The 57,671-nt window shown below is 36.3% G+C and carries 40 protein-coding genes, 1 tRNA gene and 1 pseudogene (1 of these 42 running past the window's edge); 26 read left to right on the top strand and 16 right to left on the bottom strand.

The genetic code is table 11. From position 1 onward, the window contains the following. Both CG11_RS12770 and CG11_RS12765 read right to left on the bottom strand, forming a co-directional pair. Window positions 1-4,221, bottom strand: the 5' portion of a protein-coding gene (locus CG11_RS12770) for a C25 family cysteine peptidase (RefSeq protein WP_231512792.1). It extends 837 nt beyond the left edge of the window; the window shows 4,221 of its 5,058 coding nt (coding positions 1-4,221); it begins with the start codon at window positions 4,219-4,221; its stop codon lies off the left edge, out of view. Between the two features lie 427 nt (window positions 4,222-4,648). Then, the gene (locus tag CG11_RS12765) at window positions 4,649-5,794 is read right to left on the bottom strand and encodes a PorV/PorQ family protein (RefSeq protein ID WP_052596766.1); all 1,146 of its coding nucleotides are present in this window, start codon (window positions 5,792-5,794) and stop codon (window positions 4,649-4,651) included. Between the two features lie 570 nt (window positions 5,795-6,364). Between CG11_RS12765 and dnaG the strand changes: the two genes are divergently transcribed. Both dnaG and CG11_RS12755 read left to right on the top strand, forming a co-directional pair. After that, complete coding sequence (gene dnaG / locus CG11_RS12760) at window positions 6,365-8,395, top strand: DNA primase (RefSeq protein WP_052596764.1); 2,031 nt, start codon at window positions 6,365-6,367, stop codon at window positions 8,393-8,395. A 39-nt stretch (window positions 8,396-8,434) separates the two neighbouring features. Beyond that, window positions 8,435-9,754, top strand: a complete 1,320-nt coding sequence (locus tag CG11_RS12755) for a WG repeat-containing protein (protein WP_052596761.1) — start codon at window positions 8,435-8,437, stop codon at window positions 9,752-9,754. Between the two features lie 93 nt (window positions 9,755-9,847). Here CG11_RS12755 and CG11_RS12750 read toward each other — a convergent pair whose 3' ends face one another. The 7 genes from CG11_RS12750 to CG11_RS12720 form a co-directional block, all read right to left on the bottom strand. Next, window positions 9,848-10,438 carry a hypothetical protein gene (locus CG11_RS12750; protein WP_052596759.1) on the bottom strand — a complete coding sequence of 197 codons (591 nt, stop codon included), beginning with the start codon at window positions 10,436-10,438 and terminating at the stop codon, window positions 9,848-9,850. Between the two features lie 20 nt (window positions 10,439-10,458). Continuing rightward, entirely contained in the window at window positions 10,459-11,049 is a 591-nt protein-coding gene (locus tag CG11_RS12745) for a hypothetical protein (RefSeq protein WP_052596757.1), read from the bottom strand. A gap of 138 nt (window positions 11,050-11,187) precedes the next feature. Further along, the gene (locus tag CG11_RS12740) at window positions 11,188-11,556 is read right to left on the bottom strand and encodes a DUF3127 domain-containing protein (RefSeq protein ID WP_063833095.1); all 369 of its coding nucleotides are present in this window, start codon (window positions 11,554-11,556) and stop codon (window positions 11,188-11,190) included. Between the two features lie 187 nt (window positions 11,557-11,743). After that, window positions 11,744-12,277: a ferritin gene (locus CG11_RS12735; protein WP_052596755.1), complete on the bottom strand. Its 534-nt coding sequence runs from the start codon at window positions 12,275-12,277 to the stop codon at window positions 11,744-11,746. Between the two features lie 172 nt (window positions 12,278-12,449). Beyond that, window positions 12,450-15,482 (bottom strand): hypothetical protein, encoded by a 3,033-nt coding sequence (locus tag CG11_RS12730; protein WP_052596752.1) that lies wholly within the window; start codon window positions 15,480-15,482, stop codon window positions 12,450-12,452. Window positions 15,483-15,969: 487 nt separating this feature from the next. Further along, window positions 15,970-16,800, bottom strand: coding sequence for an ion transporter (locus tag CG11_RS12725; protein ID WP_156039758.1), 831 nt, complete (start codon window positions 16,798-16,800; stop codon window positions 15,970-15,972). A gap of 112 nt (window positions 16,801-16,912) precedes the next feature. After that, window positions 16,913-17,785: a YicC/YloC family endoribonuclease gene (locus tag CG11_RS12720; RefSeq protein ID WP_231512791.1), complete on the bottom strand. Its 873-nt coding sequence runs from the start codon at window positions 17,783-17,785 to the stop codon at window positions 16,913-16,915. Window positions 17,786-18,311: 526 nt separating this feature from the next. Here CG11_RS12720 and CG11_RS12715 point away from each other — a divergent pair. Together CG11_RS12715 and CG11_RS12710 are read left to right on the top strand one after the other, a co-directional pair. Next, window positions 18,312-18,920: a C40 family peptidase gene (locus tag CG11_RS12715; protein ID WP_052596746.1), complete on the top strand. Its 609-nt coding sequence runs from the start codon at window positions 18,312-18,314 to the stop codon at window positions 18,918-18,920. Window positions 18,921-19,033: 113 nt separating this feature from the next. After that, a complete protein-coding gene (locus tag CG11_RS12710; RefSeq protein WP_052596743.1) occupies window positions 19,034-19,468 on the top strand; it encodes a DUF4878 domain-containing protein in 435 nt (144 codons plus the stop codon). A gap of 157 nt (window positions 19,469-19,625) precedes the next feature. On the opposite strand, the gene rpmH is transcribed toward CG11_RS12710, so the two are convergent. From rpmH to CG11_RS12695, 3 genes are all read right to left on the bottom strand, one after another. Then, entirely contained in the window at window positions 19,626-19,784 is a 159-nt protein-coding gene (rpmH, locus tag CG11_RS12705) for a 50S ribosomal protein L34 (protein WP_052596739.1), read from the bottom strand. Between the two features lie 84 nt (window positions 19,785-19,868). Next, the gene (locus CG11_RS12700) at window positions 19,869-20,294 is read right to left on the bottom strand and encodes a phosphoheptose isomerase (RefSeq protein ID WP_052596737.1); all 426 of its coding nucleotides are present in this window, start codon (window positions 20,292-20,294) and stop codon (window positions 19,869-19,871) included. 199 nt (window positions 20,295-20,493) lie between these two features. Next, complete coding sequence (locus CG11_RS12695; RefSeq protein WP_052596735.1) at window positions 20,494-21,174, bottom strand: DUF4230 domain-containing protein; 681 nt, start codon at window positions 21,172-21,174, stop codon at window positions 20,494-20,496. Between the two features lie 511 nt (window positions 21,175-21,685). Between CG11_RS12695 and CG11_RS12690 the strand changes: the two genes are divergently transcribed. The 8 genes from CG11_RS12690 to CG11_RS12655 all read left to right on the top strand — a co-directional run bounded on the left by CG11_RS12690 (window position 21,686) and on the right by CG11_RS12655 (window position 27,821). After that, window positions 21,686-22,507, top strand: coding sequence for an NAD(P)-dependent oxidoreductase (locus tag CG11_RS12690; protein WP_052596733.1), 822 nt, complete (start codon window positions 21,686-21,688; stop codon window positions 22,505-22,507). Between the two features lie 621 nt (window positions 22,508-23,128). Further along, window positions 23,129-23,218: transfer RNA gene (locus CG11_RS12685), tRNA-Ser, on the top strand. Between the two features lie 169 nt (window positions 23,219-23,387). Then, a complete protein-coding gene (locus tag CG11_RS12680) occupies window positions 23,388-24,230 on the top strand; it encodes a MotA/TolQ/ExbB proton channel family protein (protein ID WP_052596730.1) in 843 nt (280 codons plus the stop codon). 35 nt (window positions 24,231-24,265) lie between these two features. After that, the gene (locus CG11_RS12675; protein WP_052596728.1) at window positions 24,266-24,814 is read left to right on the top strand and encodes a hypothetical protein; all 549 of its coding nucleotides are present in this window, start codon (window positions 24,266-24,268) and stop codon (window positions 24,812-24,814) included. A 3-nt stretch (window positions 24,815-24,817) separates the two neighbouring features. Beyond that, entirely contained in the window at window positions 24,818-25,360 is a 543-nt protein-coding gene (locus tag CG11_RS12670; RefSeq protein ID WP_052596726.1) for a biopolymer transporter ExbD, read from the top strand. A 133-nt stretch (window positions 25,361-25,493) separates the two neighbouring features. Then, window positions 25,494-26,021, top strand: a complete 528-nt coding sequence (locus CG11_RS12665) for a biopolymer transporter ExbD (RefSeq protein WP_052596721.1) — start codon at window positions 25,494-25,496, stop codon at window positions 26,019-26,021. Window positions 26,022-26,069: 48 nt separating this feature from the next. Continuing rightward, complete coding sequence (locus CG11_RS12660; RefSeq protein ID WP_052596719.1) at window positions 26,070-26,543, top strand: biopolymer transporter ExbD; 474 nt, start codon at window positions 26,070-26,072, stop codon at window positions 26,541-26,543. 459 nt (window positions 26,544-27,002) lie between these two features. Next, entirely contained in the window at window positions 27,003-27,821 is an 819-nt protein-coding gene (locus CG11_RS12655) for a toxin-antitoxin system YwqK family antitoxin (RefSeq protein ID WP_052596717.1), read from the top strand. 148 nt (window positions 27,822-27,969) lie between these two features. Here the strand turns inward: CG11_RS12655 and CG11_RS12650 are convergent, their stop codons facing one another. After that, the gene (locus CG11_RS12650; protein ID WP_052596715.1) at window positions 27,970-28,929 is read right to left on the bottom strand and encodes an alpha/beta hydrolase; all 960 of its coding nucleotides are present in this window, start codon (window positions 28,927-28,929) and stop codon (window positions 27,970-27,972) included. 694 nt (window positions 28,930-29,623) lie between these two features. On the opposite strand from CG11_RS12650, the gene murA reads away from it, so the two are divergent. The 6 genes from murA (at window position 29,624) to CG11_RS12620 (ending at window position 39,619) form a co-directional block, all read left to right on the top strand. Continuing rightward, window positions 29,624-30,946, top strand: a complete 1,323-nt coding sequence (murA, locus tag CG11_RS12645; RefSeq protein ID WP_052596713.1) for a UDP-N-acetylglucosamine 1-carboxyvinyltransferase — start codon at window positions 29,624-29,626, stop codon at window positions 30,944-30,946. A 468-nt stretch (window positions 30,947-31,414) separates the two neighbouring features. Further along, window positions 31,415-34,819 carry a hypothetical protein gene (locus tag CG11_RS12640; RefSeq protein WP_052596711.1) on the top strand — a complete coding sequence of 1,135 codons (3,405 nt, stop codon included), beginning with the start codon at window positions 31,415-31,417 and terminating at the stop codon, window positions 34,817-34,819. 457 nt (window positions 34,820-35,276) lie between these two features. After that, window positions 35,277-36,743, top strand: a complete 1,467-nt coding sequence (locus tag CG11_RS12635) for an outer membrane beta-barrel protein (protein ID WP_052596708.1) — start codon at window positions 35,277-35,279, stop codon at window positions 36,741-36,743. A 3-nt stretch (window positions 36,744-36,746) separates the two neighbouring features. After that, window positions 36,747-38,255, top strand: coding sequence for a hypothetical protein (locus tag CG11_RS12630; protein ID WP_156039757.1), 1,509 nt, complete (start codon window positions 36,747-36,749; stop codon window positions 38,253-38,255). Between the two features lie 153 nt (window positions 38,256-38,408). Further along, a complete protein-coding gene (locus tag CG11_RS12625) occupies window positions 38,409-39,314 on the top strand; it encodes a TerB family tellurite resistance protein (protein ID WP_052596706.1) in 906 nt (301 codons plus the stop codon). Between the two features lie 125 nt (window positions 39,315-39,439). Beyond that, window positions 39,440-39,619, top strand: a complete 180-nt coding sequence (locus tag CG11_RS12620; protein WP_052596704.1) for a hypothetical protein — start codon at window positions 39,440-39,442, stop codon at window positions 39,617-39,619. Between the two features lie 155 nt (window positions 39,620-39,774). On the opposite strand, the gene CG11_RS12615 is transcribed toward CG11_RS12620, so the two are convergent. Next, window positions 39,775-41,106, bottom strand: coding sequence for a dicarboxylate/amino acid:cation symporter (locus tag CG11_RS12615; protein ID WP_052596702.1), 1,332 nt, complete (start codon window positions 41,104-41,106; stop codon window positions 39,775-39,777). 337 nt (window positions 41,107-41,443) lie between these two features. Between CG11_RS12615 and CG11_RS12610 the strand changes: the two genes are divergently transcribed. From CG11_RS12610 to CG11_RS12595, 4 genes are all read left to right on the top strand, one after another. Further along, a complete protein-coding gene (locus CG11_RS12610; RefSeq protein WP_052596699.1) occupies window positions 41,444-42,007 on the top strand; it encodes an energy transducer TonB in 564 nt (187 codons plus the stop codon). After that, window positions 41,979-43,076 carry a hypothetical protein gene (locus tag CG11_RS12605; protein WP_052596698.1) on the top strand — a complete coding sequence of 366 codons (1,098 nt, stop codon included), beginning with the start codon at window positions 41,979-41,981 and terminating at the stop codon, window positions 43,074-43,076. The genes CG11_RS12610 and CG11_RS12605 overlap by 29 nt, the downstream gene beginning before the upstream one ends. A 344-nt stretch (window positions 43,077-43,420) precedes the next feature. Then, entirely contained in the window at window positions 43,421-44,002 is a 582-nt protein-coding gene (locus CG11_RS12600; protein ID WP_052596697.1) for an RNA polymerase sigma factor, read from the top strand. Window positions 44,003-44,058: 56 nt separating this feature from the next. Beyond that, window positions 44,059-45,693, top strand: coding sequence for a hypothetical protein (locus tag CG11_RS12595; RefSeq protein WP_052596696.1), 1,635 nt, complete (start codon window positions 44,059-44,061; stop codon window positions 45,691-45,693). A 146-nt stretch (window positions 45,694-45,839) separates the two neighbouring features. On the opposite strand, the gene pdxA is transcribed toward CG11_RS12595, so the two are convergent. Both pdxA and CG11_RS12585 read right to left on the bottom strand, forming a co-directional pair. Further along, the gene (gene pdxA / locus CG11_RS12590; RefSeq protein ID WP_063833094.1) at window positions 45,840-47,426 is read right to left on the bottom strand and encodes a 4-hydroxythreonine-4-phosphate dehydrogenase PdxA; all 1,587 of its coding nucleotides are present in this window, start codon (window positions 47,424-47,426) and stop codon (window positions 45,840-45,842) included. 252 nt (window positions 47,427-47,678) lie between these two features. Beyond that, window positions 47,679-49,121: a M17 family metallopeptidase gene (locus tag CG11_RS12585; RefSeq protein WP_052596695.1), complete on the bottom strand. Its 1,443-nt coding sequence runs from the start codon at window positions 49,119-49,121 to the stop codon at window positions 47,679-47,681. A 237-nt stretch (window positions 49,122-49,358) separates the two neighbouring features. Here CG11_RS12585 and rsmA point away from each other — a divergent pair, with 237 nt between their 5' ends. From rsmA to CG11_RS12565, 4 genes and pseudogenes are all read left to right on the top strand, one after another. Next, a complete protein-coding gene (rsmA, locus tag CG11_RS12580) occupies window positions 49,359-50,135 on the top strand; it encodes a 16S rRNA (adenine(1518)-N(6)/adenine(1519)-N(6))-dimethyltransferase RsmA (protein ID WP_052596694.1) in 777 nt (258 codons plus the stop codon). Window positions 50,136-50,418: 283 nt separating this feature from the next. Continuing rightward, window positions 50,419-51,375 (top strand): NAD(P)-dependent oxidoreductase, encoded by a 957-nt coding sequence (locus tag CG11_RS12575; protein ID WP_052596693.1) that lies wholly within the window; start codon window positions 50,419-50,421, stop codon window positions 51,373-51,375. Window positions 51,376-51,918: 543 nt separating this feature from the next. Then, window positions 51,919-55,767 (top strand): TonB-dependent receptor, encoded by a 3,849-nt coding sequence (locus CG11_RS12570; RefSeq protein ID WP_052596814.1) that lies wholly within the window; start codon window positions 51,919-51,921, stop codon window positions 55,765-55,767. A 78-nt stretch (window positions 55,768-55,845) separates the two neighbouring features. After that, a pseudogene (locus CG11_RS12565) lies at window positions 55,846-57,671 on the top strand (hypothetical protein); the annotation flags it as partial.

Here is a 57,671-nt window from a genome sequence, read left to right as displayed (position 1 = left end):
TTGTAAATTTACGGTAGGAAATTCAACACTAGCATGAAGAGTATCTGCTGTTCTCAAAGAATCCAAACGAGCATATTGAACCAAACCACTACCTAATATTTCAAACTTGACAAGCATGCTATCCATATCTAAGGGGCTAATATTTTCCATGGCAATATCCAACTTTATAGCTTGACCTTGTTGTATGCAACTATCATCCAAGGAAACAAAAAGTTCTGGTCTTAACGCTGCTTCTGGAACCATATCAGCAATAACCCGCCAATATTTTAATTGTGGAGGTGTTCGATCAACAGAATCTAGCGTGTTCCAAACCAATTCCAGATAAGGGTATTGAGCTGGATTAATAGAGGTTAATGACTCGTTGAGATTTGTCGTTGGACCGACCAGTAATGTTCGAACATTCTGATTGGCATCTAAACCATAAATCTCTACGTTAACTTGGTCGTTGGGCAAATTATCATGATCCCAATACATAGCCCCCCAATAGTTGGCTGGACCAATGATGGTGGAGGTCTGAAAGCCTTGGAACCAGTTTTCTTGTAAAGGACCTGAAATGGTTAAAATGTCACTAGGGCTAGTTGCTAAAACAGAGTTTTTATGTACATAAGTACTATCTCCTTTCTTGAAAAAAGTTCCCCATGGCAAAGGACTAGAGGGACTAGAATTATTAATCCAATCATCAATATACCAAACTCCTTCGTCTTTAAATGTATTAATCAATGAATTGGACCACGCAAATGGCTGGGCATTATTGAGAGTATATGCCAGTACATAATGTCCATTTGGAACAACATTCGCAATGAAATTTTCTAAAGAATCACGCCCCGCAGCAGTATTGGTTTCAAACAAAAAGTTGGGAGAAATTCGCCCAGCAGCATCACAGTTAATAGCTCCATATAGTGTACTAAATCCTGGTATTCGCCAAAAGTCTAGGGTTCCTGGTTCAATAACCGCAACATACAAACCATTCCTATTCGGACAGCGGCATTTATCAAGTTTGCTACCATTAAAATAAATAGCAACGTTTTCAGGATGCAAGACATTGGGCGTACGTGCTGTTGTTGCCGAAACTTCTTGAATTGAGTTGATGTATTTGAACTCTCGGTTGGGTTCTTCGATATAGATATTGGTATGGTTGTCTTTTAAATACTGAAAGAAATGAGATTGATTCCAACCTGGGTAACTACCATTAATATAAATAAAAGAACTCCCTGCCCAAGAATAACCAACCGTTGGGTTGGTTGAATCAACACTAACTCGCCAATAGTAAACGGTACTATCTAAGTAGGACATACTTGGTGTCCATTGAACCAAGCCACCTACTTGCGTAATGGTCGTTTGTTGCAAAAGTGGACTATTAAAGTATTCTGTTGTATCTATTTGAAAAGCGTATGTCTGAGAAGTTGCAAAGGCGTTGCCAGTAGAAGCTTTGAGGGTAATTGGGGTCGTAGGGACAATAGCAAATTCATAAGGAGAAACGGGAACAATGGCATCGGATAAAATAGCAACCGCATATTGAATGACATCGTTGTTATTTTCTGCGGATGGATTGGGGCGTTCATCAACATCGTTGTCTGCATCGACATAGATGTTGAACTTATTGATTCCTAGTGCATTGGTTCCTATCGGGACAGGAATGGTAAATTTGGTATTGTAATAGGGTGCTGTGACTTGTTGCGAAGTAACAAAAGCACTTGTCCCATCGGGGAAAATACGTTCTACTTTAATGTTAAAAACAGTATCAATAGCACGCCCAATATTGTATACATCTACTTCCAAATTAAAGGTGTTCATTTGTACTGTAACAACATCAGGAGAGTGACTAACCAAGCTTCGATCAATGTAATAGTCAGGGTAAGTAGCGGTTGAAACCTGATAAGCAGGATCACCATGATAAGTCATATAATGACAAGCCATTTGATTGGTGGTCGAGTAATTTCCTGTACTTTCTAGGCTACCTATGGCTCTTTTTACAGATTTAGAAGCCCCTTCGTTGTAATGAGTAATACTAACGCCTTGATAAAATTGTTGTGCAAATTGGTTTAAGGCTTCTAATGCTGCGGCACTTGAAGAAGCTAAGAATACGCCAGCTCCTGCTTGTGGCTCAAAAATAAACTCTTCGCTGATCAAAGGATTTTGTTCGAACATGGTACCACCATAACAACCCAATGCCATAATCAGTGGATATTTTTTATAATTAGAATAGTTTTGAGGATGATCTAAATTAAAGTCAAAGCTATTGGCAGAAGAATGCCCAAAGAAGGTGAGCATCGATATTCCTGAGTTGATGAGAGAGTCCAAATAGGCGGATTGCGCAGCTTGAATTGGATTGGTCGATGTTTTGAAGAAAGACTGTACCGTCCCCCCATACGATGGATTTTCAATAATGGTTTTCATGCCGTTTAGGCGGCTTCTAATAATGTTCTGTTCATTACTATTCTTACCACCTCCTAGATGTAATATATTCTTAGTCCAGCCTCTTGCTGCCAATGTTTGTGGAGCAGCACGTTCTGCTTCTACATCAATTATTTTTTGGAGATAGGTGCTTACTTGGTCGCCTGTGGTAGCAGAGAGTCGCCCTACAGCAATAGCAGGCTCGTCACTGTTAATAGAAGCCATTAAAATATGATCGGAAGGGGGATAGCCAAAGGTAGGAATAAGTGCATTGAGTCTATTGGCTCTAATGTCTTTATAAACTCGACCTTTTCCAATTAAATAGACATATTCTGGATTGATCCAGTTTTGTTTGATAAAATGCGCAAAATGACGAACGGCTAAAGGATGTAACGTAATGCCATAAGCAAATTGGTCGTAAAGCTCTTGAATTGTAATTTCTGTTGTGACATAACCTCCTCCTACTGTTGATTGGCGGTAGGCTTGGTAATCAAATATAGGATTGCTGCCCGAAGAATTACGGCGTAAGCTAGGATGGGTAATGATAACATAATTGGTTGGTGTAAAAATAGGAGAGGCAAAGTTTCTAAATGTAATTGGTGTGACAGCCAATACGTCGGTATAACTATTGGTGTTGCCTTCGTTAACCAAGACCAATTCTCGTGCTTGAGCAGATGGTGTTAAGTCTGTTAGTAAACGCCCATTGGCGGCATCATAAAAGCATTGTATGCGGAGATTGTTGGTTAAGTCGTATAGGTAGAACTTATTTTGATTGGCATTGGTAGCATCTATATTATTCATCTCAATGTATTTCCTTGTGCTATGCGCAGGCATTGTAAATGGAAAAATATAGTTGCCATCAAAATTAAACTCTCTAGCATAAGTAATTTCAGCATAAGCTACATAATAACGATCGGAAGCATTCGCTGTACCTTCTAAGGCTAAATTAGTACCTCCTGCTTGTATAATTGAACTAGGAAGAGACGCCGAATACTTACCTGTTTTCCATGCATTAAAATTATAGCTTGCATAGGTGCTACTTCCTGATTTGATTTCCAATGTATGGGCATAATCTCCTGGAGTAAATATTTTAAAAGCACCAGTTGCAGTAGGTCCACTCGAAAAAGGATGGTTGGTGGGTATGGTTAAGCTAAATGATTTTTGTAGTGGAGATCCAAAACCTTCTCCTTCTTCAAACGTAGATTTGCTCAATCGTTCTGTTGAAATTTGCCAAGTCAATCCTTCGTTCCACGTACTTGTATAAACTACCTTACTTGTATACATAAAATAAGGCTCCTTGGCTGGAATATTGGATAAATTAGCTCCAAGCGTTGTATAGTGCTTGGTAGAAGGTGTGTTTCCCCATGTTAAAAAATAGGCTGCGGTATCAGAATAAAGGCTATATTCTTCATTAAAATGATGCCCTATTTCATTGTAACAATTGACATCAAATTCACCTCTATTCTTTTTACCATAAAACTGGATATAGTTCAATGTCCCACCAGAGGTTTCTACTTGAATAGGAACTTCTTTTCCTCGATTAAAAACCTGAATACCATTTGTATTGATGCTGCTAATATTTACACCAGCTTGTTGAAGGGTAGCCGCACTAATACGGTACATGCCATCTCTGGCAACTTTTATTTTATAATATTCTTTACCATTGCTATAGTCGATCCATTCATTGCCAAAAAGACCGTCGTGTCCTTGCGCTGTTGCATCGGAGACATAGCCCATTAATACTAAAACTAAGGCAATAGGAAACATTTTTTTGAAATGTTGTGTATTGGTTGGAGAGGTTGCTACTTTGTAAAAAGAAGATTTCATAATAATAACTATTTGACATAGAATAGAAGCCAAAGCTATCTACTGCTATTAAAAATTTAATACCTCATGATTTTTTTAGTTAAAAAAAACTAAAAAACATCTTTACATTAGTATGATTACCAGTTCTTTGGATAATAAAGTGGTAGAATTGTACCTTGTTGGCAATCAGATTAATATAACTTTTCAAGAAGTAATGAAAAATTAGAACTAGGGGAATATATAGTTTTTATAGAACCGTATGAAGCCTTGTGTATAGTACCCATTTTTTAGTAATCAGAATAGTCTGAATGATACAAAGTCTAACACAAGACAAAATTAAGTATTCATAGAAATCGTAGGGTCAAAAACAAAGTTCTCAAGGCATTACTGGGTTTTGAGTAATAATACCTTGAGAACTGTTACGATTTAAACGATATGGATATAAGGTTTATTCTTCATCTTTTAACGCATTTTTGATATACTTAAAGCTAATGTCAATCTTGATGGACACAATATGAGAAAGAATAGCTCCTTGAGTATTATCCAAAATAGCACCACCAGCATTTAAGCCCAAAGCATAATCAACATAAAATTTATAAATTCTAAATCCAACCCCAAAGTTGGGTTGTACAGCCCATTTTTGGTTGTCAGAAATATCTTTAAACTGTTGTATATTATTGATACCACCACGCAAGAAAACCAAGTTGTTGTAATGCAACTCCAAACCCAGCGCAGGATCAAAACTAATGGGATCCGCACTAATTAACACATTGCGACGTCCATCGGTTGTCATATTAAAATCTAATTCTGTCGTTAATCCAATGTATTTTTGTTTTTTTCCTTCTTTGGGAGTACCAATTTTAAAATCTTTGTGATACGCTACTCCCAAGCCAACTGTTGGGCGAGTGATTTCCATAGACTTGACAGGAATATCATTTCCTGTAATATCAAGTACTTGCTTTTCTTCTTCTGTAAAGTTGAATGACCAAGCATTAAAAGTAGTTGAAATATCTTTTAACATCAAACCAAATTGCCAATCTCCACGGCGATATTGAGCACCAATATCAATTCCAAATCCCCAAGAGGTAGCAAAAGGACCAATTTTTCGATGGACTACTTTAGGAGTAACTCCGACTGACAGACCCAAGGATTCAAAACGCTTGGCATAATGCAACATGAACGCATAATCAGCTGCATTAAAAGTAGTTACATTATTATAGTTAATAGTACCATCTTTTTCATAAAGTGTCAAGGTATTGGGAATATTATCTACACCAAAACGGATGAAGGTAAATCCCAAATAGTGTGCTTTGTTCATAATAGGAGCAGCTAGCCCTACATAATCGTATCGACCAATACTAGCAAACCATTCGTTGTGCATGGCGGCTAATTGTAAGTCGGTATCAACTCCTGTTAAGCCTGCGGGGTTCCAAAAACCAGCAGTAGCATCATTGACCTGAGCAATTTGAGCACCTGCCATAGCTTGTGCCCGAGCACCAACACCTATTGATAAAAATTCATTACTATACTTTTGGGCATTCACAGAAGACACGAGCGCAAAAATGGCACTGGCTATAAAGAGTAATCGTAGCATTAATTAGCTGTTTTGTTTTTTAGTATAATTGTTCCACATTTGTGTTTATTATCCTTTTGGGAATCTATTCTAATAAGACACTATTTTATTGGTAGAATATAGATGACAGAATCAAGACAAAACTACAAAGTTTTGTTTGATTCACCTACTGTAATAAATTATAAAAAGATAATAATCATGTAAAATTACACCATAAACTAATAATTGCTTGTTGTGTTAATTGTGAAGTTGTTTAAGATAAAGGAAGTTGACTTTTGTCTATCTCTTATATCGTTATAGACAAGCAAGATGCTGCTTTGGTTGGAAAGTTTCAAGACTTTAATGACGGTAGAAATGGAATTATGAGAATTAGATGACAAAAAAAAGTCCCGCCCCTTAAAAAAGGAGCGAGACCCACACTATAAGAACACCCAATTAAAACCTTTATATTTTTGTATTTATAAATTTCCAATTTTTATGCCAAACTAAGCTTTTCTCAACTTTAAAAACCCAATTTGAGCAAAAAATAAAGCTTTGCTCTATTCTAAGCGATTTTTTGTATCTTTGAATAAGAATTGCAAATGCTATTATATGATAACACAAAAAACAATCCAAACTATATTTGAGACGGTAAAAGTTGAAGATGTAGTGGGCGATTTTGTTAAATTAACACGCCGAGGAGTCAATTATATTGGACTTTGCCCTTTTCATAATGAGAAGACACCCTCGTTTACGGTTTCGCCAGCAAAGAATATTTACAAATGTTTTGGTTGTGGAGAAGGAGGGAATGCTGTTAATTTTATAATGGATTTAGAGCAATTGTCTTATCCTGAGGCGTTAAAAAGCCTTGCTAAAAAGTACAACATTCCTATAGAAGAAGATGAATTGACAGAGGAACAGGCGGCACAATTGCAGTTGTCGGATAGTTTGTATGTTGTCAATCAGTTTGCCAAAGAACACTTTCAGCAGCAACTATTTGAAACAGACTATGGGAAAAGTGTAGGGTTGAGCTACTTTAAGCAGAGAGGTTTTAGAGAAGAGATTATCAAAAAATTTGGACTTGGTTTTGCCAATGGAGGCGCCAACGATTTGATGCAAAAAGGACTCAGCAAAGGCTACGAAGAGGAGGTTTTGGAGAAGGCGGGCTTGATTAAAAATAAACGGGATTTCTTTAAAAATAGAGTACAATTTCCCATTCATAATGTATCTGGAAAAGTAATTGGCTTTGGGGGAAGAATTTTGACTGCTAATAAAAAAGCTCCCAAATATCTCAATACCCCTGAAACAGATATTTATAACAAACGAAAAACACTTTACGGAATTTACTTTGCTCGTAAAGCGATTGTTAAGATGAATGAGTGTTATATGGTGGAGGGGTATACCGATGTTATTTCTCTACACCAAGCGGGTATTGAAAATATTGTCGCTTCTTCAGGAACTTCCCTCACCGCAGATCAAGTGCGCTTGGTCAAACGTTATGCTCCTAATATGACGATTTTGTACGATGGAGACAAAGCGGGAATCAAAGCTGCTTTGAGGGGCTTGGATATTGTAATTGAACAAGATATGAATGTGAAGGTAGTCTTGCTTCCAGAAGGAGAGGACCCCGATTCGTATCTCAAAAAAGTTGGGGCGACTGCCTTTAAAGAGTTTATAGATCGAGAAGCGAATGACTTTATTCTTTTTAAGAGTAATTTATTGCTCAAAGATGCCGAACATGATCCTATTAAGAAATCAGAAGTCATCAAAGATATTGTTGGTTCTATTGCCAAAATTCCAGATGCTTTGAAACGGTCGGTTTATGTCAAAGAGTGCGCTCAATTAATGGAAATGAGTGAACAATTGTTACATACTGAGATTAATAAACGCATTCAAGCCAATGCCAAAAAACAATACCAGCAAGAACAACGTCAAAAATCACGGGAAACTAAATCGACCAAACCTTCTTCAGAACCTGATTATTATGATCCTTATGAAGGAATGCCCTCTGAGGAAGAAATGTTGTATGCTGGCGGGGAGTTTCCTATGGAAACAGGGGGACAACCTCAAAAACGGAATACCAATGTTAAAAAGAAAACGGCAGAAGAATATCAAGAAATGGATATTGCCCGTATTTTAATCAACTTTGGTGACCGACAACTGGATAAAGAAACGACCGTGGCGGAGTTTATTTTGTTGGATATGTTGGATATGATTGAAGAATTTGATCATCCAATTTGTAGTAAAATTGTACAAGAGTATTTGACTAAGTTGCAAGCCAACGAAAAAATAACAACCAACTATTTTACTTATCATAGTGATCCTGCTGTTGCTAAGTTGGCCGTCGATTTGGTCGCAAGAATGGAGGAACATGATTTTTCGGAAGGATGGGAACGTTTAAATGTATTTTTGAACACACAAGAATTACCTGAGATTAATCATGTTGCCGATGCCAAAAGTAGTATTTTAAGATTCAAACTAAAAAAAATAGAGCGTCTAATTCGCAAAAATCAATTGCTGTTGAAAGCATCTCAAGAGGCTAAAAATGATACGGACGTATTGATTTATATGAAAGTTAGTTTAAAATTAATGGAAATAAAAAAGGACTTGGCAACACAAATGAATACTGTTGTATTGCGTTGATTGTTATACTAAATTAAGTTCTTGTCAAATCAAAAAATCATGCATTATTATAATTTCTTGTTGGTTCTTATTTGGGGGCTTCTTCCTGCATTTTTAATAGCACAGCACAATAATTCTTTCCAAAAAGTTTATCAAGATAATTGTTTGGTTGGTTTGGTTGATGCTAATTCAAAAGAAATTTTACCTACTCAATTTGATGCTGTAGGAACTCAACCAATTGGTGATGGCTGGCTGGTAACGGCTAAAGATCGGAGACAAGTCCATTATTATTGGTATCAAAATGAACAGGTTACAGCGTTGCCTTATGCTCAAGTAGAACGTTTGAATGATCGCTTGTTTAAGGTAAGCAAAGATGGTGTATATGGTGCTGTAAACACGGATGGTAATGGCGTTTTATTAATTGCTTATCAAGAATTAGCTGCCGCAGGTACAGAGGCTGTCATAACAGTATATGAAGATGCTTATGGGGCAGTAGATGTAGATGGTCAAACTATATTGCCCAATAAATACGACGCATTAAAGTATTGGTCTATGGGCGGTTTTTGGGGGCTAAAAGATGGGGATTATCAATTGTATGATCGCAAAGGTCAAAAAAAAGGAACAACTGTTTGTGATATTGTTCGAGTACCTACGGCTGATTTGCCTGTTTGTGGTGTCCGAAAGAATAAGCAGTGGGGCGTTGTTAATTCAAAAAATGAGTTGATACTGGATTTTGAGTATAAAAATCTGTTGTTACTAGAGGTAGGAATGATTGCTGTATTACAGAAAGACAAAAAGTGGGCGTTGTTGGATTTAGAAGGTCAGCAAGTAGTTGAAAAGACGTATGATTTGGTTTTACCTTCTGTACATGCTCAATATATCAAAGTTGTAGAGGAGAGCCAATTAGGGTTAATGAATGCAGCAGGAAAATTGGTTTTGCCTATTGAGTACCAAAAAATCGATTATATCGGACACAATTGGTTTGCAGTAGAAAAGAAGAGTGGCGAAATCCAGTTATTTAACCTCAAAACTCAAGCGTTTTATAAAAATTCTTTTCAAAAATTCTTAAATGCAGTAGACAACAATAGTTGGAAAGGTTGTTTGGTTCAAGAACAAGATGTGTGGAAATGGTTTGATTTTGAAAGAGGCTTGCAATCTACATTTGCTTTTCAAAATGTTAGCCGAACATCTTCGGGAGTAGTCTTAGTAGAAAATGAAAAACACCAATTGGGCGTTTTTAGCGGAGAAGGAATGCTGCTTTTGCCCATGGAATACCAAGCGATTACTCCTCAGGATGATTTTTTTAAAGTCAAGAAAATTGGTCTAGATTGGTTTTTTGTGAATCGCAATAACAAACGTGTCAATTGCATTCAAGAATAAATTTTAAAGAGCTGTCAATTGGTTATACTAATGTATAAGCAGCAATAAACTAATATAACCAATTGACAAACTAATGTAGAAACCCTTGTCAACTTATCGTTTGATGACAATCTCTATGATCTTAGCCTCTTTGGATACGGCATTAATATCTAAATCATAAGTAGCATGTGGTTCATCAATTCTAAAGGCTAAGTTTCCATAATTGGCAAAGGTTTGCGATTCGATTTCTGATCCGTGTACTTCTAGGTTAGGATATTTATCGAGCAATTCACCAAAAGTATGTCCTAGACCTATGCCATCTTCTGTTTGTGCGAGGGGAGAGGTAATGTAGATCTCTCCAACCAACTCTTGGTCTATAGGATCGGCTAAGAAATAAGCAACAACGCCATTTTCATTATGCTTGATGTTATAGATTTCAAAATCTCCCTCTCCCGTTTGGAGTAAATCCTCTTCTATAATTGCCTTATGTTCTTCAATTGGGCTTCCTGGAAAAACTTGAAGAAAAGCGTTTTCATAAATGATTAAAGGCTGTTCTTTTTTGGGAACCTCTGTTGAAGTAGAAGTTGTGTAAGGAGCTGTTTGTTCTTCTATTGTTTCTAAACTGGTAGTTTTTGTCGTATTATCACAACCAATTAATAAAGCACAAAAGCCGCTAAGAAGTAGAAAAAGTCTTGTTTTATTCATGATTATGATTGTTTTATGGACTAGTTAAGTTCAGGATTAATGTCAGGTATTTTTCCATCATAGGGAATGCGGATGTCTTCGGTAGAGCCATCTTCTTTGGTGCCAACAAAAAGCAATTCTGTATCACCAACTTTCATTTCCTGTAAATTAATATTGATAAAAGGATTGGTACTAATAGGTTGTTCTTTTAGAATCATAGAACCATTTTTATGAATAGAAAAAGACCATTTATTGACGATATGTCCATTGCCATGATCTAGAACAACGTTGTGTAAATAAAGCTCTTGATCTTTGAAGGGAAGATGTTTAACAGCATAGAGTGTGTCCCTACGAATAATATTTCCCTTTTCTTTCATTTTGAGCCGTTTTTGTTCTACACTAACCATACTAAGAAAGTTTTTTTGGTACTGTTCGCCAACTTTAGCAGCGTAAGTGGATGAATTAAGCATTGTATACTTAGCATCAGAAGCTTCCGAATCGTTTGGCTGAGCAGGGTCTGGAATTGCTGTCGATGGAATTGTCGGAGCAGGAGGTGTCGTTTGTGTATTATCGTTAGTACAAGAACAAATAAAAAAAACTCCAAAAGCAATAACGTAAAATAAGTATTTCATAGTCGTATAGGTGTTGTTGATTATTCTTACAATCCTCTTGCAACAATAACCTTGTGCTTGGCGGTTAAGATTAGAAACTGAATTTTGATTATGGGTAGCATAAAAAAAGCCCCGAAGGGCTTCTCTATAAAATGTTGTCTAAAATGGTAAATCATCAGCAAAAGAATCTGCTGGAGGTTCTGCATCTGCAGAAGGAAATGGTACATCAGTAGCAGCAGGAGCCTCTGCACTTTTTTCCAAACGCCAAGCGTTCAAAGAAACAAAATAAACATCTTCTCCTTGCTTATTGGTCCATTTGCGACCACGAACATTGAAATGAACAGAAATTTCTTCGCCAATTTTGTGACTTTCAATATCATCACATTTAGCTTGAGTTAGTTCAAATTTTACCATTTGTGGGTATTGTTCATCTGTTTCAATTACAAATTCACGTTTAGCAAAAGTATCTGTTACTTGTTGCTTGTCCATTATGGCAATGATTTTACCAGTTAGTTTTAATTCTGACATGATTAATATAGGTTATTAAATTATTGAGTATTTTATTTCTAGTAATTTGTTGGCTACAGTACTCTAAATGTTCGTATAGAGTCATTTATACGTAGAAAGACACAAAATGTGTCAAAAAAGCTCACAAAAATACAAAAAAAATAAAATTTTCTGTGTTTTTTGCATTTAAAATACAAAACAATTTGTTTTAGGCAATAACATCTTCTCCACTACTCTCTTCCTGTCCACGCTGCGAATTGATTTTTTCTACTTCTTGATCAATAAAGTATAAACTTTGACCACCCGTTCCAATCAATTTAATTTTGTCAAGGATAGTACGGATTTGGGCTTCTTCCTCTCTTTGTTCAGCAACATACCACTGCAAAAATAAAGTAGTAGAGTGATCGTTTTCTTCGTCAGAGATAGACAAAAGCTCATAAATAGCACTTGTAACCGATTTTTCTTGTTGGTAGACCGCTTGAAAAAGTTCTTGCACAGACTCGTATTCGCCTCTAGGTTTTTCTTGAGCAGAAATAACAGCATGACCATCCATTTCATTAACATAATGAATAATCTTCATCATGTGCATTCTTTCTTCGGCTGATTGGTCATAAAAAAAAGTAGCACAACCATTCAAGCCTTGTCTTTCACACCAAGAAGCCATGGCGAGATAAGATGCAGAAGCATTTCCTTCTAATGCAATTTGTTTATTTAAAGCTTGCAATGTTTTTTCACTAAGCATAGTTGTTTGAATTTTTTGTCTTTAGTTGGCTATCAAATATCCTGATAACAAACCAATAATGTAAAGTAATGCTAATCTCCAAAAGGATTAGTTTACTATTGTAACAGCTAGATTAAATTATTTGTTGCAATAAATCATTTGAATTATAGAGACACAAAAGTACAATAATAATTTAATGATTATGCGTTAATAGGTTCATAATTCGTTGCGCCTTATTATCCAATTCAGGCTGACGAGGTGTAGGCGATATACGTTCTTCTAACCAATCAAAATAAACCGATTCAAATTCTGCCATTTCTTCTGTATTCATCCATTTGAAATCAATGTGAATGTAAACAGGAGCATTCAAAACAATAATATTTCGCAATAGATCACGGAAATCTGAATTTTGGAATCTACTAGGCCAAGTAGGCAATACAATACTAACGGTTAAGGAATAAAAATCACTTTCAGAATGTTGATTTTTGCCTTCTTGTTGTTTGGTTGTAAATTTGATTTTATCATAGATAGGAACATCACTTTTCTTAAAGCTTCGGATGTAATCAATGATATCAAGGAGTTTGTCTTGTGCTTCTAACTCTGTTTTTAGTGCCACGGGGTATTTGGCAATAAAGACGTCATAATTATCCGCCAAAATAATAACATAGTTGTTGTCATCATCTTGTCGAATGGTATAGTTCTCTCGGTAAGTACCAACATTAATAAGTTCATCGCTATAGGCGCGTTGTTGGTCAATTTCACCAAACTCATAACTTTCTAAGATGATACCATCTTGATCATCTGTTAATACAAAACCGTGCTGATCTTGTGCTTGTGGACGAAGCAGGATATGTTCGACAATATGCATTCCCTCAGAGTAGTGATTGAGTTTGTGCAGGTACTTGATTAACTTTTCAATTTCTGTACGAGCTGCCAAGCGAGTAGAGACTTCTCGAATTTTAAAGACACCAAGTTTGCGTTTTCCCTTGTAGTAGATGCTAAAAGACTGCTTTCCTTTGGTTGGTAGCACAATATAATTATGACTTAAAATACCTTGTGCCATCAAATTCTTGATCAGTTCGTTTCTAGAATTGGCACGGAAGACAAAACGTCTACTATAATCAATGGTATCTTCTTCAGATTTATCTTTTGGTGCGTCACTATCCTTTTCTTCCTTGTCAGAATTAGGTATGTCATCATCTTCTTCGTCTTCACCTAGCCCATCTTCCAAAGAATTTCGCAAGCGATCTAGTTCGTCTTTTAGGTCGTCATCCAACTCTTCCTCATCAATTCCAAACGTATTTTGAATTTCATACAAAGCATCTAAATGGATAAAACCTTCCTTGGTATCTTTCGGAACAAAATCAACTACTTTGTCCAACGCATCAAAGAAGTCATCGTCATCATCTTTGCCATCAAAAGGTTCTAACAATGATTGATTGCCAGCTAACTCGATGTTTAATAATAAACTAGCTCTCTTCTTTAGTCCCGAGATATTTGATTCATCCAAAGTTTGACCTAAATAATCAAAGCCTTTACCTTTATTTTTACTAATGTCAACATAATTTTGCAAGAACTCAATTTTAGCATTAATTAGCTCAATTTCAGGATTGGTTTCATCGTCATCGTGACCTACCCCAACATAATTAGAAACTTTTAATAAAAAGTCGGTGCTAAATTGCTCGCCAAAACGCCCTAGCAAATGATCTAGGAAACGATTTCTGCGATCAATAAAAGGATCAAATTTCTTCGTTACTTCCGCAACTTTTTCGTTAAAGAGCTCTAGTGTTCTTTCTTGAGCATCTTCCAAGGAGTAATCTTTGTTTGTCGATGCGATGTGCTCGACTGTTGGATTGAAAATTAAATCAAATACACCAGGAATATGCTTAGGAGTGTTGCTATAATAGGTTCTGTCAATTGATTTATCAATAGAAAAAAGTTTTCGAACATTGGCTAATTGTTCTAAGTAATTGGACAATGTTTGCTCGAAGAAAAACAAGTAACCACGTAGCTGTTTAACCATTGCTACCCGTTCACGAGTAGCTTGTGCGTGATCGGGCAAACCGAGTTCGTTGACTCCATATGTAACAGGAAGCTCATTTTGTAAAGAGTCGTAATGGGCAACTTCTTTTAGGCTAATCGTAGATGGAAAATCCTTTTCATGGTAAAGCATTTTCATTTGATACCCTTTTTTGTAGCGAGCATAGAGCGAATACAACAACTGATTGGCTGTATTCAAATCTAGTTCATAATTTAAGGCACCTCTAAAGAATTGCAAAGGATAGTCACCACCATCGGTATAGCGTTCATCAATGGTATCCATATCCAACACAGGATAGGTGTTTTGACGAATAGGAATGACGTCACTATCGACAGGAATGCCGTTTTTATCAACACGGAAATAGGTAATCCGTCGAACACCCTCTACACCTTGTACGATTTCAATCAGTTTAGAAACATAAACTTCTTGCGTCATGCCTCTTAAATCAGATTTTAAAATCAAACCATGTACAGGAGGAGGACCATCAAACGCTTGATCAACCGTGTAGCCTCTATCCAATAAGTCCTCTAACGTATGAAATTGGATGGATGGATTAAGGTGTTCTTCCAGTCGGAACAAAATTTCAGCTAGTAATTCTTCGGCAACAGCTTCCGAATTAATATCAATGTCTGCAAAAATTTCAATTTTGTCTACATCTAATACTTGAATCGACTCGATGTCTTCACACAAATTTCTATGATGATTATAGAGTGCAAATACCTCTTCTTTGATTCTTCGAATACCTTCTTCTGTACGTGCTGTTTCATCAATTTGTAGCAAAATGCGATAAAGCCCCTTAATCCCTTGCATATTGTCACGAACGGGTTCTACCCAAGCATTTTTGACATATTGTACTCGGTCAATGATTAAGATGCGATAGTCATCTTGAGTAACAGGGTTGGTTGGTAAAATCTCGACTGCATCATAAAATGCATTGTTGATTTCCTCTCGCTTTTTTCTGGATTGAGAATTGAGTAAATTTTGAATAGGGGTCGTCGCACGTTTATTAATTTTTGACATGGTATCACAGAGTTGTTCCATGATGGTAATACCAGGGTCGTGCGTATTGTAATCCGTCCATACATCACCAGAGAGTTGTTGCATAAAATCCAACCAAACTTCTTTTAGTTGTTCTCTCTCTAATGTCTTGGGGATTTGCGTATTTAGATTAAATTGATCTTGCATAGGTGTTTTGTACAAAAGTTGCCGTATGAGTAATTGTTTAAAATGACATAGGTCAAATCGAACAATTTTTGAGCATTTCTAGATGGTATTATAGTAATTCAATACTCCTTGAATTTATCATTCTTTTAATAAACTAGAAAAGTAAGAAATAATTACCAATTATAAATATGAATGGTCAATTGTTTTTGATTTCCTTTAAATTATTTTCAATGTGTTTTTTTATAAAAACGGTGATTCTCTAAGCTTCTATATTGGCTAATATGTGGTACAAATGTTAGAACACCGTGTTCTATGTATTGTGAAGCGCAAGTTGCTAAATAATAACGAGATCTTTCTACAATGCTACTTTAAAAAAACATCAATTTTGTGCTTATAGGTGACTGGTTCAGCCCTACGGTGCTTGATAAACTGTTGTAGGAAAAACAACAAATTTTTGTAGTATTGGGTGGTATTGATTGGAGTATTAACGTTGCTGAAGGGACGGAAGTTATAGTTCTTCTCCACAATATTTGCAAAATTGGGCATCCGCATCATGTCCTTCGCTAAGGCAGGACTTGCAGGCTTGTGTCGATTGGTTGTGGGCATTATTAGAATCAGAAGCAACCAATTCTGCGGAGACAATGCCCGTTGGAACGGCTAAAACACCATAGCCCATTACCATGACCACCGCTGCCAAAAATTGACCAATGGCTGTCGTTGGTGCAATATCTCCATAGCCAACGGTTGTTAAGGTAACAATTGCCCAGTAAATACTACGAGGAATACTTGTAAAGGCAGATCCTTGTCCCCCTTCTACAAAATACATAATAGAGCCTATGACAATAGCCATCATCAAAATAAAGGTAAGAAAAACCGTAATTTTCGCTTGGCTAGCCTTTAATGCTGCGACCAAACTTTTGCTCTCATCTAAAAATTTTGCCAGTTTAAAGATTCTAAAAACACGAATCAAGCGCATGGCTCGAACAGAGGCAAAATATTGAGACCCAGCCAACCCAAAAATAATTTCCAAATAACTAGGGAGAATTGACAATAAATCAATGATACCAAAAAAACTAAAGACATATTTACTGGGTTTGTACACGCAGATCAAGCGCAAGATATATTCTATAGTAAAGTAGATGGTAATCACCCACTCTGCCATGTTGAACCAAGTTCCATAGATATCATTTAAGGAGGCAATACTTTCTAACATTACTAATATAATACTGATGATAATCAAAATCAGTAATGTCACATCGAATAGTTTTCCTAACTTAGTATCTGCCTCAAATATAATTTCGTGCAGTCGATTACGCCAAGGTGCAAAGTTCTCTTTCATGCTTACTTTTTTCAACTTATAAGTAGGAAGTTTTTAGCACGGTTCACTGGCAACAATAGTTCATTGCGTGTATTGTAAACATCTGTAGTAACCAATGGTGTACCAGTAGTCCTTATAAAATATTAGCCAATTGCTCTTTAATTTTATCTGCTTGATTTTTCATCTGAATGACCAAACGTTGAATGGTGGCAGAATTAGCTTTGGAGCCAAGGGTATTGATTTCTCTGCCAATTTCTTGCAAAATAAAATTTAACTTTTTCCCTTTGGCTTTTACCTCCTTTTCTAGTTCTTCTACAAAATAAGCACAATGTTGTTGCAGCCGAACCTTTTCTTCGTTGAGATCAAATTTATCTAAATAATAAATCATCTCTTGTTCCAACCGATTCTCGTCTACCTTACCTTTGACCTGTAATTGCTCTAAACTAGATAGCAACCGAGTTCTAATTTTTTCAATTCTTTCCTCTTCGGCAGGATCAACTTCTTCTAGCAATTGAGCAATATTATCAATGTGAGATTGAATATCTTCTAAGGTCGCATTACCTTCTTCTGCTCTAAAATCATTTAATGCAGTCAAGGCTTCCTCTACTACTTCTAAAATAAGTTCCCATGCATTCTCATCTATTTCGTCATTATTTTGAACAATAACACCAGGTAAGCGAGTAATCGTGTATAACAAATCACCATTACTAATATTATGCACGTCAGCCAACTCCATCAAGTCGGTGTAATAATTATTAAAAGCCTGTTTATTAATAGCATGGTCATTTTCCAGTGTGTTTTCAACTGTCAAAGTTAAGTCAACTTTGCCACGTATTAGGTTGTTATTAATTAGCTTACGCAATTCGATCTCTTTACTTTGATATTGCGTAGATATCCTAGTACGTAAATCAAAACTCTTGCTGTTGATGCTCTTGATTTCTACAACAATACGCTGAGAGGGGGTTGTTTTTTCTGCACGGCCAAAACCCGTCATGGAGTATAACATAGTCTATTGCTTATACTGAAGTTACCCTTAATAATAGCAATCTATATAGATAACCTCAAAGTGAATTCTCGGATGAAATGGATAAAATCAATGATTTGCTAAAAGCAAAATGGTCATTAGCAAACTACCAACCATTGGTATAACATAAAATATTATAAAACTCATGTCCAAAATCTTGATGAAGGCAATTATTTTTTGTCATCTTCATACAAACCAACGTTTGGTAAAAGGCAATTAGAATGGAAAATAGAAAAAATAATGGAGTACTAGACGAACAACGAATAAAAATATTTTTTTTTTCATCAAAAAGCCATTACATTTAAAAACGATTAAAGAGGTTTATGATCAAATAAACTCCAATTGTTCTTTGGCAAATCTATCTTTTGTAGGTTAAGAGTCTAGAAAAGTGTTAGAGGTTGATATACGAGACAAATGATTGTGCCTGTGTATTGATTATTACGTTGATTATAGAATCAAAAAATTGTTAGAGAACTATTTTATTATTACTTCACAAAATTAAGAAAACATGCGATTAAGAGGCATACAATTTATTTATGACAATCAAGGTAGAAAAATTAGTGCAGTAGTGGATCTTCGCCGTTATGAGAAAGAGTTTGCAGTTTTCTTGCAAGAGTTATCAAAAAAGCGATCTGGAGGTACAACTACCAACACGAATCCTGTAATTGGAGACACGACAGATGTTGTTGGGTCGGGAGGCAATAATTCGGGTAGTACCGTGAATGCAAGAAAGCTTAAAATTGATGCATTGTTAAAAACAGCTCGATCTTATTATGGTGTACCTTATCGAACAGGAGGCATTTCTCGTAGTGGAATGGATTGTTCTGGGTTTACACAGACTAGTTTCAAAGCGATAGGGCTAAACTTGCCACGAGTATCTAGAGATCAAGCATTGATTGGACAGTCGGTTGCTAAATCACAATTGCAGCCTGGGGATTTGGTCTTTTTTGCAACGGGTACTCCAGGACGAATCAATCATGTCGGAATTGTAACGGATGCTAGCAATCCTGATGCCATTCGATTTATACATGCTTCTAGTAGTAGGGGGATTATGGAGACATCTATGGGGATTAACTATTGGGTTCGTGCTTACATAAAAGCTAGACGAGTTGTTTAGAGGCAGCTTACAGGGTACGTCTTGAGATTAGAAAACTTTGTGAAATAATATAGATATTGCTAATAATAAAACGAAATAAGATAGTACTGCAAGGAAGGATTAAAAAAATAACTGTGAATCAATTTTTGAATAAAGGAAAAGTTTATCTATTGTTTCTTCTATTGTTTGGCGCTTGTGCTGGTTCGAAAAAGGTAAATTATAAAAACCCTAAAAGTGTTACCCTTGCTTTTTACAAAGCATTGGCAAATAATGACTACGAACGTGCCAAACAGTTGGGAACATCTGAAACCATCAAAGTACTTAGTATGCTTCAAAATCTCCATGATTTATTGCCAGAAGAAGAACAACGAGCAGCAAAGGAAGAAGGAGCATTGCAATTGAAATATCTTAAAAAAGCAACCTGCTTGCTTGGAGAGAAGGGGAGTGAAGAAACAGCAACTTGTCAAGTTTGTTGTGATGAGAATGGTGTTTCCAGTACAGCGCCCTTGACTTTAAGGAAAGAAAATCGTCGGTGGCTAATACACATAACAAAAGAAACGTTAGAGTAGCGTTGATGCTCAATCGCAAAACTGCTTCTTAATGGGTAGAAGTGCTTGCCTATCAAAGCAAGTAAATGAATTGACTACAAACTAAAAAATTCGTCTAACTCAAAATAAGTTAGACGAAGCTTTATCTTAATCTCTAATTCTTTTAAAAGGTAGAGAATTATTTTAGACCACGTTTTTCGTCAGAAACAGTCAATTGCTTACGTCCTTTTTTACGACGGTTAGCCAAAGTCTTACGACCATTTTTTGTACTCATACGTTCACGAAAGCCGTGTTTGTTTTTACGTTTGCGATTCGAAGGTTGAAATGTACGTTTCATTATTCTATTGTATTTTAGATTATTGTCTTATTTCAAAAGCGGGTACAAAGATAGAAATAAAAATTTATTCTGCAAATTTTGCTACTAATCTTTAAAAACTTCAATCGTTTTTTCTTTTAGAATAAGATCGGTAAATTTTCCTTTAAAGCGAGTTGCCTTTACCATATGGTTATCAATCCAATGATAGTTCCCTCCGCGAGGCTTGCCCATTAACAAACTATGGTATTTAAATCCTTCTTTTTCAAGCCATTTTTCAGTTACTTCTCGATGTGCTTCTGTTCTAGACGTAAAAAAACAAATGCGATGTCCTTCATCATACCACTTATTAAGGGTTTCTAATGCATCAGGGAATGGTTTACAGGTAGCCATTCGTTCAGGTTCTTCATTAGGCACATCCTCTGTAATGGTTCCGTCGATGTCAATAAGGTAATTTTTTACGTCTTCGGGCAAAGTAGGACTAATTAAGTTCCCTTCTTCATCTACCAACTTTTTGAGTTGCTTGTCGTCCATGATTGATTTTTTTGATTTTTAATTATTTGAAAATCGAAAGCAATAGAATTAATTCCATCCCTTTTTTGTGCTTGATTTAACTGATGAAGGTGTAAAAATACGGTTATAAAATCAAAAAGCAGCTTGTTTTCAATAAAAATTGAAATCTTAGAACGAACAGTTGATCGCTTTTGAGTACCGAAAAAAGCAAGATTTTAGGTTAATTTTTTATGCTATCTGTTCCATTTTGGATAGGTAATGCAATGTGAATAGAGTCGGGAAGTTTCTTTTCTTCTCTGGGGGAAGGAGCAACGACATCATTTTGGACTTCAAATCTCCATCCAGCTTGTTCTACCAAGAGCTTGATAATTTCCAAGCTTTCGATTCCCTCGGCTCTTGCTTGATCCATTAATGGTCCTTGTGCCGCTTCTTTTTGTAATTTTCGTTTGGCGACCGCCCCAATACTTGTTAACTCTTCCTCTGTAAATGAGTTAAACATCCCTTCTTGAATATCATAATACTTAAGGTCGTGATCAATCGATAAAATTTCAGGAGCAGGGAGGTTTTTGACACGCAAGACTTTATTTTCTGCGTCCACTTCAAATTGAGCCTTTTTTAAGTCATAACCTACCGAGACACGTGCGTTTACTTTGATAATAGCTTTCTTTCTGAGAATAGAAATATCCGACCAATAAGAATCGTTGTACTGATGAATATTGGAGAATTCACCTTCAACTGTAATTAATTTAGCTACTTTTTTGACACGCTCTAACAAAATATGTTGGTTGATATCAGGCATTGGATCCTTAACCTTTTTTGGGGCGCCAAAATAATTGGCATATAAAAATGCACCAACAAGAGCCCCAAATAGGAAAAAGCCAAAAGAATCGATTAATTTCATGTAAGATGATTGTTTTGTTTACGGCAGATTATAAAGAGGTATTAACGTATTCTAAAAATATTCTCTTTAAATAGTTTATTCGATTGTTTATGCCAACCAAATCACTCGTGTTTTGATTAATCCAATAACCATTATTTTTGAGCGAAAGGTTCCATGAATTTTATCTCATAATATAACTTTTCTTTCGTTGATTGGACAAAATCAGGACATAAAATTATCTTTTTTATAAAAAACTCAATCAAGAACGGTAAGATGTTCTATGAAAAAAAGAATGGACAAGTTGCATTTCTTTTGCTTTTCGATTTGTAAGCAGTCGTTCAGAAAAAGTTATACCAACCACGTAGCAGGAATGTAGCTAAAATCTAAGTACTAACTAAAAAATATTTGCATAAGAAAAGGTGGAAGGTTGGTGGTAAACTAGGCATTGTTTTTTTCGAATATTATTCACTTCTTGTAAATTTATTTTTACATTAATGCGAAGCTTATTTTCTCACCACATCAATCAAATAAAATGAATCGATTTACAGGAAAAACAGTTTTTATTACTGGAGCTAGTCGCGGCATAGGTAAAGCTATTGGGCTAAAATTGGCTGCTGAAGGAGCTAATATTGTTATTGCAGCAAAAACAGCTGAACCGCACCCTAAATTGCCAGGAACTATCTATACGGCTGCTGAAGAAATGGAGGCAGCAGGGGGCAAAGCACTGCCTATTGTTGTGGATATACGAAGCGAAGAAATTGTACAGAAAGCTGTGGATAAGGCTGTAGAAACGTTTGGAGGAATTGATATCTTAATCAACAATGCAAGTGCTATTAATTTATCTCCAACAGAGCATGTTAGCATGAAACGTTATGATTTGATGCACTCGGTCAACGCTAGAGGTACTTTTTTGGCGACCAAATTGTGCTTACCACACTTAAAGAAAGGAAATAATCCACACGTTTTAAATTTATCGCCACCTTTAAATATGGACCCCAAATGGTTTGGCAATCACGTCGCTTATACGATGGCAAAATACGGAATGAGTATGTGTGTGTTAGGACACGCAGAAGAATTCAAGGACTATGGCATCGGTGTAAATGCGTTGTGGCCCAGAACGACTATTGATACAGCTGCTGTTCGAAATTTATTGGGTGGAGCAGAAATGGCGGAGCAATCTAGAAAACCTTCTATTATAGCAGATGCTGCTGGATTTATCTTAAGTCGTAATTCCAAAACTTGTACTGGAAACTTTTTTATAGACGACGAAGTACTGGCAGAAGAAGGTATTGTGAATCTTGATGAGTATGCAGTAAATCTGGAAAAAGACTTAATGCCTGATTTTTTTATTTAAAATAAAAAAAAAAGTTAAGGTGTTTGTGATGAGGTATTTAAGTTGATTTTTAGGGATTGGTTGTCTTGTTTTTAATATTTTTTTTCTAACAGGCACACCAAAATAAAATAAAGCAGCATCTACCTTTATACCCACCTATGAACAATGAAAACTAAATCTTGGCAATACACTATTTGTTGGAAAAGAAATGCTCCAATAAATAGTGTGGCCTAAAACCTACTTATGGTTACGGTATTATTGCTTCTCCCAACAAAGTAATAAATAGTAGTTCTGTTGCTTTTGCAACCGCAAGACAAGAACCCACAACCACGCAGTAGTCTGTGATTATTATAACCAACCAACAAAGGCAAATCATCTGAAGTAGAGAGAAGTGTATGACATACACACATCATTCTATTCTGCATTCATACACTGTATTGCCAACGTCTGTATTTTTATACCCAAAAAAGAAGAAGAATTTCTATAGAGCTTAATTCGTATAGACTAGAAATAGAAAACAGGAATAACTTTGAAAATAATAGGATATTAGCGTAAGAAAATTTTGTATTGTCCTATTTATTTACAATTTTTGTGCATCGTGTCAATAATAGACCAACTATTTTGACACAGATAAATATTCAGGGAGAGGTGCCAGAGTGGTTGATCGGGCACGCCTGGAAAGCGTGTGTGCCTTTGCGGGTACCGCGGGTTCGAATCCCGCTCTCTCCGCCATAGAAAAAGAAAAACCAACTTATATGTAAAAGAAAACGTTCTTGAGCATACATTGGTTCCATATTACCTTTATAAATTTACCGTCATATTTCATTACAACTATGAAATGTGATAAGAGTACAAACTAATCTAATTTTTGTTAAAAACTTTCGCAAACCATCGTTACGTTATGAAAAAGGTTTTCGTTTTATTTTTTGCACTTATCTTAAGTGTAGGCACGTACAATAATACTCTTTTAGCTCAAGATGAGCCAGGCGACACTACTACTATGGTAGAGGACACTATGGCTAATGAGCCAGATCTGATTCAAGAGGAGCCAGCTGAAGAGCCAAAAACAATGGCAGAACCAGAAGTGGAAATGTCTTTACACCAAGTTGTTAAAAAGAACTTTATTGATGGTGGTTGGGAATTCATGGCAATCGTATTGATTTGTCTAATTTTAGGTCTTGCTATTGCTATTGAGCGTATCATTACACTAAGTTTGGCAACTGTAAATACGAAAAAATTGATCGCAGAACTAGACAATGCTATTTCTAATGGAAACATTAAAGATGCTCAAGACATCTGTAAAGCTACTCCTGGTCCAACTGCTGAAGTATTGGGACAAGGTTTGAAGCGTGTTGATGATGGCATTGATGCTGTAGAAAAAGCAATTATTTCTAATGGTAGTGTTCAAATGGGACTTTTGGAAAAAGGACTAGTTTGGTTGGCTTTGTTTATCGCATTGGCACCGATGTTAGGATTTATGGGTACAGTACTTGGTATGATTGATGCCTTTGATTCTATCGAGAAAGCAGGTGATATTCAACCTTCTATGGTTGCGGGTGGTATTAAGGTAGCACTTTTGACAACAGTATTTGGTTTGATCACAGCGATTATTCTACAAATTTTCTACAACTATATTACTGCAAAAGTAGATAGTTTGGTTAACTCAATGGAAGATGCTACTATCAGCTTAATCGACATTTTGATTGACAAAGGAAATATATCTACTTCAAAAGTAGGAGAATAATTGTTTTTGATTAACTAATAAAATCTAGAATTATTATGACTGGAGCATATCAGTTTCTCAAAAAATATGGAGTAGCCATCGGATTTGGAACCGGTACTATATTGGCTGTTCTAACGTATGCTATTATATTAGGAGGGTTTCCAGAGTTTACACCTAGCAAAAAGGAGTTGTATAACTTAGGTATCTTCAACTTTGGTTTGTATACTACTTATGCCTTGATTATAGTTGCTTGTGCCTTGGTAGTGTTGTTTTCAATTATCAACGTGGCAAAAAATCCCAAAGGTTCTATCAAAGGGGTAGCTGGATTTGCTGTTTTGGTAGTTATTTTCTTTATCACTTACTCTATGGGAGATGGCTTGTTGACAGAGCAATTGGCTAAAAGTGATCCTATGTTAATACCTATGGAAACAAAGCAAGTTGGAAACACAATGGTAAAAATGCCTGTGGCACTTCAAGAGGGAGTAACAACTTCTCCTGAACTAAAAACAGCAGATGGATTAATTAAATTTAGCTATGTTATGATGTTGCTAGCAATTGTTGCTATGATTTTTGCGGCACTTCGTGATTTAGTAAAACAATCTTAAGCTATGGCTAAAAGAGATATTCCAGAAATCAATGCAGGGTCGATGGCAGATATTGCCTTCTTGTTATTGATCTTCTTTTTGGTAACAACAACTATACAGACGGATTCGGGACTTAGTGTCTTGTTGCCGCCTTATGTAGAGGAGCCGCCGCCACCAGAAAAAAAGAACAAGCGAAATGTATTTGCTGTTCAAATCAATGCTAACAATCAATTGTTGGTACGTGGTCGCCCACTTCCTTTATCTGATATCAAAGAAATTAAAGTTCGTCTAAAGGAATTTATCATGAATAATGGTAAAGACCCCAATGCTTCCGATTCGCCTAAATTAGCGGTGGTAAGTTTGTTGAATGATAATGGAACTTCTTATGAAGCTTATGTAGGTGTTTATGATCAACTAAAAGCAGCTTATAATGAGCTATGGGAAGAATCTGCTCAACGCAAATATGGACGTAGTTACGAAGATTTAGACCGTAAGGAACGCAAATCTATACGAGACGAAATTCCGTTGGTAATTTCAGAAGCAGAACCAACAAGTATATCGACTTAGTTGCGTATGAAATTATAGATTCGTTTGTACATCATATCAAACAAGCATCAAGACCATTTAGGATTGATGCTTGTTTTTAGAACTTCTATCTAGCAATCTTTTGGAATAGTATGACCATTAAAAAGAAGTTCTTATGAAAAAAACGAAGAAAAAAATGGTGCCTGTTGTTAGTGCAGGATCTTTGGCAGACGTTGCTTTTTTATTGTTGATTTTTTTCTTGGTAACAACTACTATCCAAACCGATACAGGGCTAAATGTCTTGTTGCCAGCTTGGACAGAAGACATTGTTAAACAGAATTATGAAAATAGAAATGTATTGTCTGTACATATAAATTTCAAAAATGAATTGATGATAGAAGGTGAAAGAGCTCAATTGAGCGATTTGCAATCTAGAACAGAACAGTTAATTTTGAAAGAAGCCGAATCGCCTAAAAAAGCTATCGTGTCATTACAAAATGATCATGGTACCTCTTACGAAACTTATGTGGCGGTTTACAACGAAATTAAAGCTGGATACAATCATATTTGGGATAATGAATCGCTTCGAAGATTTGGACAACATTATGATGATTTGGATAAAAAATCGCAGGCTGCTGTTCGCAAAAATTACCCTTTGGTGATTTCAGAAGTAGAATCTTCAACTATTGCTATCAACCAATAGTGTAGAATTTAATTAGAAAGTTAACCTTATTGATTATAATATTAAGTTATGTCTAAGTTTAAGAAAAAAGGTAAAAAAGACGCACCAGGTATCACAACTGCCTCTTTGCCAGATATCGTTTTCATGCTATTGTTCTTCTTTATGGTAGTAACAAAAATGAGAGATAGTGAAGTAATGGTAAAAATTCAGGTACCGAATGCTTCTGAACTACAAAAATTAGAAAAAAAATCTTTGGTTACGCATATTTATATCGGTTCGCCAGTAGAGAAATATATTTCTCAGATGGGAACAGCACCTCGTATCCAATTGAACGATCAATTTGCCGATGCTTCGCAAATTCCATTGTTTATTGCCAATGAAAAACAAAAGGTAACACCTGCTAAATTACGTGATAAAATGACTTGCGCTATGCGTGTCGACAAAGGCGTTAAAATGGGTATTGTTACCGATGTAAAAACAGAATTGCGTAAAATTGATTTCCGTAAAGTGAGCTATTTAGCAACCGATTTGGGCGATCAATAAAAATATATCCCAGTAATGGGCACTCTAATCTACTAAGCCATTTTCTTTCAAAAGAAAATGGCTTTTCCTTTTGGTATTAGGAAGTTGTTATCCCTATGCTAAAAGACAAAAAACTTCTTTGGTAGATTCTTATAAAACCAAGATAAAGCTTTATATTTATATTAAATAGTTAGCTGCGCTACTACTTCGTGGTCGTTGATAAACTAACAGGAATGTATTTTTTATCTTTTTGTTAACTAAACTTACGAGCATAGCGAGCGTACGCAATGTAGCAAGTAACTAAGCGATCTCATAAACTGGTCAACAAACTACTAAGTTGAGCAGTTTTTTGAATGTGCTCAATAGATGATTATTTTAGTACCATAACACCTGTTAATGATTATGCGCTTATAAGTATGATTTCATACTTGACTCCCTAATTTTATTTAGATAGGATAGCGTTGTTTCAACCTAAGTAATATGAAAGTTTTTATTTGTTTTCTTATCCTATTAGGCTTATTAAGCTCTTGCGAAATTCCAAAAGCTTTAAACCCATTTGACGACACAGAAGACCTTGTTTATCCAGATACAACGGTTACAATCAATTCTTTGGCACCCCAGATTTGTGAAGTTAAAGTAGAAGATACCGATAGTACATACATTGTTACGTCTTATTGGACCGATAAACTAACGGGAAGAATTATCTACAAGATGGAAGATGCCCCTTATCGAAGAAGCCGTATGCATGGTACTCAATACAAGTATGATGAAGAAGGTGATACCTTGTTGATCGCTCATTTTGAAAATGGTATTCGTATTGATTCTACTGTTTATTATTGGGGGAATGGCAATCCGAAACACAAATTCTTTTATTCTGCTGCCAAAGATGGAAACATTAATTTTGAAATCCAGTATCACGAAAATGGACAACGCAAAACAGATGTTGTTGTTTATGAAGATGGTGTGTTGACAGGAGCTGTCAACTATTATGACGATACCGAAAAAAATGAACGTACCGAAACGTATTATTATAGAGATAATGAATTGATTGGTATTCAAATTTACAACAAAGCATACGAAGAACTTGATCGCAGGAAAGAGTACCTACTTGCAGAGTATAGACAGGACTCAGCGCGTTTAGCAGAGGCTCTGTTAGCAGAAGCGGGGATAGGGGATACAGAGATTCCTGTTTATTATATCGGATCGGAAAAAGATGCCTTGTACGATGTCGGCGAACCTGATGATTGGGATATTATGAAAATTGATCCTGTTTTTATGTTGAAATATAACAATCGCTAAAAGAGAATCCTTTATTTAACTAAATGTTTAGAAAGTTGTTGTTAGTCGCAAGTATAACTTGCGACTAATGATTTTTTAGGAAGATGTGACGCGTAGTTGCTAGCATTGCTCCTAGACCATTGTTTTAATAAATGACGACTTGAAGCGTCTAATCTAAAAAACTCCAGACGGCTTTGGTCCACCCTGCAACGTCATCTTGCATAATATTATCATGCCCTGATTTTTCTAAAATAGTTAACTTTTTCTCTTCACTAACTAAGGCATTAAATATATCATCTACTTCTTGTTGTTTCACTTTAGGGTCCTTTTTCCCATAAATAATCAATGTTGGTATTGTCACTTTCTGGGCATAGGTCAAACTATTGTGTGCTTTAAAGTCCATGTTATTTTGAATACCTCCCCAAAAAAGAAGCAACTCAGGTAGAATGAAAGTAGGAATTTTCATATTTTCAAATCGATTGTATACTGCATCAGAAAGCGAACGAAAAGGACATTCTAAAATCAATGCTTCGGCATTTAATTGATAGTCATGTACCGCTTTTAGAATGCTTACTGCTCCCATCGATACGCCCAAGAAACTAATTGGCAAATCTTCGTAATATCGTCTAATGTATTGATAAGCAGTATACACATCTTGAGCTTCATGATAGCCAATTGATGTCTGAAATCCTTCAGAGTCGCCATGTCCTCTAGCATCTACCAAAAAAGTATGGTAACCTAGTTTTCGAAGTACCTTGGCACGTTCCAATAGAGAAGATTTAGAGACACTGTATCCATGAAAAAGAATCATGACTCCTTTGGGAGTTTGTGTGGTTAAAAGCATCCAAGCATGAAGTTGAGGTTGACTGCCCAAAGTAACGGCTTGATAAGTGCTATCGGGAAGTGTTTTGTTACGGGGTTTAGGAATTTCTACCCCATAAATGCCTAATTTTATTTTATCCATTAGAGATTTATTATCTAGGGTGGCGGTCGTAACTTTGGGTAAATCTTTGTCTACAAAATGTGTAAAATAATAAGCATGATTGTACAATACAAAGTTAGAACTGATGAAAACAAATATAGACAAATACACTAGGCGTTTGAGCCATTTGCTAAAACTGAATTTCATAAATCATTGAGTCTTGTGATTAAGTAATCGTTCAAAAAAAATAACAAGTACCACGCAGTAGCAGCGTAGCTAAAACAGCCTTCTTTTTGCGCTACTCTTCATCAGAAAAACTTGTCTTAGCTCGCTAAGCCTTCCTTTTTCTTCTTTGATTCGCAAAAAATAATCCCATTTTTTGTTCTTATTTTTTCTGACCACTTACTTATAAAGAAATACAAAGTAATAATACTCTGTTGATTTTTTAGCTTTTTATAGAAAAACATAAATAAGCATCTTGTATTAGTGCTACTACGTAGTACTTTGTGAGGGGGGGGCTGGTGATTATCAGTTTTTTAGGTTTAAAATAAGTAAGAGTGCATTTTACGGATAATTAAGCTGATATGATTTTGTGATGGAATTATAAAGTAAGAAAAAGAGATTCAAATATTGGGAGATTTTAAAATTTGTGGAATCTCTGACAAATAATTATCACTTTGAAGCGATTTTCTATGAATAACTCACATTATAATTAGTATTTTTAAGGTTGAATGACTTAGCCATAAGTATCCCTAAAAGTGGGGAGCAACAGTTGAGTTATATCGAGTTGATTATTAATAATATAGTTTATAATAAATGATCACTCTAAAAAAGTAAGTGTTTTCAGCAAACGATTACTTAAATATCCGAAATGAACAATAAAACGAAATTTTAAATTATTATGTCAAATAAAAATCAAGCTTTTATAGTAGAGGGAGGACACAAGTTAAGTGGTGAAATAACACCTCAAGGTGCTAAAAATGAAGCCTTACAGGTGATTTGTGCTACGTTATTAACACGAGAGAAAGTAACATTAACCAACTTGCCGAATATAAAAGATGTGGTGATGTTAATTGATTTATTAAAAGGCTTAGGTGTTGTCGTTAATAAGGTTGATAACAATAGTTACACCTTTGAGGCAAAAGAAATTGATTTAGACTATTTGAAGAGTGTAGAATATGTACAAAAAGCAAGCAAAATAAGAGGTTCTGTGATGCTTTTAGGACCTTTGTTGGCTCGCTATGGAGAGGCTGTTTTACCGCAACCAGGTGGAGATAAAATTGGTCGCCGTCGATTGGATACGCACTTGTTGGGATTACAAAAACTAGGAGCAGCGTTTAATTATAATATTGATAAAAACATGTACTCCATCAAAGCGACCGAACTCAAAGGAAGCTATATCTTGATGGATGAAATTTCTGTAACTGGTACTGCCAATACCTTGATGGCTGCTGTAATGGCAAAAGGGATGACGACTATTTATAATGCTGCTTGCGAGCCTTACCTACAACAGTTGTGCAAAATGTTAAATGGAATGGGCGCAAGAATAACAGGTGTTGGCTCTAATAAATTAACCATAGAAGGTGTTGGTCAAATGTTTGGAACAGGGCATCGCTTGTTGCCTGATATGATTGAAATTGGTAGTTTTTTGGGAATGGCTGCCATGACTCAATCTGAATTGACCATTAAAAATGTCCGAGCCGATGCTTTAGGAAATATTTTGCCTGTTTATCGTCGTATGGGAATACAATTTGAAATTATTGGCGATGATATTTATGTGCCAGCGCAAGAATTATACGAAATTCAAACCTTTATAGATGGCTCTATTATGACAGTGTATGATGCGCCATGGCCTGGTTTCCCGCCTGACTTAATGAGTATTTTACTGGTTGTTGCCACACAAGCAAGAGGAAGTGTTCTGATCCATCAGAAAATGTTTGAAAGCCGATTGTTTTTTGTTGACAAGCTGATAGATATGGGAGCACAGGTTATTTTGTGTGATCCACATCGAGCTAATATTATTGGATTGGGTAGGCAATATCCTTTGAGAGGAATAACAATGACCTCACCCGATATTCGTGCAGGGGTGTCTTTATTGATTGCTGCCATGTCGGCGAAGGGAACTAGTAAAATATTGCAAATCAATCAAATTGATAGAGGATACGAGCGTATTGATGAGCGCTTAAATGCATTGGGTGCTAAGATTAAGCGAGTAGACCTTTAACTCAAACTTAATATGAAAAGGACAAAAAGTAGAGGAGTATTTTATACTTTTGTAAAGTTCAATAAGCATTGTTTTCTAGAAATTAATACATTTTTAAAATAAATACATGTTTATTGTTTATTAATTCCTATAGATCATTTTAGAAGTTCATTTTTTTTATTAAATTAGTTGCCTTTTCAAAAGGATAAAGCTTTTTTTCTTTTGATAGAAAAAGCTTTAAAAGAAAGGAATAATAGGCTACCTATCGAGAAAGAAGAAGTATTATAATAACCTAACTCTAACAAAATAGATTCTATATTGTTTCGAATTTTTTCAATTTTTTAGGGATTTTATCAAAAAAAAACGACAAACCTTAAAGGATTAAGGAAAAGGAGTTCTTTATTATTAAATAATTCTTTATCTTACAATGTTATCTTTTAATAGATGTATTTTCATAACCCCGAGACATTCAGTTAATTTAAGACAGCTATGCAAGGAGTAGAAACCCTCAATATACAAGCCCCTTATACTGGGCTTCGCTCGTTTGAGCCATCCGACCGTTCATTCTTTTTTGGTAGAGAACGTCAACTAGATGAATTGTTACGCAAACTTCGCTCTAATCGTTTTTTGGCAGTAGTAGGTAGCAATGGGAATGGAAAATCTTCATTTATTAAGGCAATGTTGATTCCTCGCTTGAAGGAGGGATTTAATGGGCAAGCAGGAGCTGCTTGGCGCATTGCTACGTGTACTCCTGGCAACAATCCATTGGAAAACCTTAGTCGCCAGCTGGCACAGCGAAATGTGTTGCATGGAGACGAAATGATGGACCCTAGTTATCCTGCAAAAATTGAGGGAATGCTCCGAAATGGCAGTTTGGGAATCGTTGAGGCTTTCAAAAAATCTACGATCAGCCGAGGAGAAAACTTAATGATAGTTGTCGATCAATTTGAGGAAATATTCAACTTTAGTAAAAAAAATAAGAGAAACGAAGAGGATGCAGCTACTTTTGTCAATTTGTTACTGAATGCAAGTAGACAAAAAGAGGCTCCTATTTATATCGTTTTGACAATGCGCTCCAATCATATTGGTGATTGTGCCGAATTTAGAGGCTTGGCAGAGGCAATTAACGATGGTCAGTTTTTGATTCCAAGGGTAAAACCAGAAGATCTTAAACGTATTATTGTTAATCCTATTCAACACGATCGTGCGGTTAAAATCACAGGAGTACGAGCAGAAATAGATGATGCTGTTGTCAAGGCAATTATCAACGATTTAGGTAAAAATACAGACGAGTTAGCCACGTTGCAACATACGATGTTGCGTATGTGGAATTACTGGTTAGATAAAGAACAAAATACAGAAGTCGCTATTGCTATGTCGCACTACAAAGGTGTGGGAACCATCAAAGGGGCAATGGCGAGACATGCTGAAGAAGCATATTCTGACTTGGATACAGAAGAAAAACGCATCATTTGTGAACGTATTTTTAGAGCAATGGTAGAAAAAGCTCCTGATGGAAGTGCTTCTAGCCGTGCGGTGACTGTTCGGGAAATGATGGAAATAACCGAACGTTCTATGCGTGAGGTACGCTTGGTGATTTATACCTTTAGCCAGTCTGGACGACGTTTTCTAAATGCACCACCTGTTGCAGAAATAGATGAGGATAGTGTTATTAGCATTGCGCATGATAGTTTAATTAAACGTTGGACTCGTCTAAAAGGGTGGGCAAATGAAGAAGCTGAAGCAGCAGAAATGTATGGTCGCTTGTGTTCTGCGGCTGCTTTGTACCACGATGGGAAAGGGAGTTTGTGGACGAACCCAGAATTAATTATGGGGTTGAAGTGGTTCAATCCAGAAGAATATGATGAAGATTATTCTTGGAGACTGCCCCCCAACAAAGGTTGGTCAAAACGATATGAAAATCCTGAAATTGATTATGATCGAGCAATTGAATTTTTGACACTTAGTCATGAAGATGATGTCGCTGCTACCAATAGAGATCGTGAAGTTGAAGAGCGCAAAGATACTAAACGAAAACGATGGAGTGCCATTGGGGTAGGGGTTGTCTTGTTTTGTATTGGAATGATGTTGTGGGCACTTTATTCTGCTGCGTTGGCGCATCGAAGCCAACGAGTAGCTAATGCCAATGAAAGAGAATCTTTACGTCAAACTTATTTGGCCGAATTAAGTAAGGAGGAAGCAAGTCGCCAAGAGTTTTATGCTGATTTGAGTGCTAAAAAAGCACTGCAAGAAAAATCTAGAGCAGAGGCTGCTAACTTAACAGCAATGGAGGCAGCTCGTATTGCAGAAGCTAGAGCCAGACAAGCAAAGGATGCTGAAAGAGATGCTAAGCGAAAAGCGGAAGAGGCTCGTTTGGCTAAAGAAGATGCATTGCGTAGCAAAGATATTGCAATAGCACAAACAGAAGTAGCCAACAAGGAGAAAGCAAATGCTATTCGCCAAAAAGAAATTGCATTGGGAATCAAAGGTCTTTCTATGGCACAAAGTATTGCGGTTAAATCGACAAAAGAAGAAAATGAAGATATCCAAGGGCTTTTGGCTAAAGAGGCATATGACTTAAATTCTGCAAGTGGTGGAGAAGATAAAGATGCTTTTGTGTACGATGCTATTTATAAGGCATTGAACCGCTTGGAAGAAGTCAACAAAAATAACCCTAATTTTAATGGATTGGATCAAGCACCAGACGGTAGAAGCAGAGTTGGTCGTATTCGTAACATCAAAGTTGCAGGAAACGATGGGCATATCTACACGGTTGGTTCTGATGGATTGTTGTTAAAATGGAAATTTGATATTTATGGTAGCAAAGCTGCTCGCAAAGATAAATCAAACAAACCAGAAATACTTTCTAGTAATACAGCAGTGGCGAGAACATTAGATATTAGTCCTGATGGCAAACAACTAGCTAGAGCTGGTGATGGAGATAAAGTACTTATTACAGATGCGAAGTCTGGACAAATTGTAAATGAGTTAGATGCGCACAAAGGACGCCGTATCTGGGCGTTAAAATATACGCCTAATGGCAAAGCTATTATTACGGCAGGCGATGATGGATCTGGCGGAACAGCTGTAAATTATACCAATATGGATGGTGCAACTTCACCTATTATTGGAAAAACGCCTTATCGATTAACATCTTTGGATGTTTCTAGTAATGGAGAGTACTTGGCAGGTGTTGGAAAATCATCTGAAGTATGGATTTGGAATTTAAAAAATCAACGTCGTGAATTTTTGTTGAATGATCCTAGAAGCGAAAAACATGCTACGGCTGTTGCATTCAATCCTATCGGTCGTTTTGTTGCGATTGGATACCAAGATGGAACGTTGATGATTTGGGATATGAACAAAGTGAATGAGGACCCGACTTATTTGCCTGAAAAATTCTTGCAACACGGTTCTTCTATCTCTGATGTTGAGTTTAGTAAAGATGGTACTCTATTGATTGTAGGTAGCTTGGATAAGTCTGCAACACTTTGGACTATCCGTGATGAAAAATATCGTGGTTATGGCGACTCAAAAGAGTTTCCTTATTTAGGAGCACAGTACAACCCTATTAAATTGACAGATCATACGGATTGGGTTACTTCAGTAGCATTTAGCAATGATGGAACAAAAGTTATTACAGGAACCGCCAATGGTCATTTAAAATTATGGGAGGTTGATATGACCCTATATGCTGATCAAATTTGTGATATTGTTCGCCAGAATTTAAGTGATAAAAGTTGGAGAAGATACATCGGAACAGATGACCCTACTGGAAGAACACTTTATATTGAAACTCCAAATGGCGGACGTCGAATTCCATTCTCTACTTGTGGAGAAATGGTTCCCCAAATGAGAGAGGCTCGAAAGTTAGAAGAAGCAGATAACCAATAGAAGAAGAGCGGAGTCAGAGGTTCATAAATCTTTGACTCTGTTTTTTTATGGGATAACTAATGAGAGGGGAGAGGACAACGATAAAAGAAACCCAAATGCCGAACTAGCGATCTCTAAGTTTAGGTACTATACTTCTCATAATAATAGCATTAAGTGAGTGCAGAAACCTTTTAGCATTCGAACCTATTAAAGCCTTTAAAACACAATGGCATTGTAATCATCTAGTTATTGTTAGGTAGAAGTGCAAATGGAATGAACTATAAATAGGGCATCTACTTAATTCCCTCAAAAAATTATCAAATTACTGGCACAATTAATTATATTAGTTGCATATATTAGATGATAAAAGCTCATCAAAGCTCAATCATCACTTAGCCTAAGACTTCTAGAAGTGGCTATTGTAATAAATTGCATGATATTTAGAACCAAAACTATTTAACTATAAAATACCGAAATAATGAAGGTGAGATTGTACTGTCCTGTCATTTCGTTTGCTCTACTATGCTGCGCATTTAGTCTACTCAGCATTAGCACTGCACAGGGGCAAAAGGGAAAACGAGGGACATCCTCAGACAATTGCCAATTGGATGAAGCTAAAAAATGGTATGAAGAAGGAGAACTTGAAAAAATCGAGTCTATCGAAGCTTGTGCGAAAGATCCCAAGTCAATGTCAACGGAAAAGCGTTTAGAAGCATTCCAATTGATAACAGAAAGTTATTTGTATAGGGACAAAATTGGTGCGGCAGACAATTCTTTTAGGGAAATACTCCGAATCAATCCGCTCTATGAACCAGATACGATGGGAGACTCTTATCAGTCGTACGATTTAATTTACCTTTCAAGAACATTCACTAGGAGACCTATTTTTTCTATGTACTTTGGTGGTGGACTTAATTTTTCATTGATAGAACAATTGCAGAATTATGGGGTGGACAATACTTCTGGTACGGCAGATCATGAGGGGTACTTGCGAGAAGTTGTTTTTGGAGCCAATGCTACTGTTGGTTTTGAATTGCCTTTGTTGTATAATTTTGATTTGACATTGGATGCTACTTTTGCTTATCGCACATATGCATTTGGTGATTCGATGTATATCTCTGCTACAACGGCTAATCCTACAGGGTTAAACACCAATGATTTAAATGCCACCAAAGGACAAGGACCATTGTTGTATTCTACGTTGAAATTTAAAGAGAATCAATTCTGGATAGATGTTCCATTGATGTTGCGGTACAATGTTACTAAATTTAAAGGTGTATTACCTTATGTTTATGCTGGTGTTGCTGCTAATTTCTTGTTGTATGCGGATATGACAGATGTTAGTCGAAGAACAGAACCAGAAACAATTAGAGCTGAGTTAGGAGGTCAATCTACGATTGCTAATAGTGTGGTTATAACAAAATTGAACGATAGACCGTCTCTTCGTACCAATGTAAATGTTTCTTTTGTTGCTGGCGCAGGAATCAAGTTTCGATTGGGACGCAATTTTCTATATGCTGATTTCAGATATACACGAATGTTCTTAAATAACGTAGATATTAACAATCGTTATTCTAATTTAGAGTTGGTGTATTATCATGGTCATGTGGATAATGATTTTAGAACAGATAATTTTGCGTTGACGGTTGGTTTTGTAAAGGCATTTTATGTGCCTCGCAAAAAGCATCAATACAATCCAATTATTATCAATAATAAGTATAATAAATGGTTGGAGAAAGAACGCAACTATGTAAAGAGAGAAACAGACGAGGACATCAAAAGAGAGCTGAACAGTACTCTTAAGGAGATGGAGCGAGAAAAACCAAGTCTTATAGAGGACATTCAAAAAGGTAAAACAAAAGGCTCTAAAATGTTAGATGATAAGAAGAAACAAATCGAAGATATTAAAAATAAGCGAGTCAAAGTTGAAGTAAAATACGAATAAATTATGCTGCATATATCAAGAAAAAATGTACTTCTTATGTTGTTGGTTTTGACAGCATATTTAAGTTCTAGTTGTGAAAAAGAGCAAATTGCTCCTAGTAACCAAGAAGTTGCCTTTGTAAAATATTATGGACACGTTGGAGCTCAAACAGCTACAGATGTTGTTCAAACAGCAGATGGTGGATACATTCTGTTGGGGTCTACCAATTCATATAGTTCTACTGACAAAAGAGATATCTTTGTTGTTAAAACAGATTCTTTAGGGAACGAGTTGTGGAGTTCTGCTTTTGGTCGCCAAGAAGGAAATGTGGATGCCAATTTTGACTATTTGCGATTTGATGAGGAGGGCATTCGAATTATTGAGTTGCCCGATCAATCTGCTTATATCGTTGCTGCTAACAGAACATATTACAATTACCCATCTTCGACTAGTCAAGGAACAGGGGTAGAAGGTCAAACTAAAATTGTTCTTTATCAATTGGATCATGCTACTGGAGCTCCAACGACAACAGATGGTGTTGAACTACAAAGCAATACCAATACACAGTTTACAGAGAAGGTTTCGGATATGAAATTGGATACAGCAGGTGGATATAGTTATATTATTACAGGGTATTCAACCAACGTTAAAAGAAGCAAACCTTATAACAACGATCAGACAGGAGGAGCATACGATAATACCGATGTTTTTACGGTTTTATTAAATAGCGATTTTATCATTCCGTCTGGATGGAGGTCTAGTAACTGGTTTTATGGGTTTCCTTGGGATGATTATGGGACATCTATCCAAATTTTGCCTCAAGGGTATCTGATTTGTGGTATCTCTCATGATGGAGCTACTGCTCCGTCTACACAAACAGGTAACTTTCTACCTGAAATCCATGTTGTATTGGTGGATAAATCAGGGGGAACACCTTTGAGTAGAAAGACAATTTCGGTAGATGGAGATTATTTTTCGGGAGCATATTCTGTGTATGATGCAGACAATAATGTTGTAACGATTGCAGCTCATGTAACTAAAAATGAAGCAAGTACCAATGGAAATGATGGGCAAGCTGTTTTATTGCAATTACAAATACTGGGCTTGCAAATAACAGAAGTAACTGCCGGAGCTACTGTGAGTCCTTTTTTGAGGTATTATGATTTGAAAGATAGAAATGGCAATGGAGGAGTACATTCTGTTGCTTCAATTGCATTATTACCAGGTAATAATGGCTTCATCATGTCGTCTACACACGAGGCTACTTTGTTTGAAAGTGATATTTGTATTACTAAATTTGATACCAATTTGGATATAGATACTGGAACAGGTTGGCCCTACTTTTTTGGTTATGCTGATGGGAATAGCCTTGTTCTGACGAGTGATCAAGCAGGTACAATTCTGCCAATTATGTCTGGTTCAACAGCTCAAAGTTCTCTAACAGGTTATGTGTTTACAGGCAAGTTTGGGTTAGGAACTAACAATATGATGGGATTAGTAAAACTGAACTTAAATGGAACGCTTTCCCCTTAGTAAGTTGTTAGGTGATTAAGAAGGTTGTAAAATAGATTAGGCGTTAAATCTTGCTCTTAATTTAGCTTACAATAACTAGCTTTAGTGCTACCTCGGGTATATAAATTTAATAGAAAAGAACCAATTTAGAATTATCAAAATAAGAACTAAACAATGGAAATTACATACGAATCAATAAAACCGTATATTCTGGAAGAAAAAGTGGATGGAAGTAAGGTGCTTTGCAAGTTTCAAGTAGAGAACCAAGTCTTTGACTCTGTTGCTCATATCAAAACTAGTACAGCAGATGGTACGGCACGTGTAAAAAAAATGGTTACCAACACGGCTTTAGGACGATTGCGTTCTTCTGTTTTGCGTGTCTTGCGTAAAGCTGTTGGAGGAGGGTTTGCAGGAACTGCTGTTTCTATGGCAGGAAATGAGATGTTGCGTCAAGGAACAGATGGTCTGAAAGTTTCTAAGAAAGATAAAGAAGGGGCTGTCGTGAGAGCATTTGAAAAAATTATGGTAGAATTGACGCTTGAAAGAGGAAAATGGCGCTTGGCAACAGAATTTTCTGAATTTGAAAAATTGATCAAAAGAAATCCATTAACCAAAGCTTATGACAAGAAAATCTTAGCCCGTATGTTAGTGGAAATGGCTCGTGCAGATGGTACGATAGAAGCAGAAGAAAAAGCATTTTTTGATGACTTTTTGAACAAAGAAACAGGTACATTAGGCGAATTGATGCGTGCTCCTTCGATTTCTATGGTAGAATGTGAAGAGGTTAGCGAAGAGGCTAGGGAAAATGTATTTATGATTGTAGCAGCAGTAGCGTTGACAGATAATGAGTTTGCGGATGAAGAACAATTAAAATTGGACGAATATTCGCAAATGTTTGAGTTTTCGGAGAAAAAACATGAAGAACTATTGCGCTATGCACAAGATTATACTATTGAGGCATATATTCGAGCCAATGGTCAAATGTCAAGAGATGAAATCTATGCCTTTGCGGATAAGATAGGAATGGAAAGAGGAGAGGCTGAACGCACTCAAATTCGTCTTGAAAAACGATTGAATTAAGAAAACCTGAGTTGTTAAATAAATTTAACAGGACTTGGGGAACTCCTAGAAGACGTTAGGTAGTTATAAGTAAGTGGTACAAAAAACTACTTACTCATATTATTCATTATAAAAATCGTAAAACAATGTCTGACAAGAACCAAAAAAATCCAAAGACGCATGATGATCTAAAAGGTTTTGATATTAAAATCAATGAGTTTGGAGAAATTATTTCTTCTTATTCAGTAGATAAATTAAATGGTTTTTTGAACGAGAATGTAGAAGATAAAAAATTAAAAGATCGAGAGGATTTAGATCTTAAGTAAGTGGTGAAAAGAAACCGTATCATAAAAATAGTTTTTTGGTGCGAAAACTTTGAGGCTAATAAAAATATAGCATACCACTCATAATAAAATGAGACGATTTGATCAGTCAAATCGTCTCATTCTTATTTTATCATAGAAAATGAACAATCATAACCTTAGATGGTTTCTTTTTTATAGTGGTCATCCCAATTTTTTACTTGAGGATCTTTCAATTTTCCAACAGATTTGCCAACCAAAGTAGCGACAGTAGCATCTCCTGTGACATTGATGACCGTTCGACACATATCTAATGGTCGATCCACAGCAAAGATAAGGGCAATTCCGAATGCTAGTTTGTCGGAGGGGATTCCCAACGTATCCAAAACAATAACAAGCATTACCATTCCTGCTCCTGGTACAGCAGCAGACCCAATGGATGCCATCGTGGCGGTTATGACAATGGTTAATTGATCTCCTAGGCTTAAATCAAAGCCAATTACTTGACAAATAAAGACAGCAGCTACTGCTTGATATAAACTAGTACCGTCCATATTAATTGTTGCACCAATTGGGCACACAAAGCTAGTGACCTCTTTTTCGACCCCTACATGTTCTTCTACTCGTTCCATAGTTACTGGCAAGGTAGCGGCACTCGAACTTGTAGAAAAGGCCAATAGTTGAGCTGGGCTGATAGCTTTGAGAAAACCAAGCGGAGAACGTCCTGTAAATAGCTTGATAGCTGCCATATAAATGCCAACCATTAACACAAGCCCCAAAACAACACAGAGGGCATATTTGAACAATACTCCAAAAATTTCAGGATCGGTACTTACAGTTAAGTTGCACAACAAAGCAAACACAGCATAGGGCGAAATGAGCATGATGACATCAACCATTTTTAGAATGACCTCGTTGAGACTATCAAAAAAATCGTGCATTGGCTTTGCTTTTTCTTTGGGTATTAAAAGTAAGCAGATGCCAAAAAATAGAACAAATACAATAACTTGAAGCATGTTTCCATTGCTGCTTGCCGCCGCAAAAATATTATCAGGCACCATGTCAATCACAAATTGTAAAGGTCCTACTTGTGACTGTGCTGCTCCTGCTGCTACTTTGCCAGCACTTTTGTCCATATTACTAGCACTAATTGCATCAATGGTACTTTGAGATAAACCCACTCCAGGTTGTAATGTATTGACAACGACTAGACCTAAGGTTACGGCGATTACGGTTGTTACTAAATAGGTGCCAATTGTTCTACCTCCAATTTTGGAAAGTTTGGATATGTCTTGCAGGTCAGCAATTCCTTTGGTTAAGGAGGCAATAATTAATGGGACAGCAATCAATTTGAGTAGATTGACAAATATTTTACCAATTGGATATACCCAGTTGAGGACAAATTTTTCACTTCCATCAACATTTTTTAAGGCAAAACCAATAGCAATACCAGCTGCCATCCCGATTAAAATTTGCCAATGTAAGGCCAACCCTTTTTTATTTTCCGACATCTATTTAGCGATTTAAAGAAGTATTCAACTTACTTCTTGCGTATTTATTGTTTTTTTTCAAAAAAAAATGAAAAAACTGTATCCTTTCTACAAATAGGAGTTATACCAGTAGAGAAGAAAAAGTTCTTTGTCATTTTAGTATGTTGAAACCAAATATAGTCAAAAAAAGAAGCCATTTTATAAGATATATCAGATAAGTTACGTTTTTATTCTTCCTAAAAGCCTAATTATGGTATAATTACTGAAGTATATTTCTATTGAAAATGAATTTGATGACAGTCAATTTGATTTGTGATTTCATCTTGTGAATGAATCGAATAGCGAAAACTCTATTGATATGAAACTAGTGGTTACTGTTATTATGAGTTGGCTTATGATGCCAATTCTAGTAGCACAAGACAGTACAGCAACAACCTGCCTCCCCAAAAAAACATTGGTTATTAGAAAAAAACAAACTCTAGAACCTAGTTTAGCTCCCAAAGACGAAACAATTGTCGTTGCACCTGTAGAAAAAAAAATATCCATTTTGAAAACAAGTACCATAGATTCGCTTCAAGGCTCAACAATTGATCCTCAAGAAAAAATAGTGCAATTGCCAACTTTAGCTGGAGGCGATTTTGGTCTGATGAACATCAAACCCTATCGAGCAGGAATGGATCTAAAAAATTGGAAATTTGTTGTTTTAGAATATTCTGTTAATCAATATGGTTGGGTAAGTCAGGTTGAGGTGCTAAAAAGCAATGATTCACGTTTAAAAAATGTAGTTTTGAGAAAGCTAAAAGCTTCGAAATGGAATCCTGCTAGAAATCAATTGGGTGAACCCATCAAATATAAAATGTATCAACAAGTTGTCATCGTAAAAGATAGAACATATGAAGAGGACTATAGGAGAAATTATTAAATGCTTTTTGATAGGAGGTCTGCTTTTGTGCATTCAACCGATACAAGCTCAAGTAACGATTTATCCAGAAGTATATCCCGATTTACCTTTCGACTTAAAGAAGGTGTCGGAGTTGGGAAACAATAAATGTTCCATCTGGAAAGGAACATACAAGAGGGGCGCAGAGGATCGTTCAGGCGAAATGTGGGCAGAAGCAGTGGAATATTCTCATCAATATCAACGGTATGAATTTGTAGATGGGAAAATGGGGATGATTTCAACTTATTTGCCATCAGGATTCAAAAAGTGGAGTATAGAATACTTTTATAAGCAAAATTTGATCTCGGCGGTTGAGAAGTTGAATTACGATTCTTTGCAAAACACAAGTTTGGATTATACCTATGTGTATATCTACGAACATAATGGAACGCCCTTTCAGCGAGTAAAAATGCATGGTGCACCCAATAAGAGTGTGCGTTTGTTAGATGAATTTGAATTTGATAGTCTAAATCGAGTGGTACGGCAGAAAACCACTGCTGTAGGAACCTCTCCTTATATGGATAGTTTAGTAGGCTTGTTGGATAAAGAAAAATTGTTGACCGTGACAGAATATACCGACAGCACCAATTCTTGTCGTGTGTACAAAAACTTGTATGAGATTACCAAAGATAGAAAAACATTCTTGGACGAGGAGGGACAGCCAGTAATTACGCAAGTACGAAATTCGTCAGGAAAGATACTCTTTACAATTGATTATAAATATGAGAATAATCGAATAAGCAAGAAAATTCATTGGGTCATGCGCGAACCGACAATGAGTTCTCGTGTATCTGAGGAGCCTGAAACAGTTGTTAAAAAGAAGAAAAAAAAGAAAAAAAAGCAAGGCCAACTGGCAACTTCGCCAAGAGATTTGAATAATTCTCCGACTGATTTGGACAAAACTAAAGAAAGAGTACCATCTTTACCGCCAAGACCAGAAATTTATAAGTTGGAATATTTTACGTATAACAACGATGGCTTACTGGAAATGCACATTACCGAAGAAGATGGAATTCAGACAATTTTAGAGTACACGTATTTTAGCGAATAAGAGGTTTGACGGAGCTTATTTTTTTGTTACCTTAGATGGAGAGATTCAGACAATACAACGTGTGGTAGGAAATAGGGATTTATTCGTAACAATAGACCAATAACGTTCCTAGAAATTTTGATGATAAACAAGAGAAAAGGTAGCGAAAACAAAGGAACGCAAGCTTTTTGAGAAAGTTGATCACAAAACTATTGCTTACATCTGTTCTCATTAATTGCGAAGGGTTGTTGAGACACTTAGAAATGGAGTCTGTTACCAATCGTTGACCAATTAGATTAACAAATGTTCTACAGACCTCTGGGCTAGAAGTTTCTTAGATTGAATGATTAATTAGAATACTATATATGTCAACATCCAAGTATACCGTCACACAGCAAGCTATGGAAGATGAATGGCTTGAAGTGCAGGCTGCACAGCAAAATCCTGCTAAGTTTAGGGTTTTGTACAATCGTTATTATGAGCCTATTTTTAGGTTTGTATACAAACGTACTGTTGATGAAGTGCTTGCTGCGGATTTGACGTCGCAGGTATTTCTGAAAGCAATGCAAAAGATAGATAAATATGTTTTTAAGGGAGTTCCCTTTTCTGCTTGGTTATTTAGAATTGCTAGCAATGAAATTGCACAACACTTTAGAAAACAAAATAAGAATCGAGTGGTTGCTTTAGAAGAGCGTACCGCTCAAGACCTTGAAGAAGAATATGAGGACAAAGAAGATTTAGAAATAAATATTACTGTTCTTAAAACTGTTATTCAAGATTTGAAACCTGATGAGGTAGAGTTGTTAGAACTCCGCTTTTTTGAAAAAAGACCTTTTAAAGAGGTAGCAGATATTTTAGACATTACAGAAAATAATGCAAAAGTTAAGATTTACAGATTGTTACAGAAAATGAAGAAACGATTTGTGAAACAAAAACGATCGGATTAAGGGAAGATGGAACACTAAATCACTGATCTAATTCAACCGTTTTAAAGTAAAAAGAAATGAAAGACAATTACAATATTAAAACTAATCCTCCAGAGTTAAGTTCTGAGCAAATTAGCAAGCATCAAGATTTTGACGCTCTGTTGGCGCAGTTTCAAGAAGCAACTGTTCCTCCTAGTAGTGACACCAAGGAGAGTACTCCTGTTCGTTCTATTAAGAAGGGAGGAAAAGTATCACCAAGTTTTATTAAGTATGGAACAGGAGCTTTAATGGCTGTTGCTGCTTCTATTTTATTGGTGTTTATGATTCGTCAATCGATGTCTAATGCAAAAATGGACGTGCCGATTGATCAAATTAACGAAGTTTTTGCATTACAAGCTCCTATGCCAAAAATTCAGAAACCATTTGGTAATTTGGTTGTCAATGCTGCGGAAGAAGGAGAAACATTAAATTATGAGTCGGGCTCTAAAATTATTGTTCCAGCTTCGGCTTTTGTAGATGAAAAAGGTAAGCCTGTAAAAGGAAAAGTAGACATTCAGTATCGAGAGTTTAACGATCATGTGGATATGTTTTTGGCAGGAGTGCCGAAAGAGTTGGACAAGCATCAAAACTTACAATCGGTAGGAATGATGGAAATCAAAGGCTTTCAAGATGGAAAACCTGTCTATTTAAGTATGGACAAGACGCTAGAGGTAGAACTACAAGGCAAGGTGGCTGCCAATATTCCAACGAATGATTTGAAGGTGTATGTTTATGGAAAGCAGCAGGATGCATGGGAATATGTTGCTAATGATAATGTTGAAGTACTAACAGCAACCACCACTAATGGAACGACAACAACACCAACGGTTGATCCTAAGACAAACCAAGAGTTAGTTGAGCAGGCTAGAGCAACCTTAGCCCAAAGCAAGCCTAAAAAGCCGATTAAGCCAGGAGTACGTGAGAATATGCAAGTATTTGACTTTGATATAAACGAAGAAGAATTTCCAGAATTAGCAGCTTACAACCAAAACGTACAACTAATGGCTTCTGCAAGCCAACTGACAGCAGGAACATTTGATACGTCGTGGAACTCTGTTACATTGACAGGGCTTGGCAATGATAAGTATCGTATGGAATTGGTTTATGAGACGAACGAAGGAAATATTGTTAGAACATTTGAAGTTTATCCTGCGATTGAAGATACTGAAGAAGCAATGGCTTTGTACAAAGAAGAATTGAAGGCTTATTTTATTCGCTTGGAGCAATGGGAATCAGATGTTTTAGTAGAAGTCCAAAATTTGAGCGAAGAGGCAGTTGTGGAGCATGATGTTGCATGGAAAGAGATTATCAATCGGTTTAGGATTAATAGATTTGGGTTATGGAATTGTGGCAAGGAAGTAGAAATGAAAGATGCATTGAAAGTACAAGCTAACTTTGTTGACGAAAATGGGGTTGCCCTTGCTGTCGATCGATTATTTGTAACCAATAAGGACAAACAACTCTATTACTTTGCGCCCAATGAAGAAAATAAAAGTACTGCTGAATTAAAATACGAGGCTACTGCTGAGAACAAAATATGGGCTTTAACCAAAGAAAATGAACTATTGGTTGTTAATGAAACTTCTACAGAAGAGGAAACCTTGAACTTTAAAATGCGGTCGGTTGGTATTATTGAAACGGAGGACGATATTAGAGAGGCATTAATGTTCTAGAGGCTCGTTTTGTTTTTAGAATACTTTGTTGAAAACAGAATATAGCAGCACGACCAACTGCGAATAGATATGATAAAAAAAACAAGTTGTCAGTAAGCTGACAACTTGTTTTTTTTTGCGACACAGAACAGGGCAATCTCTTTATCTTAGTTTGTATGGTCTTTGTTGTTATTGCTTTTATTTTCTGATGACGTATCATTATTTTTTTCTTGATTATCATCTGTCAAAGTAGGAATAGGTTCCATTGTTTCAACAATATTATTATCTAAAACAGGAGCTTTTGTTTCTTTAGGTTGCGGTTCATTATCCGAAGCGATTGTTTTTTCTATCGGTTTCACTGAAGGCTTCTCTACTGGTTGCTCAAGGCTTTTTTTAACCACTTTTTGAGATGCTCCTTTTTTGTTTTGTTGTTCCGTTTGCTGCTTTTTTTCTGCGGCTAAAGCCAAACGTTCCTCTACCGTTAAGTTAGTTTTAGCTGTTTTATTATGGTTCGGTTTATTAGCATTTTTGGTAGCTTTTTTGTTATCCGAAGCAGCTTTTTTCTGATTCGTATCTTTAGATTGCTCTCTATTATCTTTCCTTGGTTTTTGTTCCCTATCTTTTCGATTGCGTTTTTTGTTAGGTTTGTTTTGTTCTTCGGGAGCAACACCATCGTTATCAATAATATCGTCAGGAGAAGCATCCATATCGTTAACAGCAACTACTTTTAGTGGATTACCAGTCATCTCAATATATTCTGCACGCTGTTTAGCACTATCTATTGCTAAGTACAAAGATTGTCTAAAAGATCTAAAATCTGCGATGTTTTTTCCTGCAATATCAAAACCAGTTCCATGGTCAGGAGAAGTGCGAATAATCGGGAGACCAGCTGTAAAGTTAATACCTTCGCCAAAAGATAGTGCTTTGAAGGGAACTAGACCTTGGTCGTGATACATTGCCAATATTCCATCAAAATTGGCAAAATTGCCCGAACCAAAGAGCCCATCAGCAGCATAGGGACCAATAGCCAAGATACCTTTATTTTTTGCTGCTTCAATAGCAGGTATAATAACATCGATTTCTTCTGTTCCCAAAACACCACCATCGCCTGCATGTGGATTCAAGCCCAATACTGCAATAGCAGGTTTGTCAATGCCAAAATCCATTTTTAGACTTTCATTCATTAGTTCAATTTTTCTAAGAACTAATTCTGTTGTAATCGTAGTAGCAACTTGGCTGATCGGAAGATGATTGGTAACCAATCCAATTCTTAAATCTTCGTTGACCATCAACATTAAGTTTTCTTTGGCTTGAAATCTAGAGGTCAAATATTCGGTATGCCCAGGATATTCAAAACCACTCATTTGCATGGCTTTTTTATTGATAGGCGCAGTAACCAAGGCATCTAAATGCCCTGCCAACAAATCTTCTGTTGCTTGTTCTAGAGAAAACATCGCATATTTGCCCCCATCAACAGTGCATTTTCCCAATGTAATTTTTACATTTTCCATCCAACAGTTGACCACATTAACGACATTGTCATTTGCTGCATGAATGTCATTAATATTATGTAAAGATAAATCCTTGATTTTAATGATGTTCTTGTGATAAGAAGCAACTTTGGTTGATCCATATAAAATAGGAGTACACCAATTTAGAATACGTTTATCTGCTAGAGTTTTTAAAATAACTTCTAGACCAATCCCATTGATGTCACCTACTGAAATACCTATTTTTAATCTTTTATTTGTCATAAATATATATGCAAGCAATTCGTACTTGCTATTTTGTCCAAAGTTATATCTTTGGAAATGATTTAAGAAAGTATGGGCTGCGAATTTATTGATTTTTTAATCTATCAATTGACAGCCAAGTAACCCTTTGTCTTGTGTATCTGTTAATTAAATCTTTAAGTGAGTTAACCATGATACAACTTAACAAACAGCACATCTGATTTTTAACTAGAATTTAGTTATAGCTACAAAGATACGGAAAAATGTGGAATATCATGACTTTGTATAATTCAAGAAGAAATTATAAAGCAATTGAACCCCGTATCCTGTTCCTCCTTTGGAACGATAAGCATCTTCATGATGCAAGAAGGCAACACCAGCCATATCGATGTGTATCCAGTCATAATCTGTAAAATGTTCTAGAAATTTGCCCGCCGTAATTGCTCCAGCCATCGGACCTCCTAAGTTTTTTAGATCTGCAACATCGGATTTTAGCTGTTCGCCATATTCTTTCCATAAAGGAAACTCGACCAAACGCTCGTGTACTTCTGTTCCTGCTTGTATGAGTGCTTTTTTTGTTGCAGCACTAGCTGTTCCCATCAAAACAGCACCTTGATTACCGATAGCATGAGCTGCAGATCCAGTGAGTGTTGCCATATTAATAACCAATTCAGGGGTATATTGTTTGGCATAGTGCAATCCATCGGCCAACAACATTCTACCTTCAGCATCTGTATTTAATACTTCTACTGTTGTGCCACTGTACATAGTGATCACATCGCCAGGAACATACGCATTAACACCAGGTCTGTTATCAGTAGAGGGCACCAAACAAATGAGATGAATGGGTAATTTTGCTTTGGCAACGGCATACATAGCACCAATAACACCTGCTGCACCAGCCATATCCGACTTCATGAAATCCATTGAATTGGCAGTTGGTTTTAAGCTTAGACCTCCTGTATCATAAACTACTCCTTTGCCAACTAATACAATTGGTTGTTTATTGGTAGGGCATTCTGGTTTCCATTCTAAGATGGAAAATGTAGGTGGGTCATTGCTACCTTTATTAACAGCTAAAAGCCCTCCCATCTTTAGGGCTTCTATAGCTGCTTTATCAAGCACTTTAACGGAAAAGCCAGCTCTCTTACCGAGCTTTTTGATTTCTTCAGACAATTGAACAGCAGTTAAGAAGGAGAGTGGTTCGTTAACCAAATCTCTAGCAGCACAAACACCTTCTAATACATTATTTAAAAGTGTAACTTCTTTTTTAGAAATACATTCCTCTAAAAGATAAAGCGTATGAAAAGGACTAGTTAGTTGTTCTTTCTCTTTAAAATATTTTAAAAACTGGTAATTGGTCAAAACGAGACCTTCCGCATAAGAAGCACTCAAATTATCGTTTGTGTAATCTAACAAAACGACTTCATTAATGTGATGTTTTCGAAGTGTACCAACAGTTTTTGAAGCTATTGACCGAATCTGTTCCTTTAGTTGAGCACGATCATCAATTGTCTCTATTATTTCTATGATGATATACTGATTCAGTCGAGGAATCAAGAGATGCTTCGTATCTTTTTGGACGGCTTGTTGTACAATTGCTTGTTCGGTTTCTGTTAACAACGAAGTAAACCAAGAATTCTGATTTTTGTAACTGAGTATGATTAAATCTTGGTTTTGGGTGTGGCAATTGGTCGAACGTAAAGTTGTCGTCATATTATAATTATAGTATAAATGGGGAAAATAGTGGAAGAATTTGGAGATTTTACTCTTTATGCTAATATAATTAATATTAGGAATATAGCAAACTATTTTATATGCAGCTCTGTGTACAATCAAATTTGAGTATCTATTGTAAACAATTAAAAGAAGGGACACGATAATCAGGATTTTTATTGTATTTTTGTTATCTTATTAGCAGATCATAATTGACAGCATTACCAAAAAAATAGAATGAAGGCAAAAAAATCATACGGACAGCACTTTTTAAATAAAGAATCTATAGCAATGGATATTGCTAAGAGCTTGTTGTTGCGGGACCAATATAAGAGTGTGGTAGAAATTGGACCTGGCAAGGGTATGTTGACCAAGCATTTGATGGAGGAATATGCAACAACACATGATTTGAAAGTAATTGAGGCAGATAGAGATATGGTCATGTATTTGGCAGAACATTACACAAGTTTAGTGCCTAATATCATTGCCGAAGACTTTCTGAAAGTGAAGATGGAAGATCATTTTCACGAACCTTATGCTATCATTGGTAACTTTCCTTACAATATATCGTCTCAAATATTGTTCAAAATGTTAAGTCATAAAGAAAATATTCCAGAGATGGTGGGGATGTTTCAAAAAGAAGTTGCAGAGCGAACTGCTGCCAAGCCTAATTCAAAAGCTTATGGTGTTTTGTCTGTTTTGATACAAGCCTATTATGATGTCGAGTATTTATTTACGGTAGGACCAGAGCATTTTAATCCGCCTCCAAAGGTGCAATCTGCTGTTATTCGACTGCAAAGAAAAAAAGATTTTAAAAATTTGGGATGTGATGAAAGCCGCTTGAGAGCGGTGGTTAAGACAACTTTTGGGATGCGTAGAAAAATGTTACGCAACTCAATGAAACAATTTCTCCCAAAAAACGTTATATTTGAGGATGAGTTCTTTTTGCAGAGACCAGAAAACCTCTCTGTACAAGATTTCATCGATCTTACCAACTTAACATTTAAGTATTAATGGGCTTTATATGTTCCCCAACATTATTTTAATAGCTACATCAATACAACAAATGCCTTTCTATATTTCTTACCAAAGTATACTATTCACATAGTAGTTATTTAATATTTTGTCTGAATTGAACATTTAGGCGAAAATTAGATTCTGTTATCCTAAGTAAAGTAATAATTTGTTAACCTTTCTGGTTTAGAAGTTTTAAAATCTTCTATATTTGTCGCACTATGAGCTTAATCTAAATACTGATTGTAACAAGGGCAATAATGGTACAAACAAATAAGACACAATGAGAGAAAAAATAACAAATGAAGAACCTAAGGTACTGATAACAGATGGTGTTCACAACTTACTAATCGAAGGATTGACAGTTGCAGGCTACCGATGTGATTATATGCCTTCCATTTCTTTGGAAGAGGTGCGTGCTATGATACACCATTATCAGGGAATTATTATCAATAGCAAAATTACAGTAGACCGCTCTTTTTTAGACAAGGCTACACAGTTAAAATTTATTGGTAGATTAGGTTCTGGACTAGAAATTATAGACCTAGATTATGCAAAAATCAAAAATGTTGCTGTTCATCGTGCGCCAGATGGCAATTGTGATGCTGTAGCAGAGCATGCAATGGGTATGCTGCTAAGCTTAGCTATTAACTTGCGTCGGTCAGATCAACAGGTGCGCCAAAAAAAATGGCAACGAGAACAAAATAGAGGCTGGGAGTTGATGGGCAAAACAGTAGGGATCGTTGGATTTGGCTATACTGGAGTTGCATTTGCAAAACGCCTAGCTGGATTTGGAGTTCGGGTCTTAGCATATGATAAGTATAAATCTAATTACACCGAAGGAATGCCTCATGTAACTGAATCAGACATGGAGCAAATACAGAAGGAAGCAGATGTGTTGAGTTTGCATTTGCCTTCTACCCCAGAAACCAAGGGCTTGGTTGATCAAGATTATTGGGATAAGTTTGAAAAACCAGTGGTACTAATTAACACATCTAGAGGGAATATCGTTAACACAAAATCGCTCTTAAATGTATTAGATTCTGGTCAAGTAATTGGTGCTTGTTTGGATGTTTTTGAAAATGAAAAGCCAGCTACTTATACCCAAGACGAAGATTTGTTATTTCAAGATTTATTTGCTCGTGAAAATATTTTAGTAACTCCTCATATAGCAGGATGGACAGTGGAGTCCAAGGAACGTTTGGCAGAATTGTTACTTGACCGAATTATGAAGCAATAGACTTGGAATTGTCGGAATTTGATGATACTTTTGTTAGTCACTAAAAAACGAATTAACAGGTAAAGTTATTATAAAAACGATTTTAAGAACGTTTTTTTTGAGTTTACTTGGTTGGTAATCAGTGGTTTTGGTAATGTGTTATAGTTTTGTTATCAATTTTGTTCTTTTAGTGAAAAATGTTAACCCAACAAGTGGGTAACTAAAAAAAAGACTGGTGTAGAATGCAAAAAATAGGCTTTTGTAGTTAGAATAATGTCTCTGTCTAAAAAATGACACAATTATTTATGGTAAAAATAAGTCATTTTAAAAAGGGAAGTGCACAGATGAGGATTTGTGCGTTCGATAAGCATACAAAAGCTCGTTTAAACTTGGCTGGTTACCAAAGTTTAACACTTGGACATTGGACTTTACTTCAAATGTAAAATAAAGAAATAAGGTAGTGTTGTAGATTGGTTATCTTAACATTGCTTTGAATACCGTACTTAATTGTACAATAGATAAACAACGTTTAATTTTTTAACTTTTTTAAAAGTTCTTATGGTTATGGTTCGTTACATAATTTTGTTGACTCTGTTGTTCTTGGGAAGCAGTACGCTTTTTGCCCAAACAACAGGTAGTTTGCAAGGGAAGGTTATTGATGTTGGCAACGACGAAGGGCTACCTTTTGCAAATGTAGTTTTAGAAAAAGAGGGAGTGCAAATCTCCGGAACACAGACCGACTTTGATGGAAACTATAACTTCTCAAATGTTAATGCTGGTACGTATGATGTATTGGTTTCTTACGTAGGGTATCCTACTGTAAAAACAGAAGGAGTTGTTGTGAAGTTAGGTCAAGTCGTTCGATTTGATATTGAGATGGAAGAAGGTACTAATTTCGAAATCACAGATAGTACAGGACAAAAACAAGAGATTGTTGTACGTGCTTATCGAATTCCATTGATTGAACAAGATGCTACTTCTGGTGGTCAAACATTGGGAGCAGAGGACATCAAAAACTTGGCGACACGTAATGTAACTAGTATAGTTGCTACAACTGCTGGGGTAAGTCAAACGGACGAAGGAGAAGCAATCAACTCTAACGGTAGCCGTAGTACCAGTAACGATACCTATATTGATGGGGTACGTGTAATTGGTAATTTTGGTATCCCTGAGACTGAAATTGATCAGGTTCAAATTATTACTTCTGGTGTACCTGCTGAATTTGGAGATGCAACAGGAGCAATTACAAATATTATCACAAAAGGACCTTCTTCTGAACTGACAGGAGGTGTGCAATTGGAGACTTCTCAATTTTTGGACGCGTTTGCAGCCAATCGTGCAGATGTTTACTTTTCAGGTCCTATTTTGGCAAAGCCGATGCTAAATGCATTAGGTGATACACTTAAGAAAGATGGAAAAATTCGTAAGTCTACTATCTTAGGATATCGTCTTGCGGGTGTTTATTCTACATCGTTAGATAGCCGTCCATCAGCTTTAGGTTCTTTTCAATTAAAAGAAGATAAATTAAATGAAATATTAGCTAACCCATTGGTTGCTAATCCAAGTGGAAGTGGTCGTGTTTACTCGGCAGACTTTATTACGAAAGATGATTTGGAAGTAACACAAGTTCGTCCAAATGCTCGTGAATCGTATGCAGTAGCAAATGGTAAAATTGATTTTAAACCTAACAAAGATTTCTACTTTGTTGCTGGAGGTCAAGCTCAGTTCAACTGGGGAAATTCTGCAGGTGTAGGAAATCGTTTGTTTAACTATCAATACAATCCAACTTATAATACCAACACTTGGCGTGTGTCTGGACGTTTCCGTCACACTGTAAGCTCTACACAACCAGGTGGAGATAGCGAAGATAGTGATTCTACGACCTTACAGTCTGTATTCCAGAACTTTAGTTATGAGTTGCAAGGAGATTACTCGCAAACTAATAGTGCTAGTGAAGATCCTCGTTACAAAGATCGTTTGTGGGAATATGGATATGTTGGTAAATTCTACAGAAATCTTGTTCCTAGAATTGGTCCTGTTGATTCTATTTTTATTACCAATACTGCAGGAGATACCATTGCTACTAGAGTAGAAGATGGGCATTTGGCTAACAACATTAGTTTTACTAAATACGAACCAAACTGGGATATTAATCCAGGCTTGGCTGCTTATAACAATTTGATTCCACAACCTCTTAACCCAAGTGATCCTAGTACATTTGTTCCTGGTGCTCCAACAGATATGGGGCAAATGGAAATTGTCAATGGATTAAACACGGGAGCTCGTACCAGTGTATATGGTTTGTTCAATGCACCTCATCAATTGGGAACAGGTTATGGAAAAAGTAACAGCTCTCAAGTTCGTGCAAATGTTAAAGCTAATTTTGATTTAGTGATGGCTCAACGATCTGGAAATCCTATTCGTCACTCTATTCAATTAGGAGGTACATTTGAGCAGCGTATTACTCGTTCTTATAATATTAATCCATTCAGTTTGTGGAATTTGGCAGATCAATCTGTTAACTTTCATATGGATGAAGAAGCAACTGATCCTACTCGTCCAACTGGGGAAGTTTATTATGACCCAGTAAGACAACGTCAATATGACTTGTATGATATCTTGATTCGTAAAGACGAAAATGGAGAAGAGCCAGATATGACTTTGTTTGGTCAGCGTTTAAGAGAAGACTTAGGTTTGACAAAACGTGATTGGGTGAATGTACATGAGTTAACACCAGACCAAATGAAATTAGAATGGTTTGAGCCATCTACGTTGATTACAGGACGTAGCCGTGTTATGAGCTACTATGGATACGATTACTTAGGAAATCCTACTGGTACAGATGTTGACTTTTTCTCTTTCTTTACAGAGAAACAAGTACTAGCAGATGGTCGTGAAATTAAAACACGTCCAATTGCACCAGACAAGCCAATTTATGTTGCTGGTTACATCCAAGATAAGTTTACCTACAAAGATATTATTTGTAATATCGGAGTACGTTTTGATAGTTATGATGCCAATACAAAAGTATTGAATGATCCTTATTCAATCACTGGTTACGAAACGGCGGCAGAATTTACAAGCGATCAATCAATATATGCAGCTGGTCGACGTGCAGATTTCTCACACCCTGAAAATATAGGAGATGATTTTGCAGTTTATGTAAATGATAACAACAAAGACGCTGCTGTTGTTGGATATAGAAATGGAGAACAATGGTATAATGCGAGTGGTGTTCCTGTGAATAGTGCTTCAGAATTGGGATCTACAATTGTACCAGCACTTAAAGGTTTTGGTACTGCTGCTGTTGATCCTCAAGGTGAGAATTATAAGCCAACAGAAGCATTCCGTGATTATATACCTACTTTGATTGTAATGCCTCGTATTGCATTCTCTTTCCCAATTTCTAAGGAAGCAAACTTTTATGCGAACTACGATGTATTGGCACAGCGTCCACCTAGTGGTGCTTTTGCTTCTCCTTTTACATACTATAACTTTAGAGAATTAGTTGCTGGTGGTTCGTTTATTGGTAATCCAGACTTGAAGCCACAACGTACCATTAACTATGAAGTTGGTTTCCAACAAAAATTAACAGACTTCTCTAAATTTAAAGTTTCTTTATTGTATAGAGAAGAGAGAGATTTAATTCAGGTAAGAGATTTTATCAATGCATACCCATCTACTTATAGTTCTTTTGGTAACAGTGATTTCTCGACAACCAAAGCCTTTAAGTTGGAGTACGATATGCGTGAAAATAACAACTTGCGTATTTTGGCGAACTATACTTTGGCTTTCTCTGAAGGAACAGGATCTAGTCCTACTTCATCGACAGGTATTGCAGCTGATGAATTAAAGTATGTATTCCCTCTTTCTTTTGATCAAAGACATACATTCTATGTAATGTTTGATTACCGTTTCAAAAGTGGAGATCGTTACAATGGACCAAAAATTGGTAAATTTGACGTCTTAGAAAATACGGGAATTAACTTGGCATTTAACGCAAGCTCAGGTCGTCCATATACTCGTAAAGAAATTCCTGGAGGTATTGGAACTACTTTCCAAGATCGTATTACAGATGGTAGCATCAATGGTGCTCGCATGGATTGGGCATTCCGTGTAGATTTGAAATTTGATAGAGATTTTGTGATTGGTAAAAAATCTAAAAATCCAATCCGTTTAAATGTGTACTTACGTATTCAAAACTTGTTGAATACTCAAAATCCATTAGCTGTATATGCTGTTACAGGCTCACCTACAGATGATGGCTTCTTGACAACAACAGGTAGTTCTGGTCCAGGTTTCGCAGCTTCTCAACCAGCTTCTTATGAGACATTGTATGATTTGCGTATGAACAATCCATTCAATATCTCTAGACCTAGACGAATTTTCTTAGGATTGAGATTTAGTTTCTAATTAAAAAAAAGTATAAAGACAAAGAGTTCCGAACGAAAGTTTGGAACTCCTACTCTGTCGAGCATAAATTAAAAGAAGATGAATAAACTAAGATGTTTGTCAGTCATCCTATCTTGTTTTGTGGCCTTTACCTCTGTAGATGCCCGAGATTTTGTAGGAGCTACTGCACAAAAAAATCAAAATAAAAATAAAAATTCCTTTCGTGCAGAATGTACGGAATCGCGTGCTCAAACTGATTTAGCAATCAACAACGTTCGTGCTATGTTGCGTGCGGGAGGAGATATGTGGTGGGATGGAAATCAAACCGCTCGCTACATCGTTCCTAATGTAGATCCGGCATCAGGTGTGCCTGAAGTTTCAGCATTGTTTTCTGGAGCAATTTGGTTAGGAGCTTATGATGATGGTGGAAACTTGATTTTGGCAGCTCAAACTTACCGTTCTAATGGAAATGACTATTGGACAGGACCTTTGAACCCTGACTTGGGAACTATTGAAAAAATAGATTGTGAGCGTTGGGATAGACACTTTACAGTGTTGGGCGATGATATTACTGCTTTGAGAGCGGATAACTTAGATCCTCTAAACCCAGGTGTACAAGGTACTCCTTCAAGAGGACTATTAGGATGGCCTGCAAAGGGGAATCCACATTTCTTGGCTATACATGGATTTGATATCCGTGATTACAATCAAGAATTGGCGCCATTTATAGATTATGATGGTGATGGTACCTATGATCCTTATCAAGGAGACCACCCCATTATTGAGGTGTCAGGTTGTGAAAGTGCTAATTACAACAATCCTGTTTATGCAGATCAAATGACTTGGTGGGTGTATAATGATAATGGTAACTTGCATACACAAACCAATGGACAGGCCATGAAAATGGAAATCCAAGTAACGGCTTTTGGTTATAGAACAACGGATGCAATCAACAACCAAACTTTTTATCGTTATAAGCTATTAAATAGAAATAAATTGGCTTTGAATGATACGTACTTTTCTTTATGGTCTGACCCAGATTTGGGGTGTTCAAACGATGATTATATTGGATGTGATACTATAACAGGTATGGGTTATGTTTATAATGAAGATGCCAATGATGATAATCCTTGTGGAACAAGTGGTGCGGCAGGATACGGTACGGATATTCCTGCGTTAGCAGTAGATTACTTTAGAGGACCGCTGGATTCTGCAGGTAAACAAATTGGATTATCTTCTTTCCAATACCATATCAATAGCAACTCTGATCCAAAAGGAGATCCTACAGCAGCATTAGGTTTTTATCGTCTGATTTCAGGCTACTGGCCAAACGGTACTCCAATTACATCAGGAGGTGACGGGTATGATCCAGGTAATCAAACAGCAACTCCGACTCCTTATGTGTTCCCATCATTTCCAAATGAAACTGGCAATGGTGCTTGGTCAATGTGTACGGAAGGAGTAGTTGGTGCAGACAATCGTTTCTTGCATACCTCAGGACCATTTGTCTTGAAACCAGGAGCTACCAATGAAATGATTTCAGGAGTAGTATGGGTGCCAAGTATCCCAGATTATCCCTGTCCATCGTTGCGTCCATTGGTGGAGGCAGATGTATTAGCACAGAACTTATTTGATAACTGTTTTAAAATTACAGATGGTCCTGATGCTCCACATATTGATGTCATCGAAATGAACGAAGAGTTGGTCTTGAATTTATACTACTCAGCAGAGCAGAATAACTACAAATTGGGCTACGAAGAGTCTCCAGCAGAACTTAGACCTTTTGCACCATTGGATACAACGTATACTTTCCAAGGATATAAAGTATATCAAGTAAATGATCCGAACCTTTCTGTAACAGAGTTGGACGATGAGACAAAAGCACGTTTAATTTTCCAAACGGATGTAAATGATAATGTTTCTAA

Origin of the sequence: Aureispira sp. CCB-QB1 (genome assembly GCF_000724545.1) — a bacterium.
In the GTDB taxonomy this organism is placed as follows: Bacteria; Bacteroidota; Bacteroidia; order Chitinophagales; family Saprospiraceae; genus Aureispira.
The sequence above is the reverse complement of the archived record's forward strand: the minus strand, read 5'-3'. Positions and strand labels throughout refer to the sequence as shown.

What these genes read in the sequence shown, in the direction of transcription:
- CG11_RS12695 (WP_052596735.1), bottom strand. Translation starts at nt 21,174, where the DNA reads ATGAAATTAATCGATTCTTTTGGCTTTTTCCTATTTGGGGCTCTTGTT.
- CG11_RS12615 (WP_052596702.1), bottom strand. Translation starts at nt 41,106, where the DNA reads ATGTCGGAAAATAAAAAAGGGTTGGCCTTACATTGGCAAATTTTAATC.
- murA (WP_052596713.1), top strand. Translation starts at nt 29,624, where the DNA reads ATGTCAAATAAAAATCAAGCTTTTATAGTAGAGGGAGGACACAAGTTA.
- CG11_RS12630 (WP_156039757.1), top strand. Translation starts at nt 36,747, where the DNA reads ATGCTGCATATATCAAGAAAAAATGTACTTCTTATGTTGTTGGTTTTG.
- CG11_RS12610 (WP_052596699.1), top strand. Translation starts at nt 41,444, where the DNA reads ATGAAACTAGTGGTTACTGTTATTATGAGTTGGCTTATGATGCCAATT.
- CG11_RS12675 (WP_052596728.1), top strand. Translation starts at nt 24,266, where the DNA reads ATGACTGGAGCATATCAGTTTCTCAAAAAATATGGAGTAGCCATCGGA.
- CG11_RS12730 (WP_052596752.1), bottom strand. Translation starts at nt 15,482, where the DNA reads ATGCAAGATCAATTTAATCTAAATACGCAAATCCCCAAGACATTAGAG.
- CG11_RS12665 (WP_052596721.1), top strand. Translation starts at nt 25,494, where the DNA reads ATGAAAAAAACGAAGAAAAAAATGGTGCCTGTTGTTAGTGCAGGATCT.
- CG11_RS12750 (WP_052596759.1), bottom strand. Translation starts at nt 10,438, where the DNA reads ATGAATAAAACAAGACTTTTTCTACTTCTTAGCGGCTTTTGTGCTTTA.
- CG11_RS12680 (WP_052596730.1), top strand. Translation starts at nt 23,388, where the DNA reads ATGAAAAAGGTTTTCGTTTTATTTTTTGCACTTATCTTAAGTGTAGGC.
- CG11_RS12600 (WP_052596697.1), top strand. Translation starts at nt 43,421, where the DNA reads ATGTCAACATCCAAGTATACCGTCACACAGCAAGCTATGGAAGATGAA.
- CG11_RS12640 (WP_052596711.1), top strand. Translation starts at nt 31,415, where the DNA reads ATGCAAGGAGTAGAAACCCTCAATATACAAGCCCCTTATACTGGGCTT.
- CG11_RS12670 (WP_052596726.1), top strand. Translation starts at nt 24,818, where the DNA reads ATGGCTAAAAGAGATATTCCAGAAATCAATGCAGGGTCGATGGCAGAT.
- CG11_RS12575 (WP_052596693.1), top strand. Translation starts at nt 50,419, where the DNA reads ATGAGAGAAAAAATAACAAATGAAGAACCTAAGGTACTGATAACAGAT.
- CG11_RS12725 (WP_156039758.1), bottom strand. Translation starts at nt 16,800, where the DNA reads ATGAAAGAGAACTTTGCACCTTGGCGTAATCGACTGCACGAAATTATA.
- CG11_RS12690 (WP_052596733.1), top strand. Translation starts at nt 21,686, where the DNA reads ATGAATCGATTTACAGGAAAAACAGTTTTTATTACTGGAGCTAGTCGC.
- CG11_RS12620 (WP_052596704.1), top strand. Translation starts at nt 39,440, where the DNA reads ATGTCTGACAAGAACCAAAAAAATCCAAAGACGCATGATGATCTAAAA.
- CG11_RS12655 (WP_052596717.1), top strand. Translation starts at nt 27,003, where the DNA reads ATGAAAGTTTTTATTTGTTTTCTTATCCTATTAGGCTTATTAAGCTCT.
- rsmA (WP_052596694.1), top strand. Translation starts at nt 49,359, where the DNA reads ATGAAGGCAAAAAAATCATACGGACAGCACTTTTTAAATAAAGAATCT.
- CG11_RS12635 (WP_052596708.1), top strand. Translation starts at nt 35,277, where the DNA reads ATGAAGGTGAGATTGTACTGTCCTGTCATTTCGTTTGCTCTACTATGC.
- CG11_RS12740 (WP_063833095.1), bottom strand. Translation starts at nt 11,556, where the DNA reads ATGTCAGAATTAAAACTAACTGGTAAAATCATTGCCATAATGGACAAG.
- CG11_RS12700 (WP_052596737.1), bottom strand. Translation starts at nt 20,294, where the DNA reads ATGGACGACAAGCAACTCAAAAAGTTGGTAGATGAAGAAGGGAACTTA.
- CG11_RS12755 (WP_052596761.1), top strand. Translation starts at nt 8,435, where the DNA reads ATGCATTATTATAATTTCTTGTTGGTTCTTATTTGGGGGCTTCTTCCT.
- CG11_RS12585 (WP_052596695.1), bottom strand. Translation starts at nt 49,121, where the DNA reads ATGACGACAACTTTACGTTCGACCAATTGCCACACCCAAAACCAAGAT.
- pdxA (WP_063833094.1), bottom strand. Translation starts at nt 47,426, where the DNA reads ATGACAAATAAAAGATTAAAAATAGGTATTTCAGTAGGTGACATCAAT.
- rpmH (WP_052596739.1), bottom strand. Translation starts at nt 19,784, where the DNA reads ATGAAACGTACATTTCAACCTTCGAATCGCAAACGTAAAAACAAACAC.
- CG11_RS12660 (WP_052596719.1), top strand. Translation starts at nt 26,070, where the DNA reads ATGTCTAAGTTTAAGAAAAAAGGTAAAAAAGACGCACCAGGTATCACA.
- CG11_RS12745 (WP_052596757.1), bottom strand. Translation starts at nt 11,049, where the DNA reads ATGAAATACTTATTTTACGTTATTGCTTTTGGAGTTTTTTTTATTTGT.
- CG11_RS12625 (WP_052596706.1), top strand. Translation starts at nt 38,409, where the DNA reads ATGGAAATTACATACGAATCAATAAAACCGTATATTCTGGAAGAAAAA.
- dnaG (WP_052596764.1), top strand. Translation starts at nt 6,365, where the DNA reads ATGATAACACAAAAAACAATCCAAACTATATTTGAGACGGTAAAAGTT.
- CG11_RS12715 (WP_052596746.1), top strand. Translation starts at nt 18,312, where the DNA reads ATGCGATTAAGAGGCATACAATTTATTTATGACAATCAAGGTAGAAAA.
- CG11_RS12720 (WP_231512791.1), bottom strand. Translation starts at nt 17,785, where the DNA reads ATGTTATACTCCATGACGGGTTTTGGCCGTGCAGAAAAAACAACCCCC.
- CG11_RS12570 (WP_052596814.1), top strand. Translation starts at nt 51,919, where the DNA reads ATGGTTCGTTACATAATTTTGTTGACTCTGTTGTTCTTGGGAAGCAGT.
- CG11_RS12765 (WP_052596766.1), bottom strand. Translation starts at nt 5,794, where the DNA reads ATGCTACGATTACTCTTTATAGCCAGTGCCATTTTTGCGCTCGTGTCT.
- CG11_RS12605 (WP_052596698.1), top strand. Translation starts at nt 41,979, where the DNA reads ATGAAGAGGACTATAGGAGAAATTATTAAATGCTTTTTGATAGGAGGT.
- CG11_RS12735 (WP_052596755.1), bottom strand. Translation starts at nt 12,277, where the DNA reads ATGCTTAGTGAAAAAACATTGCAAGCTTTAAATAAACAAATTGCATTA.
- CG11_RS12595 (WP_052596696.1), top strand. Translation starts at nt 44,059, where the DNA reads ATGAAAGACAATTACAATATTAAAACTAATCCTCCAGAGTTAAGTTCT.
- CG11_RS12650 (WP_052596715.1), bottom strand. Translation starts at nt 28,929, where the DNA reads ATGAAATTCAGTTTTAGCAAATGGCTCAAACGCCTAGTGTATTTGTCT.